The following is a 56916-nucleotide window of genomic DNA, read 5'->3' on the forward strand; positions in this document are numbered from 1 at the left end:
AGGATAAGCCTCAAATGCCCTGTCATTGACGGGGCATTTTTATTTCCTGATTACCATTCGTTTTGAGGGTAATATAATTCTCATGAATATATTTACCCTTAGTAATAATCCTGAGTGGTCATGTATTCTCTACATATTAGAACTGACCCATGACCTGGGTGTCATGGCACCGGCAGAGTTGCCAGGTTTATAGATGATTGCGGTTTCAGGGAGAGTGTCAGTGTTTGGCAATGCATTACAACGCGTGATCGGCCGCTTCAAAAATCCGCAGAAGGTCGTTAACCTTTGTTTTATATTCGTATTTTTGTTCTCTACAGTGCTGACATGGCGAGAGGCAGTGGTACTTGAAGGGGCCTATGTCGCCAACCAGCGCAATAGTCTCGATAGCGTTGCCACTTTGCTTGACCGACAGCTCCAGCACAGCATCGACAATCTGCTGTTTTATCGCAATGCGATGCTGTACGCGCTGCAATCCCCGATTTCAACGGACAGAACCCGCAAATCCCTGGCCGATTTTGATACCTTGCGTACCCAGCCTTTTTGGCAATTGCGCCTCGATTTAAGCCGCAGTTTGCCGATGAGCGGCGTGTCTGATGAATTTGTAAATAAAAGCCCATTGCTCGACCGCGATGAGCGTACGCTTCACTCCGAATTAAGTTCAGCGCTGGAATTAAGCTATATCATGCGCTTATCCGACAGCTCCGGGAAAATGCCGCAGCGCATGTTCTATGCCTCGCGCAGCGGGTTCTTTTTGACGAATACGCCGCCCGCCAACGATCCGAATATCGTCTCGCTTTATTACCGCTTGATTGCCAGACCCTATTTTTCCTCACAGTCACTGCAAAATAACCCACAGCGGTCTTTGAAGTGGACACACACGTTCAATGGCAACGATACATCAGGGCAGATTGTTACCGCTTCGGTCCCGCTTGATTTTAACGGGCGTTGGTATGGCGTACTGGCTCTCGATTATCCTATCGAATCAATCCATAACTTCTTGCGGCAAGCCAAATATGACGACCATGAAGGCACGGTGCTGCTCTACGATAACGAATTAAATCCTATTGCGACTTCGGCTAAGAATTTGCCGCAACATGAGTTGTTTACCGCACCCCAATTGGCGCGAATTGCCAATGTAGTCACTGCCGCAAAACAGGGGGATCAGGGGGAATTGCGTATGGATAGCCGTTTCATCACCTGGGCGAAGCTGAATAACTTTGATGGTTTGCTGATTAAAGTTCATACCCTGGAAGAAGGGGTTCAGGGTGAATTTGGTCGTATCAGTATCGTTCTGAGCATTCTGTGGACGCTGTTTACGCTTATGCTGTTTGCTTCATGGATGGTGATTCGCCGCCTGGTCAATAACATGTTTAGCTTGCAACAAACCCTGACCTGGCGGGCTAACTATGACACGCTAACTCGTTTGTACAATCGCGGTGCCTTCTTCGAGATTGCACGTAAATTGTCGCAGGAGTGTGAGCAGCAAGGGTTACCTTTCTCGGTTATTCAGATGGACCTTGATCTCTTCAAAAGCATAAACGACAGATTTGGCCATAGTTGCGGCGACAAAGTACTTATCCATGCGGCAGCGATGCTCAGTGATGCATTTCGTACGGGAGATATTGCCGGACGCGTCGGCGGTGAGGAGTTCTGTATCGTGCTGCCTGAGACAACGCTGGAAGAGGCGACAAAAGTGGCTGAACGCATCCGTGTGCGTATTAACACTAAGGAATTACTCATCAAGCAAGGCACTACGGTAAGGATAAGCGCCTCATTTGGTGTGAGTAGTTCGTTTGAATTTAATGATTATGATTTCGAACGCCTACAAACTTACGCTGACCATCGGCTGTATAAAGCGAAGCAGGGTGGTCGTAATCAGGTCTGTAATCACGATTAAACTGGTTACTCAGGGGTGATGAAATGATCAAGACCTTCTTTCCACCCTTCAGGACCGTAGTTCTGACTGCGATACACGCGCTGTGGGTCGTCTCGTTGCAGCGTCACTGTCTGGCGGCTGTAGCCTTTGACAACCACTGCGTAATCGACGCTATCAAGCAGTAATGCATCGCTCGGGCTGTCGCCCAGTCCGATTGTGATGTGTGTTTTACCTTCGCGTTGTTGAAACTGCTCCTGAAGCCAGTGCAGCGCTTTATCTTTGCCGGCCTGCATATCTAATACATGCCAGAACCGCCCGCCTTGCAGCATCATTAAACCCAGACTTGCCAACTGGTCGTTAAATGCGGCCATCATTTCTTCGCTATCGCGCCATATTAAGGTTTCAGATGCTTCACTGAGCTTTGCAAGGGCTGCCTGTTTGCGTGTAAGGCCAGTTAACTCACAGAGGGTATTCTCATCGACGTCGGCAAAGCAGGTGAATTTGAAGCCAAATTTCTGGCGCAGTTTATCCAACACAGAAAACAGCTCTTCATGGCGAATACCCGTCATCAGACGAGGATAATCGTCGCTGTCACTCCAGCGCGAATCAAGCTGAATAACCGCCCCGTTTTCTGCAATAAACGCTTGTCCGGTTAATGAAAACTCATTTTGCCACTCAATGATTTCCGCAGCACTTTTCGCACTGCACAAAATCAGTGGGATCTCGTTTTGGCGCAAAATGTTAATCCAGGGACTAGCGGCCTCCCAACGGTAGGAATGGTGTTCCAGCAGTGTGCCATCGAGATCTGAAATGATTAATAGCGGATCGTGCAGATGCAGCATGGTACTTCTCCTGAAATCCAAAGGCTAAATGACTGGTTGAGTAGGATAAATCTCAATTAAATTCGCAGGCTAATCATTAATGAGTATCCGTATTATTGCTGGAAACCGCTAAGAATAAGGAATGGCGGCACGATTCAGCTAAGTCGTTGCGAAAAATTGAATATTCATAGAACGAATCATTCATTGTTTTGAAATAAATCTGATGTATGGTGGATGCACATCAGATTTCCTGGTGTAACGAATTTTTCAATTGCTTCTTGCTTATGCAAGTTCATCCCGGCTTTCCTGCCGGGATTCTTTTATTCAGCTCAGCGGTTCACTTCATTAACACTAAAATCGTGTATATCCAGTTCAAAGGCTTCCGCTAATTCGGAGTAGGTGTGCCATGTGCGCCCATCGATACTGACTCGATGCGGATCGTCACTCGCACGTGTCACTTCACTTTCGCTAATCTCATTGATGGCCGCCAATAGCGCATCGACATCAATACGCGTGGTTTCATTGAGCTCTTTCGCGGTCTTCATGCAGTCGTCCTCCAGGCTATACCCGTGTTTAAGTATAGACGCTTAACAAAATGCATAACCTTGCGCATCATGCGATGCGAATGAGTCGTTTTTGATCTACACTGGCACAAAGAAACTTGGAGATTTTTGTTATGAATATCAACGATCGCGTGACAGTCAAAACCGATGGCGGCCCGCGTCGGCCAGGCGTGGTATTAGCTGTCGAGCAATTTAGCGAGGGGACGATGTACCTCGTGTCGCTGGAAGAGTATCCGTTGGGGATCTGGTTCTTTAACGAACTGGGGCACCCGGATGGCGTTTTTGTTGAGCGCTCTGAGTAATATATTTGCGGTGGATATCGCTTGCGCTAATCCACCCTAAAACCATCCTGGTTGGATTAACGCAAATTTACGAAGATACCGTTGGTGACATTATCGGTAAGGCGGACCACATGATAAATCACTTGCTTATTATGTGTCTTTATCTTGCGTTTTATATTCCCTTTGTGTGACGAAACCGTTTTTGCTTTGATATTCATCTGGTCGGATATTTGAATTGTGCCTTGTCCAGACATCCACATTTTAAGCATGCTGGACTCAGTTCGGCTTAATGATAATGTGGGTAAATTAATATGCCCGATACAGTGAGCATTTTTTGCTAAATATTCTGAAAGTATTTCGTCCAGTGACTCTGGCTTTATAGATTTAGAGCTGATCAGTAGATTACTACGCACCAAAAGATATTCATCGAAATGAATATTAGCAATTGCCATAAAGACCAGGAATAAAGTACTGGGATGCTGATTAATGATCTGCTTAATTCGCTCGCTGCTTTGAGCATCATGGATAAAACAGTCCTCATTAATAAACACCACATTGGGTGTCTGGGACTCACAAGCGAGCGCTAAATCCTCAATTGTCTCCACGTTGGTCATCTGTCGTTTTCGGATGCCACGGCTGGTTAAATAACCTGTTAACCCCAACCGGGTATAACTGCATAAGTCCATAATGATCGTTGACATAACACCCCCCACCCGTAATTAAGTATTTTTAGGCGTACTAACTATCTAGTAAAGTTATGTATAATTTGTTAAGAATGCTCTCAAAGTAAAGTGAATGTTACATTATGTGAGATACCTAAAAGCATATAAGCCGCGCCAGTTATATCCTGGTGGATGTTATTCAAGAAAGCTTTTAGGAATATCCTCAGTAAGACTCCACAAAACCTGGGGATTAATTCGCGGGAATTTCACTCATAATATCTGAGAGTAAATTAAATACTTCACTAAATAAATGTTCGGCGAAAGGAGCCATTAAGGGAATTAATGCCGTCATCACCAACATGCCCACAGCAAGTGTCAGCGGAAAACCGATAACAAACACAGACAGCTGTGGTGACATACGGTTTAACAGACCAAGTGCAATGTTTAGCGTGAGCAACAAAGTGATGAGCGGGAGGGCCAGCATTAAGCCATTGAGGAAGATCATGCCGCCTGCTCGAGTCAGCGCCATAAACGCATTACTGTTAATCGGATTGCCACCGATTGGCAGGGTGTGAAAAGTGTCGACCAGCATCGATATCAGCCATAAATGGCCGTTAAACACCAAAAAAAGTAACATTGCCAGCATATCCATAAAACGGGCAAGGACAGGCATGTTCAGGCGGCTGCCAGGGTCAAAGAAGGTAGCGAATGAGAGCCCCATCTGCAGGCCGATTATCTCACCTGCAGTACGAATGGCGGCGAAGGCAAACTGCATGGTGAAGCCAAGCGCAATGCCAATCAGAATTTGCTGTGCGGCGAGCCAGAAGCCTGCCGCCGAGAAAATGGTGACCTCAGTTGCCGGAAGGGTCGGAGCAACTATCCAGGTAATCATCAACGCGAGGCCAATTTTTACCTTCTTGGAAATCGCGCGTTCACTGAGAATCGGTGCAGTGGAGATTAGGGCCAGAATACGAATAAATGGCCAGAACCCCATACTTAATAATGTGAGCCACTGCCCGCTATCAATGTGAATCATCCAATGTTCATCGGGATGTTCGTCAGCAGCGTGCGCATATAATCCAGCAGCAGATTAAGCATCCACGGCCCTGCAACGATAATAGTGACGAACACCGCGAGAATTTTCGGGATAAACGATAGGGTCATTTCGTTTATCTGGGTCGCGGCCTGCAGCATACTGATCACCAGACCTGTGACCAGTGCCACCATCAATAACGGGGCTGCGAGCGCCAAAGCCACTTTCATGGCTTCGGTGCCCATCATCATGACCGACTCAGGAGTCATCTTTTTCCCTCTAACTGTAGAAACTTTGCGCAAGCGAGCCGACCAACAACTGCCAGCCATCCACCAACACAAACAGCATTAATTTAAAGGGCAGGGCGATAGTTGCCGGTGGCACCATCATCATCCCCAGCGCCATCAGTACGCTTGCGATAACCAGGTCGATAATCAAAAACGGAATGAAGACTGTAAAGCCAATCTGGAATGCGGTTTTCAGCTCGCTGGTCACGTATGCCGGCAACAATATGCGCATCGGAACCACTTCAGGCCCTTCCAGCGGCGGTGTATCTGCCAGGCGTGCAAACAGTGCCAGATCTGCTTCACGTGTTTGGCGCAACATGAACTCACGTAGCGGCTTCGAACCCCGCTCAATGGCTTCGTCCATCTGGATTTTGTTTTCACTAAATGGCTGGTAAGCGTCGGTATAAATTTTGTCGAATACCGGGGCCATAATGAAAAAGGTCAGAAACAGCGCAAGTCCCAACAATACCTGGTTGGGCGGTGCAGACGGTGTGCCCAATGCGCTACGCAGCAGGCCAAAAACAATGATGATGCGAGTGAAGCTTGTCATCATCAGTAGAATTGCCGGCAAAAATGTCAGCGAAGTAATAAATACCAGCGTCTGAACCGGCAGCGTCCAGCTTTGGCCGCCGTTAGACATCGGCTGGCTGATGAGGCCGGGTAGCTGGGCAAAAGCGGCTGGCATGACTAACAACAGGCCAAGCAACGAGAAAGGGAGCCAACGTTTCATCAATCTTTCCCGTTACGTTTAAGCAGATTTTTCATCAGACTGTTTTTCATCAATTCGCGGAAATCAGCAGGTGCTGTTGGCGATACAGTTTCGATCACCGTCGCGGCGGGGAGCGTATGCAAATGAGTGATTTGCCCGGCAGTCACGCCGAGCACCAGACGCGCATCTTGCACATCAACAATCACCACACGTTCACGTGGGCCAACGCTACAGCTGGCGCTGACTTTCATCTCTTTGCTGGAGCCAGTTTTCGGCGTAAAGCCAAAACGTTTTGCCACCCAGGCGGCGAGCAAAATAAAAACGATAATCGCGGTTAATGCGCCGCTCACCTGCACCAACGGAGAGCCGGTGCTGGCGGTGGGTTGTGACTGAACAGTTGCCTGGGTTTTCATCGAATTAACGGCTCAGGCGACGCATACGCTCGGACGGCGTAATAATGTCGGTGATTCGAACACCGTATTTGTCCGCCACTACTACGACTTCGCCCTGAGCAATCAGATAACCGTTGATCAAAATATCCAGCGGTTCACCTGCTAAGCCATCCAGCGCTACCACTGAACCTTGCGACAAACGCAGCAGCTCTTTGATAGTCATACGGGTACGGCCCAGCTCCACAGTCAGTTTGACGGGAATGTCCATAATCAGGTCGATGTCTTGCATCGCGCCCGCTATGTCATTGCCTTCAAGCGCACGGAATACGCTGTCTGCCGTGCTTTTGTTGGTCGTAACTTTCTGTTCGTTTAACGCGTCAGCCCACAGATCGTCCACGGAGTCTGCATTGTCGTCGGACGGTTGATTAATATCACTCATTTGGGCTGTTCCTCGTTCAGCGAATTCAGTATCGGGTTGATCAAATGTTCGACGCGCAGAGCGTACTGGCCGTTAAGCGTACCGTACTGACTAGTCAGTACCGGAACACCGTCAACGTGCGCCAGAATCCTGTCCGGTTTATCAATCGGCAGCACGTCACCAGGTTTCAATTTTAAAATTTGCGACAGGCGTAGCGGGATATCAGCGAAATTGGCAATCAGCTCAAGCTCAGAATGCTGAACCTGACGTACCAGGGTATCGCGCCAGCTTTGGTCTTCCTGACGGGAGTTTTCCAGTGGCGGATTTACCAGCAGCTCGCGCAAAGGTTCAATCATGCTAAACGGCAGGCAGATATTAAACTCGCCGGTCAGGTTGCCGATTTCCACATGGAATGGCGTATTCACCACGATGTCGTTTGGCGACGTCGTAATGTTGGTAAATTTGACCTGCATTTCGGAACGCACATACTCCACTTCCAGTGGATAAATGGCTTTCCACGCGTCGCTATAAGATTCCAGCGCCAGTTTCAACATGCGGTTAATCACACGCTGCTCGGTATGGGTAAACTCCCGGCCTTCAACTTTAGTTGGGAAACGCCCGTCGCCGCCAAACAGGTTGTCCACGGCGATAAACACAAGGCTTGGGGAGAACACGAACAAACCTGTGCCGCGCAGCGGTTTCAGATGCATCAAGTTGAGGTTGGTAGGCACGGGCAAGTTACGGGCAAACTCGTGGTACGGCTGAATGCGGATAGCCCCGACGGTAATGTCCGGGCTACGACGTAACAGGTTAAATAACCCCATACGGAATTGACGAGCAAAACGCTCGTTAATAATTTCCAGAGCCTGTAAGCGCTCACGCACCACACGACGTTGGGTATTGGGGTCATAAGGACGAATGTCGGTTTCATTAACGACACTGGTCTTGGGTTCGTCGGAGTTGTCACTGTCGCCATTTAACAGTGCGTCAATTTCGGCCTGAGAAAGAATGCTATCGCCCATGGGATTACCGCAAAATAAAGGCGGTATACAGCACGTCGCTGACTGCCTGTTGAGGTTGTCCGGCGACCAGAGGTGGTGCCAGCGTATTCTTTATCGCTTCAACCAGTTTCTGTTTACCTTCATCGGTCGCAAGGGCTGCACTGTCCTGGCGGGAAAACAGCAGCAATAGACGACTACGTACTTCTGGCAGGAATTCACTCAGACGTTGACGCGTGGCTTCATCTTTCAGGCGCAATGTGACACCGATATACAAGACGCGGTCAGCATCACCGAGGTTAACCGTGAAGGTATCCAGTGCGTAAAATACCGGTGCTGGTGGTGGCTCTGGTGCCTTCGCCTGCGCGGCAGCAGGTTGCTGCTGCATACGCCAGTAGCTGTAACCAGCGGTAGCACATGCGGCAAGGGTAATCAGGACCAGTAATGGCATCCAGATGGAGCGCTTGCGGCTTTTTGGCAAAGCGTTGTCAGTCATAAAATGAATCTTTCCTGTATCGGTACTGCATATCTACCCATCGCCCTTCAAGTTGCAGGGGTGTTGGTTGCTCTCATTCACCCGAATCACTTACACAAGTAAGCTCATCGGGATTCATTCGATTGCCGCCTACCTGCACCTTGAAGTAGCTTGGGTATCGGTTGATTATCCTGTGTCGGCGGGCGTTCAAAGGCCCGAAAACAGATGATATTTGTTGTTACCTCTGACGTTTAGCTTAGGGAGCGTGGCTCAGGCGAAAATATCCACCGCGTTATTACCCGATGCTAAACGTTGCACGCTGGCAGGAACTGCCAGCGAATCAGCATCACCCATTGATGGGAAAGCACCGCCCGATCGTGAGGCTTGTTGCTGCTGTTGGCCTGATTGCTGTTGCTGCTGCCCGGCAGAACTTTCGCTACTGATACTGCTCTGCCCAAGCTGGATACCACTTTCTGCCAGTGCAATACGCAGGTTTGGTAATGTCGCTTCAAGTGCTGCGCGAACGTGGCTGTGGGCTGAAACCATCTGCAACTGGGCCTGGTTGTCATCAAGCTTCATGCTGATTTGAATCTGTCCTAAATCTTCAGGGTGCAGACGTAGCTCGGCACTTTGCTGGCCCTGGCGAGTGAATAGGGTGATGTGCTGGCTGACTGCCTGCTGCCACTCCTGGCTGCCAAGCTGGGCGCTAATCTGTGGTGCGACCGGCACAGCAATTTGCGTCGAAGCGGGTGTCGCCACCGTTGCGGTACTGAAGACTGGCGTGGTCAGTGCCGAAGCAGTGGTGGTGTTGTTCGCTGTGGCATCACGGTTGCCATTTTCAGTGCTACTTATGGTGAAAGCTTTTGCTTCAACCGGTGAGTCGGTTGTTGCGGGTGCATTTTTTGCTGTCGCTGCGCTATCAAGTGTAACGGTGTTATCTGTCGCGATGGCGCTGTTGGTTCGCGCATCAACCGTCGGCGCATTTTTTATACCGCTACTGGAAAGCAAAGTATTCAGGCTAACCGCCGCGCTACTTTCACCATCTGACTGGGTATTGAGTGTGTTGGCGGCCGGTAATTGCTGCGGCAGCATGGCAAACAATGCGCTTAATGCCTGCATGTCAGCATTGCTGAGCGTGTGGGTTTGCTCATGTTGCGCATCGACTTGTGCCGTTTTTTCCTCGTTGCCGCTTTTCTTCACGTTAGAGAGCAGGGCAGACAATGCCTGTGGTGCATCGAGGTTCTTTAACAGCGCGGCAAGCGTGGTTTTTTCATCAGCGGCATCAGCAGCAATAGCAGGTGCGTCTTTGCCCGCTGTTTTACCCAGAGCGGCTTCCAGAGACACGGTTTTACCATCTGCCAGAGTGACTTCACCTGGCAGCGCTTTGCTCAGCAGGCTCAGGAAATCTTCACTGAAGCCTTTATCGCCAGGAACTACACTACCCGGGGCAGACGCAGTACTTGCGACATCGGGAGAGGCTGTAATCAGGGGCTGCATAATCATTCTGCTTTCCTCAGTGTTGCCCGCTGGGCGTATTCATCCATCAGTTTTTGATCAAGCTTGTTCTCAGCCAACAGGACTTGTGCTGCTTTGCGCTGCTGTAACGTGCTCCAGGCCTGCAATCTCTTCTGCTTCTCTTGCCATACATTCAGCGCCTGAGTGACCTTTCCGTTCCACTGCATCAACTGTTGGCGATGCTGATCGATAGCTTTCTCAAGCGTCTGTATAAATTGCTGATAATTCTGCCAACGGTTACTGGCAATGCCCTGACTCATGCTGTCGTTGAGGCTGGAGCTATATTCAAATTGATAGTTAATCAGCATGTTGAGCTGTTCTTCTACCGCCTGGCAGCCGCGGCGCATTTCCCCTAAGCGTACTGCTGCGTCCTCGACCTCTTTTTCTGCCAGGTCGTGCAGGGTATCCAGTGCTGTGCTTTGGTTCATTGTTACCTCTCGTCAAGCTTATGCCGGATGACGCTGACGCTTATCCGACCTACGATGGGTTATCAAACCGTTGGAAAAATAATCTCCAGTGACTGGCAGGCTTCTTCCCAGCCGCTGCGTTCAAAAATCCCTTGCTGCAAAAAGGCTTCCAGTTGCGGCCACAGCAAAATTGCTTTATCGAGCTGCGGATCGCTGCCTTTGGCATACGCACCTACGCTCACCAAATCGCGGTTGCGCTGGAAACTGGATAACAGCTGTTTGAAATGGCGTACGCGTGCGTAGTGCTGATCGGTAATTAACGAAGTCATGGCACGGCTGATAGACGCTTCAATATCGATTGCCGGGTAGTGACCGCCCTCCGCCAGACGGCGCGATAACACAATGTGACCATCAAGAATGGCTCGCGCCGAATCGGCAATCGGATCTTGTTGATCGTCGCCCTCGGTCAAAACGGTATAAAACGCGGTAATCGAACCACCGCCAGAAATGCCGTTACCGGCGCGTTCAACCAGCGCAGGCAGCTTGGCGAACACCGAAGGTGGATAACCTTTGGTTGCAGGCGGCTCGCCAATCGCCAGCGCTATTTCACGTTGCGCCATCGCATAACGGGTGAGGGAGTCCATAATCAGCAACACATGCTGGCCGCGGTCGCGGAAATCTTCGGCGATGCGTGTGGCGTAAGCGGCACCCTGCATACGTAGCAGCGGCGAAACATCCGCAGGAGCAGCAATGACCACCGAGCGGGCACGCCCTTCAGGGCCAAGAATGTTTTCAATAAAGTCTTTTACTTCACGCCCACGTTCGCCGATTAACCCCACGACGATTACATCGGCCTGGGTATAACGCGCCATCATGCCCAACAGCACACTTTTCCCCACACCAGAACCGGCAAACAGGCCCATACGCTGGCCGCGACCCACGGTTAGCAGCGCGTTGATAGGACGCACACCAACATCCAACACGTGTTCGATAGGGGTACGTTGTAAGGGGTTGAATGGGGCGGCACCCAATGCACCAAGCGTGGTGGTTTCCGGTGCCGGAAGGCTGTCGAGTGGGCGACCACTACCATCCAGTACACGGCCCAGAAGCGCCGGGCCGAGGGGCAGTTGTTTACCACTATGCAGGCCACCTTCGCTGGTGGCGCGGGCATAAACACGGGCACCGGGCAGAATGCCTTCGACTTCTTCAAGCGGCATCAGAAACAGTCTTTGACCGTTAAAACCGACGACCTCACACTCGATATCTCGCGAGTGCTGCTCGATGATGCAGGTCGCACCAAGCGGTAATTGCAGACCTGTGGCTTCCAGTACCAGACCGGTTGCACGAGTCAGACGACCATAACGACGCACGGTCGGCAGTTGAGACATTTTCGCCTCAAAAGTATCGAGCGAATTGAGCCAGCGAGTCAGACGCGCAGTCATCACAACACTCCAGGGGCTGCAAGGCGGCAGAGTTCTTGCCAGCGCGTTGCAACGCTTGCGTCGAGATCGCCTTCATCAGCGGAGACTTTGCAGCCGCCCTGATGCAGACTCGGGTCGCCACGCAAACGCCAGCCATGCAGGCTGAGCGTGGCACCCAGCATCTCTTCCACGCGGCTTAAATCGTCAGGATGTACGCGCAGTTGTGGTTTGCCGCTAAACAGTGGTTCTTGCTGTAATAGCGACTGAATCTGCTTAATCAGCGCAGTGTTATCAATGCCTTTGGTTTCGCCGATAACCTGGCGAGCCGCTTCCAGTGCCATCTGCATCAAACGTGAAGCGATAACGCTGTCGAGCGCGTCAAGCGTGTACTGGAACTCGCTGACCAGTTGCTGCATTCGCGCATGTACCGGCGCTTGTTGCTGCTTAGCCTCAGCAAGACCTTGTTCCAGCCCTTGCTGAAAACCCGTTTTGCGGCCTTCTTCCACGCCAGTTTTTTGCCCTTCGGCATAGCCCAGTTGATGGCCTTGTTCATGAGCCTGCATCTGCATTTGAGCAAGTTGTTGCTGTAAATCAGGCACACTTTCCTGAGCCTGTTCGGGCTCATCGCCATCCGATTCCGACTGGAACATCGGCTCGAAGGCCTGTGAAGGAGGAGCCAGGTCGTCTGGTGTCCAGATTTTCCACGGAAGCCCGTTAGACATACGTATCCTCGCTGGTGCCAATCACCATCTCGCCGGTTTCTGCCAGGCGACGAACAATAAGCAGAATGGCTTTCTGTTCGTTTTCCACCTGCGAGAGACGTACCGGGCCGCGGTTTGCAAGGTCATCGCGCAAAATATCTGCTGCACGCTGCGACATGTTGCGCAGGAATTTCTCGCGCAGCGGTTGCTCGGCACCTTTGAGTGCGACCAGCAGCGATTCGGATTCCACTTCCTGCAACAGGCGCTGGATACTGCGATCGTCCACTTCGACCAGGTTTTCGAACAGGAACATTTCGTCGATAATTTTCTGTGCCAGTTCGCCGTCGAAGTCGCGAACAGCAGAGATAACCGCTTCTTCCTGCTGAGTTTTCATCAGGTTGATAATTTCTGCAGCCGTTCTTACGCCGCCCATTTTGCTGCGTTTGAGGTTCTGACCATCGAGCAGGTTGTTGAGCACTTCGGTCAGTTCCGCCAGCGCTGCAGGCTGCACGCCGCCGAAGGTGGCGATACGCAGCATCACATCGTGGCGTAGACGTTCGTCGAATAACGCCAGAATATCGGCAGCCTGAGCGCGTTTGAGGTGAACCAAAATCGTGGCGATGATCTGCGGGTGCTCGTCGCGGATAAGATCGGCGGCACTCTGTGGTTCCATAAAGTTGAGCGTTTCCATACCCGAGGTGGTTTCGCGGGTTTCCAGAATATCTTCCAGCAAGCTGGAAGCACGCTCTTCACCTAACGCTTTGATCAGCACAGAGCGCAGGTAGTCGTTGGCGTTAATCGACAGCGCAGCGTATTGCTCGGCTTCTTGCTCGAACTCAGCTAGCACTTCGGTCAGCTGTTTATTGGAAATCTGGCGAATGCTGGCCATGGCCGCACTAAGATGCTGGACTTCACGCGGGCTAAGGTGTTTGAACACCTCTGCCGCTCGGTCTTCGCCAATGGTCATCAACAGAATTGCGCTTTTCTCTGTTCCGCTAATACTCATAGTTCGTTACTCATCCATTGGCGTATAACCAGCGCAACGACGCGCGGATCGTTATCAGACATCTCGCGAATACGCTGGCTCATCACTTCAGCGCTCAGTTTTTGATTCACTTTGCGTTGTTGCTGCTGCTCGTCTTTCGTCAGACGAACAGAAACGGCATCTTCCTCTTCCGCACGCTGGCGCTGTGCTTCCACCTGCGTTTGTTGCACTTCAACCTTGCGTTGAATAAGTGGGCGCACCAGTTTGCGCCACAGCAGCCAGGCAACGATCAGCACTACCAACCAACGGCCTGCGGACATCAACATTTCGAAGAAGGCTTGTTGCTTCCAGAACGGCAGCTCAAGGCTGGTTTCTTCTGTTGCACTAAATGGTGAGTTCACTACGTTGAGCGTGTCGCCACGTGTGTCTGAATAGCCCATCGCTTCACGCGTCAGGTTCTCAATTTGCTTCATTTGCTCAGCGGTCAACGGCAAAGGCTTGCCATCGGTTAGCTGGCGGTAATTCACAACGACAGCCACAGACAGGCGTTGAATATCACCGACGTTCAGCTTGGTATGCAAAATAGTGCGGTCAACTTCGTAGTTGGTCGTTTCGTCGCGCTGCGTATTGCTTGAGCCGGTTGGGGTAGAGCCACCCATCGACGTCGATTGATTTTGTTGAGGTGCATTTGCCGCATTGTTTTGTGGCGCATTGGCAATAGGGGCATTGTTCGGCGGAGCCGGTTGGTTTGATAGAGCACCCGGAACGCCACCTGGGTTACGGCCATTAACCTGCTCACTTTGGTTTAGCTGGCGTGAACGCACGGCAGCCTGAGAAGGATCGCTGTTCGGGCGATATTGCTCTTCAGTTTTTTCTTTATTGGCGAAATCTATCTGGGCGGTGACCTGAGCATGGACATTCCCGCTACCCACGATAGGTGCGAGGATTGATTCGATACGGCGCTGGAAGCGGCTTTCAACATCCATCGCATATTTCAGTTGAGCATCGTTTAAGTCGCGGCCTGCGGTATTGGACTGCGTGAGCAGATGCCCACCCTGGTCAACAAGCGTTACATTACCTGGTGGCAGCCCTGCAACCGCGCTGGAAACCATGTGGACAACGGCGCTGATTTGCCCTTCATCTAAAGCGCGGCCAGGCTCGAGGCTGAGCGTTACGGAAGCAGAAGGGGACTTTTGCTCGCGGACAAAGAGAGAGGGTTTTGGCATGGCAAGATGCACACGCGCATTTTTTACCGGGCCGAGTGTTTCTATTGTTCGTGCCAGTTCACCTTCCAGCGCACGCTGGTAGTTCACTTGCTCGCTAAATTGGCTAATACCGAATTTTTCCTGGTCCAGCAGCTCAAACCCGACTGCGCCACCTTTTGGCAACCCTTGTTGGGCGAGGCGCAGACGCAGGTCGTAGACTTTATCGGCTGGAACTTCAATGGCACTACCGTTATCGGAGAAGCGGTAAGGCACATTCATTTGGGTCAGTTGCGTGACGATGGCGCCACCGTCCTGATCTGCAAGATTGCTGTAAAGCACCTTGTAATCAGGTGTTTTGGCCCACAGTACCAGCGCGATAATAACGGCGATCGCCGCCGCACCTGCGACCATCAGTGGGATTTTAGGATTCGCGCGAACGCGGGTCAGCCACTCCTGGGGTTTGTTTTGTGACGTTTGTGCCTGGTCCGCTGCGGTCATTGAGCACCTCGCAACTGAACATAGACATCATTTTTACTATAAAGAGTGAACAAAACGAGCTCCCACAACAAAAGTTCCACATAGATGGCACCGTCATTATTTTCTTTCTCAAAAGTTTCGATGGCTGAATTAGCTCTATTTATTGACGCTAATTACCGCCTTTGTCCTATTGACAAGGTGGTAATCTTGCCGCGATAAAAATCATTGGGGCAGGGAAATGGCAATTCAGGGTATTGAGGGCGTTCTTCAGCAGTTGCAGGCAACCGCGCTATCGGCGGGAAATCCGGTTCAGAATAACGAGCCTAAAGTGAGTTTTGCCGGTGAGTTGCAGGCAGCACTTGGTCGTATCAGCGAAACACAAACCGCTGCGCGTACCCAGGCTGAAAAATTTGCCCTGGGAACTCCCGGTGTTGCGCTAAATGATGTGATGGTCGATCTACAAAAATCGTCAGTTTCGTTACAGATGGGAATTCAGGTGCGTAACAAGATGGTGTCGGCCTACCAGGAAGTGATGAATATGCAGGTGTAGTTGCTTGATCTATAAGATATATAAAAAATATAGACGTACATTTTTATCACTAAACTAAGAGAGCGTAGGTCAATACATATGCACCTACGCAGAAGTGTTGTTGTGAAAAAGTTTGTGGAGTTGTTAATTATCATCTTTACTAACCCACGATAATCATTATTTTTTTGTCATTAATTCCTAAAAGTTACTCAAATGTAATAAATGGCTTGCTGCTTCCTGGTTCCATTTACATAATCCGCGACAGTTTATAGGGGGGTATTGTGGCTACTGTTTATTATTTTATGCTTCTGGCGTCAGGTTATACGAGTAATGTTTCATGGAACGTGACCCCCATGCCTAGCATGGACGTGTGCGAGCTCACCTTAAAAGAAGTGATGAAGGGAATTCCTGATGGAAGTTACGGTACTGTTCAGGCCCCATCTGCTGGAAAATGTATAGAAGTTCAGAAGTAAGCAAGATTTTTAAAATGATTCTAAAGGCTGACAATCGTCGGCCTTTTTCTATTTAGCCTGCCATCCGTCAAACGCTTCTACTGTTAGAGAGCGTGTCGTGGTCAGATACTCACCGTGATGGGAAATTTGAGTCCACCCAAAGTTGTGGAATATGAGCGGCTTAAAACATATTTGTTGATGCTGGGCATTGCGCTAGTTAATTAAATCGTTAACGTTTCGGGCTTTTCGATAATAACCATTTTATTGCTGGAAATGACTGTGCTATTAGACGGAACGCTTTTTAAAACCAGCGTGCCTACGCCAATTGTCACGTTGTCGCCAATTTCTATATCGTCGCCAATGATGCAGGAATGAGCGCCCATATTGACGTTGTTTCCTACTTTAAATTTGATGTCGACACCATTTTTATTGCTGCCAAGGGTGCAGAATTGCCTGATAGTAAATCCTTCTCCAATCACACAACTTCTGTTGATAATCATTGAGTTACCGTGCCATATCTTAAAGCCCTTGCCAATTTTTAAATGGTAAGACAGTTCTACCCCAAACAGGCCTTCATTAATAACTCGGTTGAGTATCACAAACATCAGTGAAATCGGGTAAAGCGCCTTTGTTTTGGCATGAATAGTGGCCATTCTGAAAATTAAAATAATGAGTTTAGATTTGGCTGTATTGATTTTTAAGTCATATTTTAATGTGGAAAAGAAATCACGCATGGCGATATTCCTTTTAAGATTTATAAGAATAATCTTAATTCATAATCAGCAACTCGCCATGCGGTCTGGTAAAAGATTTGCTATGCCAGGGCTTGAACGGCCCGTCTTAATTTCCCGCGATTGGTTGCAAGCTACTGAAACACTGGCGGGCTAAGTGCTTTAATGCGAAAATTATTTTTTCTCCGCAGTCGGGATAGATGATGAAGAAGATTGCATTATTGACAGTGTTGCTGGCGTTAAGCGGCTGTGTGCAGGTTGATAATTACCTCGAAGTGGTTAAAACCCCAGCGCCAGCAGGACTTGCTGGTTACTGGCAGTCACAAGGCCCGCAAAGTGAGATGGTGAGCCCGGAAGCGATCGCGACTCTTGTGGTCACGCCGCAAGGGGATACGCTCGATTGCCGCCAGTGGCAGCGCGTGCTTGCTCTGCCGGGTAAACTGACCGTGCGTTCAGATGACTGGTATAACGTGACCAACAAACGCGATGTTTATAGCGTTGAGCGTGAAGGCGATACGCTGGAATATGCCGGTATGACGCTGAAACGTGTTGATCGTCCGACGCAAGAATGTGCTGATTATTTGCAGAAGAACCCGCTGGATAGCAAATTACCGTAAGTGATGATTCCCTCTCCTTTAAAGGGAGAGGGAAGTTTCAGCCAATCTATAACACCTCTTCCATTACCCACACGCTGACGCTACCGCCGTTGCAGGAAAATGTCGCGCTGCCGTTTTCATCGGTGGTGACAGTTTCTTCACGGTTGCCCAGATAATCCCGCCAGTTTTTGCTGCCATAATTATCTCCAAGCGTAATGGTTTTCTCGCCTTCATCACCATTTGATAGCACCACCACGCAACCTGGATTTTCATCGGTGCCACTGCGGCTAAAAGCGATGCAATTAGGGTGATCAAAATAGAGCGTCTGCACGCCGTGAGCATAAAGTTCCCGTGCATGGATCAGGTCGTCCAGCTGTTCAATAACCGGCATGTCGATATGGTAAGTTTCGCCATCACCACCCTCATCGTCGTAACTTGCCCCAAATAAATCGGGATAAAACACGCTTGGCACACCGTTTTCGCGCAGCAAAATCAGAGCATAAGCTAAGGGTTTGAACCATGGCTCAACAGGTGCTTCAAGTGATTGCAGGGGTTGCGTGTCATGATTGGCAACGAGAGTCACGGCGTGGAAAGGGTCGGCTTCAACCAGCGTGCCGGTGAAAATCTGGCTCATGTCGTAATCACGACCTTGCTTTGATGCCTGGTGGAATTTCATTTGCAGCGGCGCATCAAACAGCATCGTTTTGCCATCAACTTGCGCGATATATTCCTGAAGTTTATCGACTTCATGTGACCAGTATTCTGCAACAATAAACAGCGGTTGTTCAGCCACTTCCTGAACATGTTCAATCCACTCTTTGTAGAACCACGCCGGAATATGTTTGACCGCATCGAGGCGGAAGCCGTTACAGCCGGTTTCTTCCATTACCCAGCGTGCCCAGTATTTCAACTCTTCTGTTACGGCGTGATTGCGAAAGTCGATATTCTCGCCCATTAAATAGTCGAAATTGCCGAGCTCATCATCAACCTGATCGTTCCAGCCTTCGCCGGTGTAATCGTTGATTATCTTGAATATACCGTCTTCGTTCGGGTTTTCGATGTGGTCAACGCCACTAAAGCATTTGTAATCCCAGATAAACTTTGAGTATTGACCGGCACGGGCAGGGAAGGTGTAACGTGTCCAGGCTTCGCATTCGATAACTTCATCATCTATTTCATTACGGTTTTCTTGGTTGACGCGATTGACCTGAATGCGTTCTTTCTCATCAGCGCCCATTTTGTGGTTAACCACTACATCAAGAAGCACTGCAATATCGTTTTCTTTTAGGGCTTTTATTGCTGCCAGCAATTGCGCTTTATCGCCATATTTGGTCGCCACCGATCCTTTTTGGTCGAATTCACCGAGATCAAAAAGATCGTAACAGTCATATCCCACGGAATAGCCACCGGAACTGCCTTTGTAAGCCGGTGGCAGCCAGACCATATTGACGCCGATATCATTGAGCGTTGCCGCGCGTTCGGCGACTTCTGCCCACAACTGACCCCCACCGGGGTAATACCAATGGAAAAATTGCAATAAGGTTGGGTTGCGCATCTTCAGGCTCCATAGAGAGGGATCTCAATTATGGATGATATGCCTGAAAATGCATGGTGCGATAAAACTTAAGCTTTGCCGCGCCTTAGAACTTCAGGAGGGAGTATCCTGACTGTCTTGCGGTGCCAAAATCTGTCCACCTTGTTTGCCATAGGTGGTTAAAACAGATTGCTGTATGGAAGATTGTCCCACGAGTATTGCAAGTTCATCCATACGGATTTGTAGCAGGCGTTTTATCTCGCTCTCATTATCAAGAATGGCACGGAGTATAGGGCGAAGTTGCTCCTGCATCAGTATTGAAAGTTTAATATCGCTCATGAATTGAGTTAGTTCATGCACCGCATTAACGTAATCCATTTCACTGGCGATTAGTTCATCCCACATTCCCTTGTGGGCGTTGTTCAGCATCAACTTACTTTGCTCTAATAATTGCTGATAGCGAGTGTACAGTTGCGGCACATGGTTCATTAGACTACGTCCTAAATCCGGTTAGGCATCTGAGCAACTTCTTTCCAGGCATCAGCGATATTACGCAGCAGGTTCTCGACCTCTTCGATCGCGCTGATATCATTGTGCAAGTTGGCCTGGAATATACGTCGCACCATATAACTATAAAGAGCGAGCAGATTCTGCGTGAGCTCATCACTGCTGGATTCATCAATTCCGGCTTTCAGTCCGTTATCGATGATATTAATGGCTTTGGACAGCGAAAGGCCTTTCCCTTCCAGATTGCCATCCTGCAAAAAAAGACGAGCACGAACTAACGCGTTGAGTGCACCATCAAACAACATGGTTACCAGTTGCTGCTGGCTGGCGCTCATCACTGCGCTTTCCACTTCAATTCTTGCGTAGGCCTGAGTAGCTTTTGCCCCGTACATATCTGCTCCTGAATTAATTAGCTTTTGGAACTGCTGGTATCAAACTGTTGAGTCAGATAGCTGCTGGTGGAGTTCAGTGAACTCATCATTACGTCTAGTTGAGTAAATTGCGCTTTGTAACGCGCCATTTCTGAGTCGATGCGGTCGCTGGCCTTGTTGTACTGAGCGGTCAGATTGTTCAGCGTTTTACTCACGCCATCTGTTGCCGCTTTGATGATCCCGGTGTTTGAGAGCCAACTGGTCACGTTGTTGCCGATGATGGTGGTGATGCCGCTGGCTTTACCGTCGCCAACAATCATCTCTTTGACACCAGACGCATCTTTTTTTAGCGCTGCTGACAATTTGTCGTTATCGAGCTCCAGTTTTCCGGTGCTCGGATCTGAGGTCACACCAATCTGTGCCAGAGTTTTAAATGATGAACTGCTTTGTGGGTTGTTGAGCAACCCTTTCAGTTGCGTCTGGATGGTACGCAGGGTGCTGTCGCCAAGTAGCGCGCCGTTACCGGAGTCTTGAGTGGCACCAGAATCGACAGCAGTGTATTTGGTTAAGCTGCTGAAGGTGTCCTGCAATGAGTTGTAGGCATCGACCCAGGCTTTGACCGCGCTTTCTGCTTTAGAGGTATCTTTGGTGATGGTCAGCGTCTGGTTGCCGGTCGTGACATCTTTAAGATTGAGGGTGATATCTTCCAGCGCATCGCTGATGGTGTTGCTGCTGTTGATGATTTTAATATTGTTAACGGTGAGTTCGGCATTTTGCGCAGTCACGCTCTCTACCATGCTATTTGCAGCGTCGGTACTGGCGGCGTTGTAGCCCATAAAGCTTTGCAGGGCGCTATCACCGTTGACACTCAGGCTCATAGCGTTGTCACTACCGGTGTCGTCAGAAGTGATAGACAGACGAAATTGGCCGTTGCCGACGTTGATAATACTGGCGCTGACACCACTCTTAGAATTATTGATGGTGTCGCGAATACCGCTCAGTGAAGAGTTGGCTGCGCTGATATCAATAGTTACCGGTTTTTTATCGCCACCTTGTTGAATGGTCAACACGCTGTCGCCAGTAGCAATCGCGGTTTTGCTGTCGGGCTGGGTATTTTTGGTGGTCAGCGTTTGTGATTGCGCCAGTTGGGTGACGTTAATCGTATATTTCCCGGCGACGGCATTGCCCGTTGTCGTCGCGCTGAACGCGGTGCTGCTGCTGGCGGTTGATGTTGCAGTAAATAGGTCTGCTTTATTCAGCGCAGTGTTAGCGGTCTGGAAACTGACCAATGCGCTTTTCAATGTGCCATAACCACTCAGTTTTGCCGTGTAGGAGCTTTGTTGTTTTGAAATCGGCGTTAACGTTGCTTTTTGTGCTGCCTGCAGGCTGTCCAGAATGCTGCTCAAATCCAGACCGGACCCGATTCCCAGCGTAGAAATACTAGCCATATTATTTCCTTAATGTATCGACGCATAAAATGAATACCGGGATTATCGGCCTGGATAATGCAAAGTTTACGATTAATTTCTTTTTTTTAATGGCGAGAATAGCGGCAGGGGAAAAGAGTATTTCCGGCGCTAAATATTTTTCTGTGAATGTGAAAAAAATCTAAAGGTTGTGGATGACCAGACGATAACAGGTTTAACGGCGACGAAGCCGACGGGTGGAAACCCAACCCCTAAACCGTAGACTTGAAACACAGGAAACTAAATCATGGCACAAGTCATTAATACCAACAGCCTCTCGCTGATTACTCAAAACAACATCAACAAAAACCAGTCGGCAATGTCTACTGCCATTGAGCGTCTGTCTTCTGGTTTACGTATTAACAGCGCCAAGGACGATGCAGCGGGCCAGGCGATTGCTAACCGTTTTACCTCTAACATTAAAGGCCTGACTCAGGCTGCGCGTAACGCCAACGACGGTATCTCTCTGGCGCAGACCACAGAAGGTGCACTGTCTGAAATCAACAACAACTTACAGCGTGTACGTGAGCTGACTGTTCAGGCAACGACAGGTACTAACTCTGATTCAGATCTGACTTCTATTCAGGATGAAATCAAATCCCGTCTGGGCGAAATCGACCGTGTATCTGGCCAGACCCAGTTTAACGGCGTGAATGTGCTGGCTAAAGACGGTTCTATGTCTATCCAGGTTGGTGCAAATGATGGCCAAACTATTAAAATTGACCTGAAGCAGATTGACTCAAAAACTCTTGGATTAGATGGCTTCAATGTAAGAAATAACGATGTTGTTAAGACCAGTGATGCACTAACTGCAGTTGGTACAGGTACAGCAGCTACTAGTGTTGCTGTAGATTTTTCTACTACTGATTTAACTGGTATTACTGGTGTCGGTTCTGGCGCTATTACTGGCATTGTCAAAGACACTGCGGGGAAATACTTTGCAGATATCACTGGTACCACAGGCAATACGGCAGATGGTAAATATGCCGTAGATATTGATGCCACCAGTGGTAAAGTGACTTTGGCAGCTAATACTGTTGGTACGCCAACTGGTGCTACAGCAGCTGCTGCTACGTATGATGTTGCTGCAACGGCTGGCTCAACCGTAGCCTTCGGCACAGACGCTACAACAGCAGCCATCAAAGCTGCTGGTGGAACTCTGGTGCAATTGCAAGATGCTAAAGGTAACAACACCAACAATTACGCAATTAAAACCACTGATGGTACTCTTTACGCTGCTGATGTTGATACTACTACGACTCCAGGTACAGCAACTGTTACCGCTAAAACTGCAGCTACCTACACTGATGCTGATGGGAAAAGCGTAGTTGGTGCTGCAGTCCAGTTGGGTGGTGACAACGGTACAACGGAAGTTGTTGTTGATAAAGCATCAGGCAAAACCTACGATGCGGCAAAACTTGTCGCTGGTACTGATCTTTCAAGCCCGACTAACACAGTAACTGCTATTGCAAACGGTAAAACTACTTCTCCACTGGCAGCACTGGATGACGCTATCGCTCAGGTAGACAAATTCCGTTCTTCCCTGGGTGCGGTACAAAACCGTCTGGACTCTGCGGTAACCAACCTGAACAACACCACCACTAACCTGTCTGAAGCGCAGTCCCGTATTCAGGACGCCGACTATGCGACCGAAGTGTCAAATATGTCTAAAGCGCAAATCATCCAGCAGGCGGGTAACTCCGTGTTGTCTAAAGCTAACCAGGTTCCACAGCAAGTACTGTCTCTGCTACAGGGCTAATCGCCTGATACCTGACCAAACCCCGCGCTTGCGGGGTTTTTTCTTTATGCTTGTTACCCATAACCCCCAAATAACCCCTCATTTCACCCACTATTCTTGCGATTAAAAACCCTCCAGAAACGGATAATCATGCCGATAACTCAATTAACGCAGGGCTGTTTATCGTGAACTCACTGTATACCGCTGAAGGTGTGATGGATAAACACTCGCTGTGGCAGCGTTATGTACCGCTGGTGCGTCACGAAGCATTGCGCCTGCAGGTACGCCTGCCCGCGAGTGTGGAGCTTGACGACCTGCTACAGGCGGGCGGCATCGGGTTGTTAAACGCAGTGGACCGTTATGATGCCCTGCAAGGAACGGCATTTACTACCTACGCGGTGCAGCGCATCCGTGGGGCGATGCTTGATGAGTTGCGAAGCCGTGACTGGGTGCCCCGCAGCGTCAGGCGTAATGCCCGCGGCGTTGCGCAGGCAATTGGTCAACTGGAGCAAGAGCTGGGCCGTAATGCGACTGAAACTGAAGTGGCAGACCGGTTGGATATCCCGCTCAACGAATACCGTCAGATGTTGCTCGACACCAATAACAGCCAACTCTTCTCTTATGACGAGTGGCGTGAAGAGCATGGCGATAGTATCGAACTGATTACTGAAGAGCATCAGCAGGCAAACCCGCTTCAACAACTGTTGGAAGGCAATTTGCGTGAGCGTGTGATGGGCGCAATTGATGCGTTACCGGATCGCGAAAAAATGGTGCTGACCCTTTACTACCAGGAAGAGCTTAATCTGAAAGAGATTGGCGCGGTACTGGATGTGGGGGAGTCACGCGTCAGTCAGTTGCATAGCCAGGCGATTAAACGTTTACGCACTAAGCTCGGTAAGTTGTAAATGCCCGTCATACTTCAAGTCGCATCTTTGTTGGCAGCGTTCACGCGCCCAAATTACTTACTGATGTAAGTTCATCGGGACTTGTTCTCTTGCCGCCGTGGTGCGACTCGAATTATTTGGGTATTTGGCGAGATAATCGGGATTACATAATGACGGTGCAGCAATTAAAAAAACGGCCATTAAGCCGTTATTTGAAAGACTTTAAACACACACAAACTCATTGCGCGCAGTGCGCAAAATTGCTCGACAGAATCACGCTTACGCGTGGGGGTGAAATTGTCAGCAAAACCGCCATCGCCCAACTTGATACCTTAATAGATGAAAATGGCTGGCAGGCTGAACGCCAGTCCTGGGCGGCACTGTGCCGTTTTTGCGGTGATTTGTACTGCAAAGAGCAGCAACACTATTTCGATATCATTGGCTTTAAAGAATACCTGTTCGAGCAAACCGAGATGAGCCACGGCACTATCCGCGAATATGTGGTGCGCCTGCGTCGTCTGGGGAATCATTTTGCCATACAAAATATCCCTTCTCCCACTTCAACTAAGGCCTTCTTCGACGATTCACTGGAAGAATGGTTACCGCCAACCAGCACCAACAATTACCGTATTGCACTGCGCAAGTACGGGCAGTTCCAGACCCTGAACCAAAATACCCATGCCCATTTCCAGGAAAAAAAATCAACTTCTGATCATTACCCAAAAGATTTCATGTTGCAGGAAGGCGGCAAGCGAGTGAATCCCGATGAGCTTACTGTAGTAAGTGATTCGGGTGAAAGAGAGCAGCCAACGCACCTGCAACTTGAAAGATAAGGGTATATATTAAAATGGCATAACTTGTAGCGTAGTGGTTTTGATTGATTATATTAAGTCGTTACACTACATCAAATTATCGACATTCGGGGTATCTATGAAATTAGCAATGGTGGGGCGTCAGGCGCTGATGGGCGTGCTGGCTGTGGCAATGGTAGCTGGCGCGAGTGTGCAGACGTTTGCGGCGGAAAACTTACTCAATAAAGTTAAAGAACGCGGCACGTTGCTGGTTGGCCTGGAAGGGACTTACCCTCCGTTTAGCTTCCAGGGTGATGATGGCAAACTGACCGGTTTTGAAGTGGAATTTGCGGAACAACTGGCACAGCACCTGGGCGTGAAAGCCGCGCTTAAGCCGACTAAATGGGACGGCATGCTGGCGTCACTGGACTCCAAACGCATCGACGTGGTGATTAATCAGGTCACAATTTCCGATGTGCGTAAGCAAAAATATGATTTCTCAACGCCATACACCGTTTCCGGTATTCAAGCGCTGGTGAAAAAAGGCAATGAAGGCAGCATTACCGGGCCTGAGTCGCTGAAAGGTAAGAAAGTGGGTGTTGGCCTTGGGACAAACTACGAAGAGTGGTTGCGTGCCAATGTGCAGGGCGTTGATATCCGAACTTATGATGATGACCCAACCAAATATCAGGATCTGCGCGTAGGTCGTATCGATGCCATTCTGGTTGACCGCCTGGCGGCACTGGATCTGGTGAAGAAAACCAAAGATACCCTGGCAGTAGCTGGCGCACCATTCTCTCGTCAGGAAGCGGGTGTTGCCGTACGTAAAGGCAACGAAGACCTGGTTGAAGCTATCAACAAAGGTATCGCTGAAATGCAGAAAGATGGTTCTTTAGCGAAGCTTTCCGAGAAGTGGTTTGGCGCTGACGTGACTAAGTAGTTTACGAAAGCCTGAAAAAAGGTGCTGATTTCAGCACCTTTTTTTATTTGCATTTGCGGGCATTCGGCCAGGCTCGTGCATAATGAAGAGATGTGAATTTTTAATAAGTGTATGGAGTTGCTCATGTCACTGCACAATCTGACGCGTTTCCCGCGTCTGGAATTTATCGGCGCCCCGACGCCACTCGAATATTTGCCGCGTTTTTCTGACTATCTCGGCCGCGAAATCTACATCAAGCGTGACGACACAACCCCTATGGCGATGGGCGGGAATAAGCTGCGTAAACTTGAGTTTCTGGCTGCGGACGCATTACGTGAAGGGGCTGACACGCTGGTTACCGCAGGGGCAATTCAGTCGAATCACGTTCGCCAAACCGCAGCGGTTGCCGCAAAACTCGGCCTGAAATGTGTCGCTCTGCTGGAAAACCCGATCGGTACGCAGGCAGAAAATTACCTCACCAATGGCAACCGTTTGATGCTCGACCTGTTTGATGTCGAAATCGAAATGTGTGATGCGCTCCATTCACCAGACCAACAACTCGAAGAAATAGCCGTTCGTCTTGAAGCACAGGGTTTTCGCCCGTACGTGATTCCGGTGGGTGGGTCGAATGCACTGGGTGCGTTGGGTTATGTGGAAAGCGCGCTGGAAATCGCCCAGCAGTGCGAAGGTGCGGTGAGCGTATCATCTGTTGTTGTTGCATCCGGAAGCGCGGGAACGCACGCGGGGCTTGCCGTCGGGCTTGAGCAAGTGATGCCGGATGTCGATTTAATCGGTGTTACCGTATCGCGCACTATTGCTCAGCAATTACCGAAAGTGGAAGCATTGCAGCAGGCAGTGGCGCAGTCGCTTAGTGTCAGCGCAAACAATCCGATTAAACTTTGGGATGACTACTTCGCTCCGGGCTACGGCACGCCGAACGAAGAAGGGCTTGAGGCGATTAAAATTCTCGCCCGTCTGGAAGGGATACTGCTCGATCCGGTTTACACCGGCAAAGCCATGGCGGGTTTAATTGATGGTGTGGCACAGAAGCGTTTTAAAGACGAAGGCCCGATTATCTTTATTCATACCGGTGGGGCGCCCGCGTTGTTTGCTTACCATCCGCATATTTAGAAAAACAGGGTTACTATGCAAGAAAGTATTCAACTGGTGCTGGACTCAGCGCCATTCCTGCTCAAAGGTGCGGTGTTCACGCTGCAACTCAGCATCGGCGGTATGTTCTTTGGGCTGATTCTCGGTTTTTTACTGGCGCTGATGCGCTTGTCTCGATTCTGGCCGTTTTCACTGCTCTCACGTTTCTATGTGTCGATTTTTCGTGGTACGCCGTTAATCGCGCAGCTGTTTATGATCTATTACGGCCTGCCGCAGTTTGGTATTGAGCTTGATCCTATTCCGGCCGCAATGATTGGTTTGTCGTTGAATATGGCGGCATATGCATCAGAAACTCTGCGCGCTGCCATTTCATCAATTGAGAAAGGGCAGTGGGAAGCGGCGGCAAGTATCGGTATGACGCCGTGGCAAACTTTGCGCCGGGCGATTTTACCGCAGGCTGCTCGTGTGGCATTACCACCACTGAGTAATAGCTTTATCAGTCTGGTAAAAGACACCTCGCTTGCAGCCACAATTCAGGTTCCTGAGTTGTTTCGCCAGGCTCAGCTTATTACTTCGCGCACGCTTGAGGTGTTTACCATGTATCTCGCGGCTTCCTTGATTTACTGGGTGATGGCAACGGTGCTCTCTTCGTTGCAGAACTACTTTGAAAATCAACTCAATCGCCAGGACAGGGATCCAAAATGAGTGCCATCGATGTAAAACAACTGGTCAAGAAATTCCACGGGCAGACCGTGCTGCATGGCATCGATCTGGAAGTAAAAGCGGGTGAAGTGGTCGCCATTATTGGGCCAAGCGGCTCAGGTAAAACTACGTTATTACGTTGCATTAACTTGCTGGAACAGCCGGAGTCGGGAACCATCAGGGTTGGCGATATCTCCATTGATGCAGCGCTTTCGCTGAATAAGCAAAAGAATAAAGTGCGCGAACTGCGCCAGCATGTTGGTTTTGTATTCCAGAGTTTCAACCTTTTCCCGCACCGCACGGTGATTGAAAATATCATTGAAGGGCCGGTGATTGTTAAAGGTGAGCCGAAGGAAGAGGCAATAGCACGCGCCCGTGAGCTGCTGGCGAAAGTTGGCTTAAGCGGCAAAGAAACCAGTTACCCGCGCCGCCTTTCAGGTGGCCAGCAACAGCGCGTAGCGATTGCCCGTGCGCTGGCGATGCGCCCGGAAGTGATTCTGTTTGATGAGCCAACCTCAGCACTCGATCCGGAGCTGGTGGGGGAGGTGTTGAGCACAATCCGCCAGTTAGCGCTAGAAAAGCGCACCATGGTGATTGTGACCCATGAAATGAGCTTTGCTCGTGATGTTGCTGACCGAGCTATTTTCATGGACCAGGGACGCATTGTGGAGCAGGGGCCGGCTCGTGAGTTGTTTGCTAACCCTAAGCAGGCTCGTACCCAGCAATTTCTTGAAAAGTTCCTTACGCAGTAGCTTGAATGGCCCCAATCGGGGCCATTATTTATAGTCAATTAACCCTGTAATTAATAAGCGTTATAAATAAAAAATAACTATTGAGTAATGATTTTCAATATTCAGCTGTTGTTGCAGTTAAATCATATAAATAATTTTGGTAAATGTGATAGCGTTAAGCATTACATTCGAAAATGAATTCAATGTCAGGAGATTCGCCAGATATAATGGATGATCGTAACTTTTTTAGCTGGCGGCTGGATGCGCTTAATATCTTCCAGTCTGTCACTCAGGCTGATGAAATAACAAAAATTCTGCATCAGCAAACTGAGCTGTTGGAGTTTGACTATTACTCGTTATGTATACGACACCCGGTGCCATTTACTCGTCCTAAAACCTCTTTAAGATCGTCCTATCCGCAGAGCTGGCTCGACCACTACCATGCAGAAAACTACTTCGCGATTGATCCGGTGCTGCGCCCGGAAAATTTCATGCGTGGTCATCTTCCCTGGGATGACGAGCTTTTTAGTGATACCCCACAGTTCTGGGATGCGGCAAGGGATCACGGCCTGCGCCGCGGCATTAGCCAGTGTGTAATGGCACCTAACCGGGCAATTGGTTTTTACTCAGTTTCACGTACTCAGGGCAAAGGGAAAGTATTACCTGGCGATGAGCTTCAGTTACGCCTGCAGTATTTGGGTGAATTGAGCCTGATGACATTAACGCGTCTCAACGATCCGTCTATGGATGCGCTGACATTAAAACTCAGTAAGCGCGAGCGGGAAATATTGCAGTGGACGGGCGAAGGAAAAACATCGGCTGAAATAGCTATTATTTTGTCGATATCAGAAAATACCGTCAATTTTCATCAGAAAAATATGCAGAAGAAATTTAACGCGCCAAATAAAACACAAATTGCCTGTTATGCGGCAGCGATTGGAATAATTTGAAAGGGGAGTTAATTCGATGACTCTTCAATAAAACGGCTGGAGAAACATTCCTCATCCAGCCGCCTTTAACGATTACTGACGGTAAGCCTGTTTAATTTGCTTAACAGTATTACCAAAGACTTCTGCGTGCGCCGAGTCATCCATCTGAGCAATTTGCTTTTCCATTTTAATGATAACCTTGCCTGCATCGGCTTGGCCCATGGCTTTCAGCATCTGAGTCAGCATAGCTTTCAGGCAGGTAACTTCAATAGCCAGTTCACTACTGTTGTCTGCGGTGGAAAAATCAGGAGTGCTCATTTGTGTTCCTCGGTCTCGGTTGGTACACCGTTGAATTGTGTAACGGTTTCGTAAGGCGGCGGAGTATAGCACAATCGTAAACCATTTTATTAGTGCTAACGCTAATCGTGCGGGTTGTTATCTGTACAATGCTGTTAAATTGTTTTGATTATGTTTGTTTGAGGTTAAATGTTGCGGTTTATAAGCATTATTTAATACGTCTAATATTAATGGATTATCGTTTTTTTTAATGTGAAAAGCATTTTTATTATTTAAAGACATAAATTAATCAAATTGCTTGTACAGTTTCCACTGTACAATTAAATTTCCAAAAACAGTGGAAACTCTGAAAATCTGTTTTTGCATTTTAAAGTTACCGGAAAACCCGTTAATATAGCGTGATAATTTTTAGTAGCGTAATTCCTTTTCTGGAGAGTCCCCTTTGATCAACGTACTTCTTGTTGATGACCACGAACTGGTGCGCGCAGGGATACGACGCATTCTTGAAGATATCAAAGGGATCAAGATATCAGGTGAAGCAAATTGCGGTGAGGATGCCGTTAAGTGGTGCCGTAGCCATCAGGTTGATGTTGTCCTGATGGACATGAACATGCCGGGCATTGGCGGCCTTGAAGCAACACGCAAAATCGCGCGATATTCAACTGATATCAAAGTGATTATGCTGACTATTCACACTGAAAATCCGCTACCTGCGAAAGTCATGCAGGCTGGTGCTGCGGGTTATTTAAGTAAAGGTGCGGCACCGCAGGATGTTGTTAATGCGATTCGCTCAGTAAACGCGGGTCAGCGTTACATTGCATCAGACATCGCCCAACAGATGGCGTTAAGCCAGATCGAACCGGAAAAAACGGACACACCGTTTGCCAGTTTGTCTGAGCGTGAATTACAGATTATGCTGATGATCACCAAAGGCCAGAAGGTCAATGAGATCTCTGAGCAGCTTAGTCTAAGCCCGAAAACGGTCAATAGTTACCGTTACCGCATGTTTAGTAAACTGAATATCAGTGGCGATGTTGAGCTGACACACCTGGCCATTCGTCATGGTTTATTTAGTGCGGAGACGTTAATCAGTAGTGAGTGAAATCTTTGACCCACGAGCTTTTCTCAAGACAGTAACCAGCCAACCTGGCGTCTATCGTATGTATGACGCCAGTGAGACGGTTATTTACGTTGGTAAAGCCAAAGACCTGAAAAAACGCCTGTCGAGCTACTTCAGGAGCAATCTTGCCAGCCGTAAAACGGAAGCTCTGGTTGCGCTCATCCAGCATATCGACGTGACGGTAACCCATACCGAGACAGAAGCGCTGCTGCTTGAGCATAACTACATCAAGCTTTATCAGCCTCGTTATAACGTATTGCTGCGTGATGACAAATCCTATCCTTTCATTTTCCTGAGCGGTGATACTCACCCGCGACTTGCTATGCATCGTGGGGCGAAACATGCGAAGGGTGAATATTTCGGGCCATTCCCGAACGGCTACGCAGTACGCGAAACGCTGGCGTTATTACAAAAAATCTTCCCGATTCGTCAGTGCGAAAACAATGTCTATCGCAATCGCTCTCGTCCATGTTTGCAATACCAGATTGGGCGCTGTCTTGGGCCGTGTGTTGCGGGTTTGGTCAGTGAAGAGGATTACGCCCAGCAGGTGGAATATGTTCGCTTGTTCCTGTCAGGAAAAGACGATCAGGTTTTGAACCAATTGATCGCCAGAATGGAAGAGGCGAGTAAAAACCTGGAATTTGAAGCCGCTGCGCGAATTCGTGACCAGATTCAGGCAGTCCGCCGTGTGACTGAAAAACAGTTTGTCTCTAATACCGGCGACGATCTGGATGTGATCGGCGTGTCGTTTGATTCGGGTATGGCGTGTGTACACGTGCTGTTTATCCGCCAGGGTAAAGTATTGGGCAGCCGCAGTTACTTTCCGAAAGTACCCAATGGCACGGAACTGTCAGAAGTGGTTGAAACTTTTGTTGGCCAGTTCTATTTGCAGGGCAGCCAGATGCGCACCTTGCCTTCTGAAATTCTGCTCGACTTCAATTTGCCGGATAAAAACCTGCTTTCAGATTCCCTGACGGAACTGGCGGGGCGGCGCATCAACGTGCAGACCAAACCACGAGGCGATCGCGCGCGTTACCTTAAACTTGCCCGAACTAATGCGGCTACTGCGCTGGTGACACGTCTGGCGCAGCAGTCGACTATCCATCAACGCCTGGCGGCGCTCGCCAATGTGCTGGAGCTGCCAGCGATTAAAAGGATGGAGTGCTTCGACATCAGCCACACCATGGGTGAGCAGACTATCGCTTCTTGTGTCGTTTTTGATGCGAACGGGCCAGTACGTGCCGAATATCGACGCTATAACATTGAAGGGATTACACCTGGCGATGACTATGCCGCGATGAACCAGGTATTGCGTCGTCGTTACGGTAAAACTATCGATGAAAGTAAAATTCCGGACGTTATCCTGATTGACGGTGGTAAGGGGCAACTCGGCCAGGCAAAAACCGTCTTTGCAGAACTTGATGTGGAGTGGGATAAAAATCATCCGCTGTTGCTCGGCGTGGCAAAAGGCGTGGACCGCAAAGCTGGACTTGAGACGTTGTTCTTCGAACCAGAAGGGGAAGGGTTCTCACTGCCGCCAGATTCTCCTGCCTTGCATGTTATCCAACATATCCGTGATGAATCGCACGACCATGCCATTTCCGGGCATCGTAAAAAACGCGCAAAAGTGAAAAATACCAGTGCGTTGGAGACAATCGAAGGGGTTGGGCCAAAACGTCGCCAGATGTTGTTGAAATATATGGGGGGATTGCAACCATTAAAGAATGCATCCGTAGAAGAAATTGCAAAAGTGCCAGGCATCTCGCAAGCGTTGGCAGAAAAGATCTTCTACTCGTTGAAACATTAAGGGCTCTGTAGCAACATAGAGACAATTTCCACTTACGACAGACAGTTAACCAGCACTATGCAATTTAATATTCCGACATTGCTTACTCTGTTTCGTATCGTCCTTATCCCATTCTTTGTGCTGGCTTTTTATCTGCCGTTCAGTTGGGCACCTTTCCTATGCGCGTTTATCTTCTGGTTCGCTGCAATAACAGACTGGTTTGATGGCTATCTGGCGCGGCGCTGGAATCAAAGCACGCGTTTTGGAGCATTCCTTGATCCGGTAGCGGATAAAGTCATGGTCGTCGTTGCGCTGGTGCTAGTGGTGGAACACTACCACTCATGGTGGGTGACGCTACCTGCGGCCACTATGATTGCCCGTGAAATTATTATCTCTGCGTTACGCGAATGGATGGCTGAAATTGGCAAGCGCAGCAGCGTTGCTGTTTCCTGGATTGGTAAGTCCAAAACCATGGCACAAATGCTGGCGTTGATCGGTATGCTCTGGCGTCCAAATATGTGGATTGAGTATGCGGGGATCGGTTTATTCTTTATCGCTGCGGTACTAACTTTCTGGTCAATGTTCCAGTATTTAAAAGCGGCAAGTAAAGATCTGCTCGATAGTTCAGGCACTTAATAACCGTATCAGACACAAGAGATGAGCTCCTGTCGGGCTCATCTCTTAAAAGCACCAAACTCCCCCCAGTTCCAAATACCGAAATCCTCACTGAATCTCAATAGAAGGTTATATTTAACCTATCGATACCATGTACGATAATAGGGAAATTATGATTCGCTTATCCTCGCTTGCCCTTGTGCTTGCCGCCGTTACCAGTAGCGCCCAGGCCGTTACCTATATGCTTCCACCTGAGGGTAGCCGCTTGGTCGGCTCGCCGCTAACCGTTAGCGTACCTGAAGGGAATACCCAGCCGCTAGAGTACTTCGCCGCGTTATATGGGCAGGGGCTAAGCAATATGCTGGAAGCCAATCCAGGGGTCGATCCATTTTTGCCAAAAGCCGGTACCCAGTTGACGATTCCGCAACAAGTGATTTTGCCAGATACCGTACGCCAGGGCGTCGTGATTAACGTCGCCGAAATGCGGCTTTACTACTACCCAGAAGGGGGCAATACGGTAGAAATTTTGCCCATTGGTATCGGACAGGCCGGGCGAGAAACCCCGCGTAACTGGGTGACGAGGGTTGAGCGTAAGCAGGAAGCTCCAGGCTGGACACCAACACCGAATACCCGACGCGAATACGCGAAAGAAGGGAAAACTCTGCCAGCGTACGTGCCACCGGGTGAGGATAACCCGATGGGGCTGTATGCGATTTACATCGGCAAGCTTTACGCTATTCACGGCACGAATGCCAACTTTGGTATCGGCCTGCGCGTTAGCCAGGGGTGTATCCGCCTTCGCAAAGATGACATTAAGTATCTGTTTGATAATGTGCCGGTGGGGGCGCGTGTGCAGCTGATTGATCAGCCGGTGAAAGCAACTGTCGAACCGGACGGAAGGCATTGGCTGGAAGTGCATGAGCCTCTGTCCCGTAACCGTGCGGAGTTTGAATCTGACAAGAAAGTGCCGCTACCCATGACACCAACTCTGCGCGATATGACGCAAGGTTCTGGCGTAGATGCAGGCATGGCGAGCGCAGCGTTGACCCGTCGTTCCGGGATGCCGGTGCCAATTAGTATTGAATCTGGAAAAGCCGGTCAGCTATAAAACGCAAATTCTAAAAAGCAAAAAGCCCGCTTAGTTTCCTAAGCGGGCTTCTCTAATATGGCTCCTCTGACTGGACTCGAACCAGTGACATACGGATTAACAGTCCGCCGTTCTACCGACTGAACTACAGAGGAATCGGTTAACGGGGCGCATAGTAACTAGCGGCTACTGGGTTGTCAAAGGCTGATTAGGTGAAATGTGTTTGATTGCTGTTTTAATCATCAAAAAGAAGAAAGGAGCCGCAAAAACACGGCTCTTTGAGGGATTTACATGCGCTGCGTTCTGACTGGCGCTGTTGCCTCTATCAGCCATGGCCGCGCAGTACTGGAAACGAGCGGCGACAATGTTTCCCGCACCAACTGGTGGTAATCATCAAGCCAGGCAATCTCTTGCTCACTTAACAATGGTAACTCCACCGCGCTTAAATCAATCGGGATCAGCGTCAGCGAAGCGAATTTACAGAAACCAGGAACAGAGGCGACAACTTCCACCTGGTTTTCAATACGAATGCCATGGCTGCCAGCGAGGTAATAACCCGGTTCGATAGTCAGTACGTTGCCCGGCAGCATTGGCCACGGATTCACTTTTTTCGCCATACGGTGCGGATTTTCATGAATCAGCATGTTGTGGCCGACACCGTGACCAGTTCCGTGGTCATAATCCAGACCCAGTTCCCACAGCGGACGGCGGGCAAATGCATCCAGTTGGTGGCCCTGTGCACCTTGCGGGAATTGCAGCGAAATCAGCGACAGGAAGCCTTTCAGAACCGCGGTGTAGTGCAGGCGGCGTTGAGCATCGAGTTGCCCAAAGTTCAGCGTGCGGGTGGCATCGGTGGTGCCGTTGAAATACTGGCCACCGGAGTCATTGAGATAAAATTCATTACCGACGATCGCGAAGTTGGTTTCCGGTGCGCTGTGGTAATGGCACATGGCGGCATTGCCCGCTGCGGCGGAAATGGTGCCAAAGCTTTGCTCGATGAAGTTGTCACATTCCTGACGGAAAGCGAGCTGTTTTTCCTGGGCTTCAAGTTCAGTAATCGGATTGCCAGCGGCTTCACGCAGCGGTACTTCATGGCTGAGCCATGCAAGGAAATTCACCCAGGCTGCACCATCCTGAATGTGGCTTGAACGATAGCCGTCCAGTTCGATATCGTTCTTATTGGCTTTCATTAGTGTGATTGGATCTGGCTGCCATTCGATGTCACCGCCGCCTTGTTCCACAGCAAAGCGCACGGCGACAGGCGTGTTGTCGCCATCAAGCAAGAAGCGCTTCCCGGCCGCAAGCTGCTGGCAACGTGCGAGGAAGGCATCCGGGCTGAGGACGGCGATTGACTCCAGCACTGAATTGTCGAGTTGTTGCAGCTTTGCCTCGTCAACAAACCACTCAACGGCACCGTCATTTTTAACCAGCGCAAACGAAAGCGGCACTGGGCTTGTTGGGATGTCTGAACCGCGCACGTTAAGCAACCAGGCAATGTTGTCTGGCAAAGTGAGCGCAAGGTAATCGACACCCTGGCACGTCAACGCTTGCGCGACTCGGGCACATTTAGACTTAGAAGATTCACCGCTAATCACATCAGGCATCTGGCGTATCAACCCACGAGGTATCGCCGGACGTGTCGCCCAGATTTGATTGATCGGGTCATCATTAACGGCAACCAGGTCGCAGCCACTGGTACGCAGGCTTTCATACTGGCTGTTGACCATCAGCAGCGGTTCAAACGCTATGCGTTTACCGGCTGACAAATTTTCGTGAAGCCAGAGATGAATCGGCTCATCGTGCAAATGGTGGATTTCAAACTCGTCCAGATTCACCTGCTGGCGCGCCTGAACCTGATAGCGGCCATCAACGAACAGCAACGCGCGGTCAGCCAGAATCAGAGCCAGGCCCGCAGAGCCGTCAAAGCCGCTGATAAACTCCAGTTTGTCGTCATAAGGCGCGCAATATTCACTTTGCCAGGCGTCGGTGCGTGGAACCAGCATGCCATCCAGTTCGCGCTCTTTAAGCAGGCTGCGCAAGGCAGCGAGGGGTGATGTGTGTTGCATTATTATTTTCTCTTAACGGAAAGGAGGTTCATTAAAAGTACGTAATTTGCGTGAGTGCAGGCGTTCGCCTTCAGCGCGCAAGAGATCAATCGCGCAGATACCAATCTGCAAGTGCTCCGAAATTGCCCCTTCATAAAAGCGGTTGGCCTGGCCGGGGAGTTTAATTTCACCGTGCAGAGGTTTATCGGAAACACATAACAACGTGCCATACGGTACGCGGAAGCGATAACCCTGTGCGGCAATGGTGGCGCTTTCCATATCAATAGCGACGGCGCGGCTGAGGTTAAAACGCAAGGCCGATGCGGAATAGCGCAGCTCCCAGTTACGATCGTCGGTGGTGACGACAGTCCCGGTACGTAAACGTTGCTTAACTTCTTCGCCTGGCATACCGCTCACCAGCTTGGTTGCGTCGTACAACGCCCGCTGCACCTCAGCAATGCTTGGGATTGGGATATCTGGCGGTAGCACCGCATCCAGAACGTGATCATCACGTAGATACGCATGGGCCAGAACATAATCGCCAATCGACTGGCTTTCACGCAGGCCGCCGCAGTGGCCTATCATCAGCCACGCCGCCGGGCGCAACACCGCCAGGTGGTCACAAATAGTTTTCGCATTTGACGGGCCAACACCGATATTCACCAGCGTGATGCCGGTACCGTTGGCATCGATCAAGTGCCACGCGGGCATTTGGTGTTTTTTCCAGGCAAGATCGGAAATGGCTTCTTCCGGGGCCTGGCTGTCGGCCGTCAACCACACGCCACCAGCGCAGGAAAGTGCGACATACGGGCTTTCAGGGTCAAGAATTTGCTGGCAACCCCAGCGCACAAACTCGTCCACATAGCGGGTGTAGTTGGTAAACAACACGAAAGACTGGAAGTGTTCTACCGGGGTGCCGGTGTAGTGGCGTAAACGCGCGAGCGAAAAATCGACGCGTCGGGCATCAAAATGTGAAAGTGGGTAGAACTCGCCAGGGTGGAACAACCCATCCGCTGTCTCATCGCCAATTTGCGACAGTTCGGTGGTGGGAAAATAGCGCGGCAAACCGGCGCTCATTGAGCGGTCCAGCGACAAACTGGAACCATCAATCACATACGGATACGGGATTTCATGCTGCGATAACCCCACTTCTATGTGTGCGCCATAGTCGTCATAAAGCAGTGTGAGTTGTTCGGCGAGATAATGGCGGAATAAAGCAGGACGGGTGACGGTGGTTGTATAACTGCCTGAATGGGTAAAGCGAGCATAGGCACGGGTTTTATTTGGGTGATGTACGGTGCCATCCCAACTGACGCGTAACTCCGGGTAGACAAATAAACCAGCGTCACGTTTTTCAATTTCGGGTAGTGCGCCGTTCTCAACATACTGGCCAATGGCGTCGCGCAGTGCGTTGACCGAGGCATCGTACAGCTCCTCTAGTTTATCGAGGGCCTGGTTCGGGGTAAGGGCTGTGGCGGCTGTCTGATGCGTCATCTTTTCTCCTCATCCTGCTGATTTTTACAGGGCTGTTTGCAGCTTCGATAGTATGTCATCGGCGGGCGGGAGCGAAAGGGGTTGGTAAGGGTTGAAAAGCAAAAAGCCGGCTTAATTTAGCTGGCTTTACACATTGGGTGCCTTCATGGGCTGTTAACGAATAACATTGACACCTGCCTGACGATAACGCTTAAACAGCTGATCGGATAGACCTTTGTCAGTTATCACACAATGAATACAAGAAAGCGTGCTGATGTTATAGGGATTGGTTTGTTCAAATTTGCTGTGATCAGCCAGCAGGATCACTTTTTTGGCGCGCTGGATAATGGTTTTTTTTATGCCGACTTCAAACAGGGTAGCGTTGGTGATACCGGCATCGAGAGATAACGCATCGCAGGAAATAAATGCCTGTTCAATAGAAAAGGTTTTCAGCATATCCGTAGCGAGGCTTTCTCCCACAGTGAAATAGCCGGGGCGGATCATGCCGCCGATAATATAGCTCTCCAGATGACTCATCTGCGCCAGATGATGTGCAATATTAACATCGGTAGTGACCACGCTTGCCGGTATATCCAGCGACTTTGCCAACGCAAGGCAGGTGGATCCGGAGTCAAGAATAAGAAAATCGTGTGGACGGATGTACTGACGTGCCAGCAGGGCTATCTGTTTTTTTGCTTCGACATTAATATTTTTTTTCATGTCGAAGACGAATTCTTTATCCGCATTATTGACGTTAAAGCGCAACCCTCCATGATAACGTTCCATGCCGGGATAGTGGGCCGCAATATAGTTAAAATCGCGCCTTAAAGTGGCATCGGCATAATTCAATAATTCATGTGCCTGTTGAATGCTGAACTGATGGTGTATCCACAAGTAGTGCAGGATATTACCGATACGTTCACTACGCTTTTGGCTCATCGGATTCATCCTGAAACTGGCGTAGCGCGTATGCAATATCGTTCTCAGCAAATAGTGCCCGGCCGAGTACCAGATGGCGAGCTCCCGCATGAATCAGCGTTGAGGCAACATTGAGATCAACACCTCCGTCAGCCCAGATTTCAGCCTGTGGGAATAACCGCGCGGCTTCGGCCACTTTATCTGACATTGCCGGAATGAAACGTTGCCCTTCACCATCCGGTTCGCTGGTCATTATCAACAAGCCATCAAGCTGTTTATTCAGGTAGCGGTAATGGGCAACGGGCGTTGCCGGATTAAATGCCAGTCCGGCTTTGGCACCGGTCAGACGGATAGCGTCCAGATCTTCTGATGGGTTAGCCAGCGCTTCAGCATGCAGAAAAATCCATGCCGGTTTTAGCGGCGCAATCCAGGTTAGCCAGCGGCGAGGCTCCGCCAGCATCAGATGAAATGACAAACAATGTTGCGTCTCACGGGCGATGGCGGTAACGGTCTTCATCCCGAAGGTGATGTTGTTGATAAAGCTGGTGTCTTCGATATCAATATGCAGGGAGCTTACTTTCAGGCGCGCCAGCGAAGAAAGTGTCTCCCCGAGTGTCAGCGGGTCGGAGGAAGCCAGGGACGGGTGGAGATAGACCATCTTTATCGCTCCTGTAGTGTGGGAGAACCGATCAGTTGAAAAAGTTCATGGTCAGTTTTTGCCTGTCGCAACCGGGTGAGTAACTCACCATCATCAAGCAGTGTTGTGATGCTCTGAATGGTTGCCAGGTGGGCATTGGCATCCGTGGCGCTAAGTGCAATCACCAACCATACCGGATCACAATCTTCATGGCCGAAACAAACCGGGCTCTCAAGCGTAGTGATGGCGATGCCATTCGCCAGTACGCCCTGTTCGGGGCGTGCGTGGGGCATGGCGATACCGGGTGCAATGACATAATAAGGGCCCCATTCAAGCGTATTTTCAATCACGCTCTGATAGTAGCGGCGGGTGGTGTAACCGGACTCCTCCAGCGACTGCAGGGCAATTTGAACCGCCTGCTGCCAGTCTGATGCTTTTCTCCGGGCTTGGGCGAGTTGGGGCTGATGTATCAGCATATTGACACCTGTAACGTAATAGCGATAAATAAAGGCCCGGTGTACTTTTGGCGAAGGCGCCGGGCCGTTAGTGATGACGGAGGGGCCGTTGAAAAACGGCCTCGTTTTACCTTCTGAGTTGGTGCACTTTTTCCATAAAGCGCGCGACCCGCGATTCATCGACGAAGTTATCGAATATCCCGTCTTTCTTGAAATGTGTTGCGGTGACACAACCGTCGGCAATGGCCAGTTGTTCTTCTACGTTATCCAGACACACCCCGGTATTGGCCAGCACGACGGTATCCGGTACCGTCTCTTTCACTATTTTGAGCAGGGCGGAATCCGTTTTGCTACCCGCGGTCAGGCCCGAAACACACAGTGCATCAGGATGGTTGTTGAACACCGTTGATTTAGCGATAGCGCGAATATCGCGGTTCCCCAGATAAACGGCGGCTTCTGGCACAATGTTGAATAAGGTTTTGACATGTGAGGCACCAATGCTGTGCTGGTGGCGAATCGTTTCGCCGACATTGGTATCCCAGATACCGAAATCGCTGGCGTAGGCACCGGTAAAGATTTCACGAATAAACTTACCGTCTACGGCCATCGCCAAATCAAACGAAGCGACCGGATCCCAAAGTACGTTGACCCCGTAAGGCACCTTAATCTCAGCCATCAACTGCCCGATAACGCGCGCCATAGCAGCGGTCGTTTCCGTTTTTACGCGCGTCAGATAGGGCAGGCTGAATTCGTTGGAGAACATGACGGCATCTACGCCCCCATTTTGTAGCGCAATCAAGTCATCGCGGGCTTTGTCGATAACCCAGTTCATGCCTTTTTTGCTGTCATAACCCGGATCACCAGGCAAGGCGCGCAAATGGCACATAGCAATAACGGCTTTCTCAGTACCAATAACGGTTTTAAGCCAACTCATATTTCACTACTCCTTTTTAACGATTGATAAATCAGGCAGATAACTCACGTTTACCCAGACCAATCACCACCAGCGCCGTGATACCAATGCAGACAATAGTGCCAATTAACCCCATGCCGACGAGTTCGGTAATCGACCAGCCGAACGGGTTGCCAACCGAAAGCGCGGTAATTTGTGAACCGTCTTTAGCCAGACTGAAGCCACCCTGGGTGGCCATCTGGGTAAAGTACGGGGCAAAATGGGTGGAAATCAGTAATACGAAAATCATGGTGATAAAGCTGGTGATTAAGGTACGCAGGAAATCTCCGCGATGGATAACGGTTGCCATACAGACAAAGAAAGGTGCAACGGGAAGGTCGGCGAGTGGCAGCACCTGATTCCCCGGTAACAGCCCGGCGGTGATGAGCATGATGGGGATTAGCAGCAGGCCGACGGCAATGGTGGTGGGGTGGCCAAGTGTGACGGCACTGTCCAGGCCGATATAAAACTCCCGACCATGAAAATGCTTTTGCAAGAAGGTGCGAGCCCCCTCGGATATAGGAAGCAAGCCTTCAACAATCAAACGGATCATGCGCGGGAACAGCACCATGATGGCCGCTACGGTGATCACCAGACTTGCCAGATCTTTGAATCCGTAACCGGCTGCGAGGCCAAAGATAATACCCAGAATCACGCCAATAATTACCGGGTCGCCAATCATGCCAAAGCGTTTTTGGATTTCGCTGGCATCAATGCTGTGGTTTTTCATAAACGGAATACGTTCATAGACCCACTCCAGCAGCAGCGCGATGGGGACTGAGCTGGTTCCCCAACCCTGGGGGATAGAAATGCCTTCCAGACCGACAATCTTTTGTACGCGACGGGCAGTGAGATCGGCCACTTTCAGTGACAATGCCGCATGGCAGACCGCCGCTATCACGCCATAGATCATGCTGCCGGTAAGAATATTGGCAATAGCACCGGTAATGGCGTAATGCCAATAGTTGTAGATATCCACGTTCATGGTTTTGGTCAGGCGTGTAACCAGTAACACAATGTTAAACAGGAACACCACCGGGATCACCACCGCCCCGACAGCTGTGGCATAACCGACACCAGAAGCCGGGCCTGCTCCTACATCCAGTAGATTCAGATGCAGGCCGAAACGCTCGATCATCAGTTTGATGGCGGGATTCAGGCTATCTATTGCCATGACAATCACTAGCCCCATTCCCACGAAGCCAATGCCGATGGTGACGCCAGCTTTAACTGCCTGGAAGAACGGGATACGGAAAATAAGCGCGATGAAAAACATGATGATGGGGACGAAAACTGTACCCCCGAGGGATAAAATATAATCAATCATGACGGTACCCTCTGATGTTATTTCAGTAACTCAAGCAACTGCTGCTTAAGTGGTTCATCGTTAATTCCCGTCAGAAATGCAGCACCATTCAGGCACGGTACTCCGTAATCAGTACTGGTTTTCATGGCCGTGACGATAAGATCAACCCCATGTTTATTGAGTGGGATTTCACTCAGACAACATTGATTGGTGGTGGCGTGAATACCTTGCTCACTCAGGAAACGGCTTAGTTTCTGGGCAATCATGGTGGACGTGGCCATGCCGGTACCACAGGCAACAAGTATTTTTTTCATTGCGGTGACCTCTTTTCTTTCACAGTTAATGGAAACGTTTCGGCTTTCGCTTCAACAAGATGTGCCAGCAGATTGATGCAGTGTTGCAGGTCGCTCAGGCTGGCAACTTCGCCAGGAGAATGGGTGTAACGACAGGGAATAGACAGACCCGCGCAGAGGATACCGTCCTGCTGAAGCTGGATGTACCCGCTTTCGGTAATCACGCCAGGTGCGACTTCGCGTTGAACCGGGATTTGATGCTGCACGGCGGTCGTTTCCAGCCAGTGAATGACTTTGGGTGAAGTAATAAGCCCAGCCAGCGTGCCGCGTCCATGGTAGTTCAGACAGGTGATGCCGGGTCCCTGATTGATCACCAGATCAGAATAGTCGGCGAGATCCGGGGTATCGCATGAAGGCGTGATATCAATGCCGATCGTCAGGTCAGGGCTGATAGCATTTACGGCGGGAAGAATGCCGCGAATATTAAACTCTTCCTGTACCGCAGCGACGATAAACAAAGCCACTTCCAGCGTTTTTCCGGCGATTTTATCCGCCAGCCCAAGTAAGGCTGCGCAGCCCAGACGGTTATCCAGTGCCTTGCTGCAAACCAGATTATTGCCGAGTGCACGCGGTGGATTATTGAGTGTGATGGGCGTCCCAACATTAACCCCCATCGCCAGCGCATCCTGTTTGCTGCTGGCCCCGATATCGATCCACAGTTGGTCGATTGCAGGTTGATGGGTGCGTTCATCCCCTTTACTGAAATGGTAAGATTTGGTCCCGATACAACCCGGCACACTGCCTTTACTGCCCTGCAAATTCACCGTGGAGCCGGACATGGTTATCTGTGCAGGCCCGCCGACGCGTTCAAAACGAATAAAACCGTTCTGCTCAATCTTTCGCACCATAAAACCGACTTCGTCCATATGGGCGAACACCATCACGCGCAGCGCATCGGGTTCTTGACTGCCAAACTGTGCAATGACATTGCCCAGAACATCCCGACTTGTTGTGATAGCACCTTTTGCGAGAAGGGGTTGTATCACGTCAGCAACAACGGTTTCGTGGCCGGGGATGGCATCCAGCGACAGGAGATGCATCAGGGTGGAACGGGTATCAAAGGGCATAAATAACCTCAGAAGTGATTGACCGAGGGGATGTTATGCGGTGTATCTGATTGATTAAATGAGATGAAAATCACATTAAAAAACGAAGCGGATGCTTTTACCTGAACGATGAGAAGTGGTTAAAACTAAATCGCTCATTTAAATTGTACATACGGTGAAATCGCTCAATGACGTTGAGTGAACCGGGGGAAATTCCCCTGAGGGATCCCCACTCATTATCAGTAAACCAGTACCATAGATGTATTTCGCTGGATAAGTAGTCTTAACGACTTATCCAGCGACGTTCTGGCAAACAATTCTGGTGAATGCCTCTTAACATTTTCTGCCAGTGTTAACAGGGATATTACTCTGCGGCTATGGGTTGTGTTGGCCTGATACCTCCGCTGCAATCCCTTGTTTTCAAAGCTATAACCACTCAGCCACATGATTATGCTTGCCAGTGTGGCTATCAGACTCAGTACTGAAAGCCGTCCAACTGTCTGGCTCCCTCCATCCCGTAATCCAAATCCATATCTGGCACTTTTTTCGTCCCTGAAATTTTGCTCAATCTGCATCCTTCTGCTGTAAATTTTCATTACTTGCTTTGCGCTATATTCCGTCGTATTCGTAAAAATTAACCAGGGAGATTTTGCTGAAGCGCGGCTTTTCATCTCCTGACCGGGTCGACGCTTTCGTTCTTTGGTACTTCGTCCTTTTCGTCCTTTATCTTTCTGTTTATAAAGATAAAAATGGCCGGGACGTTGAGCGCACTTATTTCGTCCGAGAATACCTTCACCTAAATACTGAGGTCTGTCTGTGGCTTTATTTCCCGACTCACTGACTTTTTCCCACTCAGTTCCGGTGCGGTAATAATGATTTCCCTGTATCCGGCTGATATAAGACCAACCGCGTTGACTGATTTGCCTGAACCAGCATCCATGAAAAACCGAATCGGCAATAATAACGACTTTTGTATCCGGTTTGAGGCAGTGTGAAAGTGATGTAAAAAACTGGTCATGTATATCCGGATTCCCCTGAAGAGCTTTTGGTACCACCCGGCTCATCAGTGGAAGATAGCGGCCATCACAGGCGAGGCTCGCACGCAACAGTTGTAAGGCTTCACAGTGATAACTACTCCAGTCCACCAGAATAAAAACACGGGGCATCTGCTGAACAATTCGCCGGGTAATTAAGTTGAATATACCGGGGACTTCCTGCTGAATACGGGGATTAGCTCCCGACCCTGTTGATAATCGCCGATACGGTCAAGCAGTTCAGGCAACCGTTCCAGTGGCAGTGCGGGATAGTGATTTTTAACGGGAGGTGCGACAACGCCTTCCAGATGCTGCGCCGGGTTATTTTCGGTCATTCCCTGCTGTACAGCGTAACGCATGATGTTGCAGAGCTGCTGCCGGGTTCGGGACGCGACCTCAAGGAAGCCTTTATCCTCGTAACCCGAAGTAATGCCGTGAAATGCTGCGTTTTAAGAATTGTGACGGGCAAATGACCTATTGCCGGAAAGATATGATTGTCCATGCTGGCGAGAATACGTGCGGCGTAATCGGTCGACCATTTTTTGTTGGTTTTATGCCATGCAAGCGCCACGGTTTTAAAGCACTTGCCAGGTGAAGACGCTGCTTTATCCGCAATACGTTGTTGCGCTGGATTGATTTTCTGTGTCAATAGTTTGCGAATGCCATCGCGCTGCTGTCTGGCTTGCGAAAGTGAGATGAGTGGATATGCACCCAGACTGACTCTGGATTCTTTTCCACTAAAGCGATATTTGAGATACCAGATGCGCGAACCAGCCGGATTGACAAGCAAATACAGGCCATGTGAATCGGTGAGTTTTACGGGACGGGAAGAAGGTTTTAAATTGCGGATTTTAGAATCGTTTAAAGACATTTGGGGGTCACTCCAATATCGAACCAAACTGACCCCAAATCTGACCACCAAATTCACTGGATGCGTAGGGAAAACTAAACACGCATCGGGAAGGTTTTTCACGCTAACTTACTGAATCAAAATCATATAGAGATTCGCAGGGATGCATGAAAACAAGAATTTGGCTCCTCTGACTGGACTCGAACCAGTGACATACGGATTAACAGTCCGCCGTTCTACCGACTGAACTACAGAGGAATCGGTTAACGGGGCGCATATTAGCGATGCGCTTCGGGGTTGTCAAAGCCTGTTATCACACTGCAGGTTTGTTTGCTGATAAAACAATCAAACCCGGCAATGCAGGCGTGCAGACATATCTTTACAGCACATCAGTTGCCAAACGAGAACGACTGGTTAAGATATGCGGTTCATATAGTGCGAGGGATTCATGTTTAAACGGAAGCATTTTGCAAAGTGGTTTTTATTGCTGGCATGTCTGGTGGTGTTAGTTTGCACCGCGCAACGCATGGCGGGATTGCACGCTTTGCAAATGAAAGCTGCCCAAAGCATCATGCTCTCGCAAAGCAGCAATTCCGAAGTTGAAGATAACGCGCCGGTTACCCCCTGCGAATTGAGTGCAAAGTCATTACTTGCCGCACCTCCAGTGTTGTTTGAAGCTGCATTTTTTGTTTTCAGTCTACTTCTGGCGCTGATTGCACCATTACAAGCTGAACGATCATCTGTTTCTCCTGCCAGGGCATTTAGTTCGCCCACCCTCAGAGTCCATCTCAGATTTTGCGTTTTCCGTGAATGAAACACCGGCTGTTTAACACAGTTCGATAATTCATTTACGGAGAAAAAATATGTTGAGTCTTTTTAGGCGAGCGTTGCTCTGCCTGCTACTGCTATGGCTGCCATTTTCATGGGCTGCGGAACCCGGCTGGCTTCAATCTACGGATAATCAACACGCCAGCGTTCGGCTGCGTGCAGATACCTCACTGCCAGGTGAAACCCGCGTCCTGCTGGATGTAAAACTGGAAGAAGGGTGGAAAACCTATTGGCGGTCGCCGGGTGATGGTGGCGTTGCGCCGACTATTGTCTGGAGCGAAGCCGTGAAATCTGCCCAGTGGTTCTGGCCGACGCCACAACGTTTTGATGTGGCGGGGATCACCACTCAGGGTTACCACAATGCGGTAAGTATTCCGCTGGTCCTCGATGGTGCTTTTACAGGGAAAATCACAGGCGTACTTACGCTCTCGACCTGCAAAGATGTCTGTCTGCTGACAGATTTTCCCTTTGAAATCACACCTGAGAATGGCAACGCAGCTTTTGCCCACGATTATGCACAAGCGATGGGTAAAGTGCCGCTTCATAACGGGCTAACCGATAGCCTGAAAGCGGGGTATCGCAGCGCTGAACTGGTGGTGCAAGCCACACGTTCGGCAGGCTGGCAGAAACCCGAGTTGTTTTTTGATATGCCAGAGGATGCCAGTTTCGGTAAACCAAAATATCGTGTCGAAGGTGAAATGTTATGGGCAACCGTACCGGTTAGTGATGGCTGGGAAGGCGCCGGGCCCGATCTCCGTGGGCGCAATCTCTCTTTGGTTATCGCCGATAATGGCATTGCTCAGCAAAGCAATATCACGATAGCTGAAACGCCAGTTGTACCTGAGGCTGGGGGTGACTTTGTACTCTGGCAAGTGTTACTGCTTGCCCTGCTGGGTGGGTTCATTCTTAACCTGATGCCATGTGTGTTGCCCGTTTTGGGGATGAAACTCGGTTCCGTGTTACTGGCTGAAAAACAAGAAAAGCGCGTTATTCGCCAACAGTTCCTCGCCTCATTTGCCGGTATTCTCGTTTCGTTTATGGCGCTGGCGCTATTAATGACGGTACTGCGTTTGACAAACCAGGCGGTGGGCTGGGGGATTCAGTTCCAGAATGCCTGGTTTATTGGCTTTATGGCCGTAGTGATGTTGGTGTTCAGTGCCAATCTGTTTGGACTATTTGAATTCCGACTTTCTTCAAAAGTGACAACCAGGATTGCTACGCAAGGTGGCAATGGCATAAGTGGGCATTTCTGGCAGGGAGCGTTGGCAACACTGCTGGCAACACCTTGTAGTGCTCCATTCCTTGGCACAGCCGTTGCTGTGGCACTTGGTGCCTCATTGCCAACATTGTGGGGTATCTTTTTAGCACTTGGTGTGGGAATGAGCCTGCCATGGCTGCTGATTGCCATGCGCCCTTCATTGGCATTACGACTGCCGAAACCTGGACGCTGGATGGTCTGGTTGCGCCGCATCCTGGCAGTGATGATGCTGGGCTCAGCTTTATGGCTGGTTAGTCTGTTACCGGTGCATTTTGGGTCAGCAGTAAATACTCCCGTTAAAGAAAATATTGCCTGGCAGCCGCTAAGTGAGCAGGCAATTCAGGATGCAGTGGCGCAAAACAAGCGTGTGTTTATTGATGTCACCGCCGACTGGTGTATCACCTGCAAAATTAACAAGTTAAACGTTCTTTCTCGTGAGGATGTACAGGCTGTGTTGCAAGAGCCTGATGTCATTGCATTACGCGGAGACTGGACACTCCCTTCAAAAGAGATAACCACATTCCTCAAACAGCGTGGGCAAGTTGGTGTGCCATTCAACCAGGTCTATGGGCCGGGTACACCCGAAGGAAAAGCCCTGCCAACTCTGTTGACACGAGATGTCGTATTGAACGCGCTAAATGATGCGAAAGGAGATAAAAAATGAAAATGATCATGACGCTTGTACTGTTGCTGGCGACCACTTTTGGTGCCACTGCCGAGACGCAACCTAATAATGAAGAACAAATACAGCAGATGATCTATCAAGCGTTGTATCACGATCCTGCCAGCCCACGGATTGGTGCAACGTCACCGAAATTAACCATCATTTCGTTTACCGACTACAACTGCCCGTACTGTAAAAAGTTCGACCCAATGCTTGAGAAGATTGTCGAGAAGTATCCCGACGTGGCGGTGGTGTTCAAGCTGCTACCATTTCGTGGTGAATCATCATCGCTGGCAGCGCGTGTCGCCTTAACGACCTGGCGCGAGAACCCGCAGCAGTTTTTGGCATTGCATCACAGTTTGATGTCGAAACAGGGTAATCACACCGCAACCACTATTGATGCGGCATTCGTCAAAAGTGGGACGACAGTGGTAAAGCCTGATGAGTTGAGTAGGGAAACACTGAATCTCAACCTTCAACTGGCTCGGGTCGTCGGTGTGGAAGGCACGCCGGCAACATTGGTTGGCGATACCTTACTGGCAGGGGCAGTGCCATGGGAGTCTTTGGAAACGCTGGTGATAGAAAAGCGGGCGCAGGCCAATGAAAAGTAAATTAAAGCGCTGGGGACGGGAAGCATTGGTGATGGTGGTAGTCCTCCTCACCATTGTCTTTCTGATGGACTGGTGGCGAGCGCCGAAAATGCCCACGACTTTCGACAGCACACCACTTCATACACTGGATGGCCAGGCAGTCACGTTGAGCGCGTTGAGTGAAGATCGCCCATTACTACTTTATTTCTGGGCTAGTTGGTGCGGCGTGTGTCGCTACACCACACCTTCTGTTGCGCAGTTGGTGGGAGAAGGAGGGAACGTGATGACAATTGCGCTACGTTCAGGTGGACCACAGGATGTGACGCGTTGGTTGGCCCAGAAAAAGATCCATCTCCCTGTGGTCAATGATGCCTCAGGTGAGTTATCTCGCAACTGGCAGATTGGCGTCACGCCTACGTTGGTTGTGCTTTATAAAGGAGAGGTTGTCTCGTCAACGACCGGTTGGACCAGCCTTTCAGGAATGAAATTACGTCTTTGGTGGGCAAGTTTGTAACGAGGTGGTTTGGCGCACCGTAATGGTGCGCCTATACCTCTAATGGGGCATAAGAGAACCACTGTTTCAAACTCATTTTTCCTCTTTTCAAATCACTTTCGCTTATTATCCAGCTTGTTAGGACATCTGGTCGGATGTTTCTCAAAAGTGGCAAGCATATTGCAATTCTTAGAGAGACATCACTGCCGAGACTGGCGTTGGCATTCCGTGTAGGGGGCAAAATGAATTTAAGACGACTGAAGTACTTCGTGAAAATCGTCGATATTGGTAGCCTGACTCAAGCCGCAGAAGTGCTGCATATTGCGCAGCCGGCACTGAGCCAACAAGTTGCTACCCTTGAAGGTGAAATGGATCAGCAGCTATTAATTCGTACCAAACGCGGCGTAACGCCAACAGAAGCAGGAAAAATTCTCTATACCCATGCGCGAACTATTTTGCGCCAATGTGAACAGGCTCAATTAGCGGTTTGCAATGTGGGCCAAACTTTAGGTGGTCAGGTTTCTATTGGTCTGGCTCCCGGTACCGCAGCGTCTTCAATTACCATGCCTTTATTACAGGCAGTACGTGCGGAATTACCCGACGTGCTGGTCTATCTGCATGAGAACAGTAGTTCTGTCCTGAATGACAAGCTGTTAAGCGGCCAGCTTGACATGGCGGTCTTGTATGACCGTTCTCCAACGGCGGGCATCACCAGCCAACCGTTACTTAAAGAGGAGTTGTTTCTGGTCGGCACCCGCGACTGTCCAGGTCAGACAGTCGATCTTTCTGCGGTGGCCGAAATGAACCTATTCCTGCCGCGAGACTACAGCGCCGTGCGTAAACGAGTGGATGAAGCGTTCTCACTACGCCGCCTGACGGCAAAAATTACCGGGGAGATTGATTCTATCTCGACGCTGACGGCTGCTATTGCCAGCGGTATGGGGGTGACCGTGTTGCCAGAATCAGCGGCACGCTCGCTGGTGAGTTCGGCAAATGGCTGGATGGCTCGTATCACCAGCCCATCACTGAATTTACCACTCTCGGTTAATTTATCGGCCCGTAGCGCGCTGACCCCGCAGGCGCAGGCAGTAAAAGACATTTTGATGTCGCTGGTGGTTCGTCCTGCACAGGAAAATCGCGAACTGCTACTGGTAGGATGATTCGGCTTATTGCTAAATCGAATAAGTTGCTGGTTTTTATTATTTGTTATCTCGGGGTTGCCACTTTAACAATAGTGTAAAGAATGGTTATGCCCCGGGGGCAATGTGAACTTCCAGCAACTCAAAATCATCCGCGAGGCGGCCCGGCGGGACTACAACCTGACCGAAGTCGCCAATATGCTTTTCACTTCGCAATCGGGCGTAAGCCGCCATATTCGTGAACTGGAAGAAGAACTCGGTATCGAGATTTTCATCCGTCGCGGTAAACGTTTATTGGGCATGACAGAGCCGGGTAAAGCTCTGCTGGTGATTGCTGAACGTATTCTTAATGAAGCCAGTAATGTACGTCGTCTGGCCGATGTATTTACCAACGACACCAGCGGTGTACTCACCATTGCTACCACGCATACTCAGGCACGCTACAGTTTGCCGTCGGTTATCAAATCGTTCCGCTCATTATTCCCAGAAGTACGTCTTGAGCTAATTCAGGGGACGCCGCAAGAAATCGAGATGCTGCTGCATAACGGTACGGCAGATATTGGTATTGCCAGTGAGCGCTTAAGTACCGATCCCTTAGTCGTCGCTTATCCGTGGTTTCGCTGGTCTCACACTTTATTGGTGCCGCGCGGTCATCCACTGATCCATGCTAATCCCCTCACACTTGATGATATTAGCCATTGGCCGATTATTACTTATCGTCAAGGTATTACCGGACGTGCGCGTATTGATGAAGCGTTCTCACGCCGTGGACTGACTCCAGATATCGTGCTGAGTGCGCAAGACTCGGACGTGGTGAAAACTTATGTAGAGTTAGGGCTGGGTATCGGTCTGGTGGCATTTCAGGCAAGCAGCGAGGAAGGGGAGTTAGTCAGACTCGATACTCGTCATCTTTTTGACACTAACACCGTATGGCTCGGATTGAAGCGAGGTCAGTTGCAACGGAATTATGTCTGGCGCTTTATCGAACTGTGCAACCCTGAGCTTTCTGTTGCCGACATTAAAAGGTTGGCGCTAGAGCCAGAAGAAACGATATTGGATTATCAAATTTGATTCCCATTTACTGGTCAATGCATCAATATTTGGCCGCAGCAGAGGCTTATTTGCTCGAACCGTGATCGGTACGGTGCAAAATTCAGCAAACGGAGCGCGATGACGGAAAATTTCATTGACTCATCGCGTCAGGTAAGTAGAATGCAACGCATCGAACGGCAGCACAGCTTGCCAGAAGATAGTAAAATCAAATGATTAGCTTTAAGGTTAATTAATAAGATTTTGCGGGAATAGCTCAGTTGGTAGAGCACGACCTTGCCAAGGTCGGGGTCGCGAGTTCGAGTCTCGTTTCCCGCTCCAAATTTATGTAGCAGAGTTTCTGTTACAGCCTGCGAAGGTAAAAGGTTTTGGCGCGTTAGCAAAGCGGTTATGTAGCGGATTGCAAATCCGTCTAGTCCGGTTCGACTCCGGAACGCGCCTCCACTTTCTTCCCGAGCCCGGGTGGTGAAATCGGTAGACACAAGGGATTTAAAATCCCTCGGCGTTCGCGCTGTGCGGGTTCAAGTCCCGCCCCGGGCACCATGGGAAACATCAGAATAATCAAAGCAATAAGCAGTGTCGTGAAACCACCTACGGGTGGTTTTTTTATGCCTGAAATTCACGTTTTGTGCTCATAGGCTGCAATCAACGCCAAACCACAGCCTGATAATGTAAAACCAGCCCGGCAGCCTATTAGGATTTTAGGCTGCCGGGTTGTTGAGCGGTTTCTGAGTCAAATGCGATAATTAGCTTAATACAAAGCTACAGCTCTGCTTGCTCAACGGGGATAGGTTTTCCAATATGGTATCCCTGTAACCAATCGATACCCATCTCAGTTAGCATCTGCGCGATTTCTTCGTTTTCAACAAACTCTGCAACTATCTCCATATTTTTCAATTTCGCCATTTCGCAAAATGATTTAACGGCACAGTAGCTAAATGGATCATCAATAATATTTTTGATAAAAGAACCATCGATTTTTAAAATGTCTGCATTAAGAACACGCAATCTGTCATAACTTGAGGAGCCGGTGCCAAAGTCATCAATGGCAATTTTACTGCCCGCATTACGCAGACTTCTCAGGATGTCTGAGACATTGTCATTATCAAGAATTTCAGATTCAATAATTTCAAAAATAATACGGTAAGGAGCTATGCTGTACTTCTTGAATAATGTTGAGACATTATCCAGAAAGTCAGTTTGGTAAAGTGACTCTGGCGTCAGGTTGATTGAAAAATAACAATCAGGGTCTGAGACTTTCCTTGTCTGCATAAAGCGGAATGTTTGTTCAATTACCGTAATATCCAGTGCAGGCAGCAGGCCACCTTTGCGTGCCAGGGGAAGGAAGGTATCAGGAAAAATTAGTTTACCATCTGCTGTTTTGAGGCGAATAAGGATCTCATGGTAATGAATTTTACCCCGAACAGAGATAACAGGTTGTGCGGTGAGCACAGTAGATACAATTGGCTGTGCCATTAGCAACAACGATTGTCTGTCGATAGCTTGTTGCAGAACATCGCGTATCATCCCTGACTCAACAATGTTATCCCCAGGAACCGTCGGGCTCAGAGATAACGGTCTTCCATGCAACAAGGAAATATAACTGTTAATGTTTAACTGTTTTATTGCTTCTGATAAGTTGCGGATGATTCTTTTATCACTAGTATAAGCCACCCCACAATTTAGTCCGAGGATAGATGTTTTCCATTGAAAGCGGAAAACCCTTAGTGATCTGTAAAATACGGGGACGTCTGGGAGCGTGTTTAGCCTTAGAATTATACCATGACCAGGGCTGTAATAAACCTGGCCACAACATGGCAATAAGCCTGTTATATACGAACTTAACGCTTTAACAAATTCAAAGCGAAACTCCACACCATAAGTCTGTTCAAGCTCATTTAGCTCAGGGCAACGAATCAGGCATAATGCTTCAGCTGAGTGTTTATCTATATCCATACTCAGAGCCTGAAAATTTAGCAATCCAGTGTTTGGCTCGGAGCGGTACAGTCTGCTGACATGCTGGGAGTATTTTAGGTTGTGCGCAGATATCACTCCTGTTGCAACAATGGTCAGGGAGAAAATGAAAATTGTTGTGGATGATATGATTAAGCTGTGCAGATGGTTGGCATCTGTAAGGGTATTTGCTATTGAAATATATCCATCAATATAATTTCCCAGCAATGCCAGTATGATGACCCATACAGGAGCCACCAAAGCATGCCCAATACGAACTGTCCCCCATAACATTACCGGTAATAACCACAGTAAAGAATAATCAGTAAAGAGCAGCGTATTGAGATTTTTTGAAATCAGGCAGTACATAATTATCAGCAGTAAAAACCACCAGATTGCCTGATATAAAATGGATGGGCCTGATTTTACTGATGCTTTTACGTATCTTAAATATTGAAGTCCCCATGCAGGCTTATGGCAGACCCGAAGTAAAAGATAACAAAAGGGAATACCCGTAATACAAGAGTTCATCATCCATTGCAGATTAATCAGAGTCTGTACTGTAAAAATTTCAGTGGCTGATTCTGGATCAAAATAAGTCTGAAGTGAGTGATGAAAAGTTATACATAACAAAGAATTACAGCAAACAAGCCAACCAATGCGTCGGGGAGTTAACTGACTTCGCCCAAAACTGACCGTACCACGTTTTCCTGTGTGCCAGTAATACAGTAGCTGACTGATGAGTGCTGCCAGCAGCTGGGACGTTAGAGTCAGTTTCGCTGATAACGGATGACAAGAAATCGAATAAAGGAAAAATATCCCCAGGATGGGAAGTGCCTTCTTTCTGTATAACACCAGCAAAGCAGAAATCAGCGGTAGCGTAAGGTCATAAAACCGAATTGTCGCATCTGCAATCTGTTCCTGAGCGGTAAGGGACTCGGCCAGAAACTGAAAGAAGAAAAATGCCACTCCGATACACAAAGGGCCTATCATTCTTTTGATTAAAATATCATCTTTGGCTTCTGCCAATAACATGCTTTCTTCTCTGTTAAATAATTTTTTATAGATGGCTATAATTAATGTGTAATTTTACACATTAAATGTGCTCGAAATATCAGAAATTTTCTTTACTGCTACTTGAAGGAGTGATACGCCGTGAAAAAATGGTTCTGAATCGGATCGGTAAAACCGTCGTAACCATCCACCCAACCAGATGAAAGAGATATTTCTGTATCATGTAAATGATCGTTCAAAATGTTCAGTGAATCAATATAAATAGATTTTGTGATAAGTTTTTAAGGTCATCAACTCTAAAAAAAGCAGTTAAGAACTATCAAAATGTCACTTGTTAAGTTAATGTTATTTGATGGTTTCGATATGTTGGATTGATGAGTTACACCAGCACGTGTGCAACGAAGACTCAATAAGTGATAGGGATGTGCTAAAACTTTATCATTTTTCCTGGTTCAAATTCTTTCATATATTAACGTCAGTATTACCAGTGAATATTGCTAATAAATTAATCTTGAGTATTTGAATATTTTATACTCAAAGCTTGTTTAGTTTGGGCTATATAATTGTACTCGATTTTTGTTGCTGATACTTGTGCTATAGAGAAGGCTGCTCTATTCCGCGCTATGGCTATCTATCACCCGCACACTTATGTGTAGTTGGGTGACAACTCCCACCTTGAGCACCCTGGTAATAAAATCAATGATAAGCCTTTCCGGCAGATCACTTTTGGGTGATTTTTGTTCTTATGGTTATCGGAGTTTTATGAATGCATTTTGACAAATCTTTCATTCTTAGAGGAATATCACGGCATACTACAGGCTGAAATCAATCGTATGAGTCTTTGCATCAACATTGGCTTAAAAATCGCACAAACTCTGGAGAACTCAGTATGAATCAAGGGCCACTAAACGAAGAAGAATTGGAATGGCTGGATGATACCCTCACTCAGTATGGTAACGATGATTCCGTACTGGATGTGTCCGAGTTGGACGGGATGCTCACTGCTATTCTTTCTGCCCCTGGAACGGTTCAACTCACGCAGTGGCAAACTGCACTTTGGGGCGGTGAATCACAATTGCCTCATTGGGAGAGTGAAAAGGAGCAGCAACGCTTTAACGATCTCGCATGCCAGCATATGAACGATATTGCAGAGCGACTGTGTCATGCTCCGGATCAGTTCGAGCCGCTATTTGGTTTACGCGAAATTGATGGCAAGGAATACACCATTGTAGAAGAGTGGTGTTTTGGCTATATGCGTGGTGTTGAACTGAGTAACTGGGAGGTATTGCCAGAACAACTGGAAACCGCGTTGGAAACGATAGCTCTACATGGTGATGAAGCGCATATTGCAAAGCTTGAGCAAATGACTGAGCAAGAATATGAAGCCAGCCAGGCAGCAATTGGTCCTGCTGCGTTGCAACTGCATCATTACTGGCAAAAAATGCGTGAGGCTGGGTCGGAAGTTTTACATTAATTACTCGCCACAAAATCTTTCTTTTAATAACCAGGCAGCATTCGGCGTGCTGTCTGGCTGCTGCAAAATGCTTATAACTGCAACTGACCCCATCTATAAAAAATGGCTTAAATCGCTATATATACTTATGTGCTCCCCAATAAACACCATTAAAACAAATATCTATCTCGTATATAGATAGTACTTAAGTCAACTCGGGAAGCTAACATTTAATTTTACATTTTCTAACAACTCGCTCGCATTTTTTACATCTATGATATAATTAGGTCGGGAAAGGAAAATTTCAGAAACGATAATTCAATGAATAACGAGTCTACTTATGCCAAGAAATTCTTTGAAATTTGCCCATGGAGGGTATCCAGTATTTATTAAGCTTGCTGATTTTCTCTTTATAAACTTGATTTTAATATTGAGCGCATTGCTATTAGCACTCGAGTCAGCGAGTACTGTTTTGATGCTTAGCTTTCTTTTTTCTACCTCTTTCTTACTATTTGGTGAGTACACTGAACTTTATCTGCATAAACCAAAGAAATGGGGTATACGTGGTCAACTAAGATTGATCCTGTGCTCATTTTTAACTATTGTTTTTGTTGAGTTTGTCAGGTTTATAACTGGTGGCTTGCATTCTTTAGGCTATTTAAGAATTTTTGAAAATAGTTTTTTCCCGGTAACACTTTTTTGGTATGCCATTCCTCTTTTTTTACTCTATTTGATCCATTTAATTGTTCTAAAATACTCCGTTAAGAAAAGTATACATGTGGCGATTGTGGGCGTTACAGAGAATGGTCTGGCGGTCGAAGAGGCACTTCTTAAAGAATACTCGGATATGAAATTGGATTTGGCTTTTTATGATGAACGTGATGTATCAAGGTTCAGCGCACTTATAGGCCAAATCAAAAGCCCCTTTAAGGGGTCAGTAAGCGGTCTTGTTGATGAGGCCAAAGCGGGAAGGGTCGATGAGATCTATATCGCATTACCACTCGTAGCGTTGGAAAGAATACGTCACTTTTTGTCGATGATGTCAGATACCACGGTTAATACTTATATCGTTCCCGATTTTAACTCCTACAGTACCCATATGTCGCAGTTGCGCTCTATCGATGATTTGCAAACCATCAGCATCCTGAGTTCTCCGTTTGAAGGGTTTGGCTCTTTTATTAAGCGTACCGAAGATTTAGTTCTTGGTAGCATTATTATGCTATTGATTTCATTACTGTTATTACTGATTAGTATCGGCATAAAACTAACCTCACGCGGGCCGAT

General features: G+C 48.9%; 56 protein-coding genes, 5 tRNA genes and 3 pseudogenes (2 of these 64 running past the window's edge). 28 read left to right on the forward strand and 36 right to left on the reverse strand.

The window, feature by feature from the left end; translation table 11 throughout:
- Together LVQ76_RS09545 and dgcQ are read left to right on the forward strand one after the other, a co-directional pair.
- Positions 1 to 7, forward strand: partial view of a YodC family protein gene (locus LVQ76_RS09545; protein WP_064512072.1) — the 3' end only. 173 nt of this gene lie to the left of the window's left edge; 7 of the gene's 180 nt are visible here — the last part of the coding sequence; its start codon lies off the left edge, out of view; its stop codon occupies positions 5 to 7.
- 186 nt (positions 8 to 193) lie between these two features.
- Positions 194 to 1897 (forward strand): cellulose biosynthesis regulator diguanylate cyclase DgcQ, encoded by a 1704-nt coding sequence (gene dgcQ / locus LVQ76_RS09550; RefSeq protein WP_232921515.1) that lies wholly within the window; start codon positions 194 to 196, stop codon positions 1895 to 1897.
- 5 nt (positions 1898 to 1902) lie between these two features.
- Here dgcQ and LVQ76_RS09555 read toward each other — a convergent pair whose 3' ends face one another.
- Together LVQ76_RS09555 and yodD are read right to left on the reverse strand one after the other, a co-directional pair.
- On the reverse strand, positions 1903 to 2718 hold the full coding sequence (locus tag LVQ76_RS09555; protein ID WP_232864723.1) for a mannosyl-3-phosphoglycerate phosphatase-related protein: 816 nt from the start codon (positions 2716 to 2718) through the stop codon (positions 1903 to 1905).
- A 308-nt stretch (positions 2719 to 3026) separates the two neighbouring features.
- Complete coding sequence (yodD, locus tag LVQ76_RS09560) at positions 3027 to 3242, reverse strand: YodD family peroxide/acid resistance protein (protein WP_064512069.1); 216 nt, start codon at positions 3240 to 3242, stop codon at positions 3027 to 3029.
- Between the two features lie 131 nt (positions 3243 to 3373).
- On the opposite strand from yodD, the gene dsrB reads away from it, so the two are divergent.
- Positions 3374 to 3562: a protein DsrB gene (gene dsrB / locus LVQ76_RS09565; protein WP_064512068.1), complete on the forward strand. Its 189-nt coding sequence runs from the start codon at positions 3374 to 3376 to the stop codon at positions 3560 to 3562.
- Positions 3563 to 3618: 56 nt separating this feature from the next.
- Here the strand turns inward: dsrB and rcsA are convergent, their stop codons facing one another.
- The 14 genes from rcsA to fliF all read right to left on the reverse strand — a co-directional run bounded on the left by rcsA (position 3619) and on the right by fliF (position 15247).
- Positions 3619 to 4242 (reverse strand): transcriptional regulator RcsA, encoded by a 624-nt coding sequence (gene rcsA, locus LVQ76_RS09570; RefSeq protein WP_134186492.1) that lies wholly within the window; start codon positions 4240 to 4242, stop codon positions 3619 to 3621.
- Positions 4243 to 4453: 211 nt separating this feature from the next.
- Positions 4454 to 5239: a flagellar biosynthetic protein FliR gene (gene fliR, locus LVQ76_RS09575; RefSeq protein ID WP_232904243.1), complete on the reverse strand. Its 786-nt coding sequence runs from the start codon at positions 5237 to 5239 to the stop codon at positions 4454 to 4456.
- Positions 5236 to 5505 carry a flagellar biosynthesis protein FliQ gene (gene fliQ / locus LVQ76_RS09580; RefSeq protein WP_034458225.1) on the reverse strand — a complete coding sequence of 90 codons (270 nt, stop codon included), beginning with the start codon at positions 5503 to 5505 and terminating at the stop codon, positions 5236 to 5238. Before fliQ ends, fliR begins: the two co-directional genes overlap by 4 nt.
- Positions 5506 to 5515: 10 nt before the next feature.
- Complete coding sequence (gene fliP / locus LVQ76_RS09585; protein WP_151994301.1) at positions 5516 to 6253, reverse strand: flagellar type III secretion system pore protein FliP; 738 nt, start codon at positions 6251 to 6253, stop codon at positions 5516 to 5518.
- Positions 6253 to 6645: a flagellar biosynthetic protein FliO gene (gene fliO / locus LVQ76_RS09590; RefSeq protein WP_232904242.1), complete on the reverse strand. Its 393-nt coding sequence runs from the start codon at positions 6643 to 6645 to the stop codon at positions 6253 to 6255. Before fliO ends, fliP begins: the two co-directional genes overlap by 1 nt.
- 4 nt (positions 6646 to 6649) lie before the next feature.
- A complete protein-coding gene (fliN, locus tag LVQ76_RS09595) occupies positions 6650 to 7063 on the reverse strand; it encodes a flagellar motor switch protein FliN (protein WP_134186496.1) in 414 nt (137 codons plus the stop codon).
- A complete protein-coding gene (gene fliM / locus LVQ76_RS09600; protein ID WP_034458217.1) occupies positions 7060 to 8064 on the reverse strand; it encodes a flagellar motor switch protein FliM in 1005 nt (334 codons plus the stop codon). Before fliM ends, fliN begins: the two co-directional genes overlap by 4 nt.
- 4 nt (positions 8065 to 8068) lie before the next feature.
- Positions 8069 to 8536, reverse strand: a complete 468-nt coding sequence (fliL, locus tag LVQ76_RS09605; RefSeq protein WP_151994299.1) for a flagellar basal body-associated protein FliL — start codon at positions 8534 to 8536, stop codon at positions 8069 to 8071.
- A 249-nt stretch (positions 8537 to 8785) separates the two neighbouring features.
- Positions 8786 to 10018: a flagellar hook-length control protein FliK gene (locus LVQ76_RS09610; RefSeq protein ID WP_232864726.1), complete on the reverse strand. Its 1233-nt coding sequence runs from the start codon at positions 10016 to 10018 to the stop codon at positions 8786 to 8788.
- Positions 10015 to 10458: a flagellar export protein FliJ gene (gene fliJ / locus LVQ76_RS09615; protein WP_232921516.1), complete on the reverse strand. Its 444-nt coding sequence runs from the start codon at positions 10456 to 10458 to the stop codon at positions 10015 to 10017. Before fliJ ends, LVQ76_RS09610 begins: the two co-directional genes overlap by 4 nt.
- Before the next feature lie 62 nt (positions 10459 to 10520).
- Positions 10521 to 11879 (reverse strand): flagellar protein export ATPase FliI, encoded by a 1359-nt coding sequence (gene fliI / locus LVQ76_RS09620; RefSeq protein WP_064559259.1) that lies wholly within the window; start codon positions 11877 to 11879, stop codon positions 10521 to 10523.
- Entirely contained in the window at positions 11879 to 12580 is a 702-nt protein-coding gene (gene fliH, locus LVQ76_RS09625) for a flagellar assembly protein FliH (RefSeq protein ID WP_232921517.1), read from the reverse strand. Before fliH ends, fliI begins: the two co-directional genes overlap by 1 nt.
- Complete coding sequence (fliG, locus tag LVQ76_RS09630; protein WP_232864728.1) at positions 12573 to 13565, reverse strand: flagellar motor switch protein FliG; 993 nt, start codon at positions 13563 to 13565, stop codon at positions 12573 to 12575. Before fliG ends, fliH begins: the two co-directional genes overlap by 8 nt.
- The gene (gene fliF / locus LVQ76_RS09635; RefSeq protein ID WP_232921518.1) at positions 13562 to 15247 is read right to left on the reverse strand and encodes a flagellar basal-body MS-ring/collar protein FliF; all 1686 of its coding nucleotides are present in this window, start codon (positions 15245 to 15247) and stop codon (positions 13562 to 13564) included. Before fliF ends, fliG begins: the two co-directional genes overlap by 4 nt.
- 217 nt (positions 15248 to 15464) lie before the next feature.
- Between fliF and fliE the strand changes: the two genes are divergently transcribed.
- Entirely contained in the window at positions 15465 to 15776 is a 312-nt protein-coding gene (fliE, locus tag LVQ76_RS09640) for a flagellar hook-basal body complex protein FliE (protein ID WP_134186506.1), read from the forward strand.
- A gap of 652 nt (positions 15777 to 16428) precedes the next feature.
- Here fliE and LVQ76_RS09645 read toward each other — a convergent pair.
- On the reverse strand, positions 16429 to 16941 hold the full coding sequence (locus LVQ76_RS09645) for an LbetaH domain-containing protein (protein ID WP_134186645.1): 513 nt from the start codon (positions 16939 to 16941) through the stop codon (positions 16429 to 16431).
- 200 nt (positions 16942 to 17141) lie between these two features.
- Here LVQ76_RS09645 and yedD point away from each other — a divergent pair, with 200 nt between their 5' ends.
- A complete protein-coding gene (gene yedD, locus LVQ76_RS09650) occupies positions 17142 to 17555 on the forward strand; it encodes a lipoprotein YedD (protein WP_232864732.1) in 414 nt (137 codons plus the stop codon).
- A 46-nt stretch (positions 17556 to 17601) separates the two neighbouring features.
- On the opposite strand, the gene amyA is transcribed toward yedD, so the two are convergent.
- The 4 genes from amyA to fliD form a co-directional block, all read right to left on the reverse strand.
- On the reverse strand, positions 17602 to 19089 hold the full coding sequence (gene amyA / locus LVQ76_RS09655; RefSeq protein WP_232921519.1) for an alpha-amylase: 1488 nt from the start codon (positions 19087 to 19089) through the stop codon (positions 17602 to 17604).
- A 93-nt stretch (positions 19090 to 19182) separates the two neighbouring features.
- Positions 19183 to 19557 (reverse strand): flagella biosynthesis regulatory protein FliT, encoded by a 375-nt coding sequence (fliT, locus tag LVQ76_RS09660; RefSeq protein ID WP_232921520.1) that lies wholly within the window; start codon positions 19555 to 19557, stop codon positions 19183 to 19185.
- An 11-nt stretch (positions 19558 to 19568) separates the two neighbouring features.
- On the reverse strand, positions 19569 to 19967 hold the full coding sequence (fliS, locus tag LVQ76_RS09665; RefSeq protein WP_232921521.1) for a flagellar export chaperone FliS: 399 nt from the start codon (positions 19965 to 19967) through the stop codon (positions 19569 to 19571).
- Positions 19968 to 19984: 17 nt separating this feature from the next.
- A complete protein-coding gene (gene fliD, locus LVQ76_RS09670; protein WP_232921522.1) occupies positions 19985 to 21394 on the reverse strand; it encodes a flagellar filament capping protein FliD in 1410 nt (469 codons plus the stop codon).
- A gap of 265 nt (positions 21395 to 21659) precedes the next feature.
- Between fliD and LVQ76_RS09675 the strand changes: the two genes are divergently transcribed.
- The 8 genes and pseudogenes from LVQ76_RS09675 (at position 21660) to sdiA (ending at position 29237) form a co-directional block, all read left to right on the forward strand.
- Positions 21660 to 23171, forward strand: coding sequence for a flagellin N-terminal helical domain-containing protein (locus tag LVQ76_RS09675; RefSeq protein ID WP_232921523.1), 1512 nt, complete (start codon positions 21660 to 21662; stop codon positions 23169 to 23171).
- A gap of 164 nt (positions 23172 to 23335) precedes the next feature.
- Positions 23336 to 24055 carry an RNA polymerase sigma factor FliA gene (locus tag LVQ76_RS09680; RefSeq protein ID WP_064559241.1) on the forward strand — a complete coding sequence of 240 codons (720 nt, stop codon included), beginning with the start codon at positions 23336 to 23338 and terminating at the stop codon, positions 24053 to 24055.
- 149 nt (positions 24056 to 24204) lie between these two features.
- A pseudogene (gene fliZ, locus LVQ76_RS09685) lies at positions 24205 to 24753 on the forward strand (flagella biosynthesis regulatory protein FliZ); the annotation flags it as partial.
- Between the two features lie 211 nt (positions 24754 to 24964).
- Positions 24965 to 25765 (forward strand): cystine ABC transporter substrate-binding protein, encoded by an 801-nt coding sequence (tcyJ, locus tag LVQ76_RS09690; RefSeq protein WP_064512045.1) that lies wholly within the window; start codon positions 24965 to 24967, stop codon positions 25763 to 25765.
- A gap of 123 nt (positions 25766 to 25888) precedes the next feature.
- A complete protein-coding gene (gene dcyD / locus LVQ76_RS09695) occupies positions 25889 to 26875 on the forward strand; it encodes a D-cysteine desulfhydrase (RefSeq protein ID WP_232905315.1) in 987 nt (328 codons plus the stop codon).
- Between the two features lie 15 nt (positions 26876 to 26890).
- Positions 26891 to 27559, forward strand: coding sequence for a cystine ABC transporter permease (gene tcyL, locus LVQ76_RS09700; RefSeq protein ID WP_064512043.1), 669 nt, complete (start codon positions 26891 to 26893; stop codon positions 27557 to 27559).
- Complete coding sequence (tcyN, locus tag LVQ76_RS09705) at positions 27556 to 28308, forward strand: L-cystine ABC transporter ATP-binding protein TcyN (RefSeq protein WP_232921524.1); 753 nt, start codon at positions 27556 to 27558, stop codon at positions 28306 to 28308. Before tcyL ends, tcyN begins: the two co-directional genes overlap by 4 nt.
- A 206-nt stretch (positions 28309 to 28514) precedes the next feature.
- Positions 28515 to 29237, forward strand: coding sequence for a quorum-sensing transcriptional regulator SdiA (gene sdiA / locus LVQ76_RS09710; RefSeq protein ID WP_064512041.1), 723 nt, complete (start codon positions 28515 to 28517; stop codon positions 29235 to 29237).
- Between the two features lie 72 nt (positions 29238 to 29309).
- Here sdiA and LVQ76_RS09715 read toward each other — a convergent pair whose 3' ends face one another.
- Positions 29310 to 29534 (reverse strand): DUF2594 family protein, encoded by a 225-nt coding sequence (locus LVQ76_RS09715; RefSeq protein WP_034458173.1) that lies wholly within the window; start codon positions 29532 to 29534, stop codon positions 29310 to 29312.
- Positions 29535 to 29955: 421 nt separating this feature from the next.
- On the opposite strand from LVQ76_RS09715, the gene uvrY reads away from it, so the two are divergent.
- The 4 genes from uvrY to ldtA all read left to right on the forward strand — a co-directional run bounded on the left by uvrY (position 29956) and on the right by ldtA (position 34142).
- The gene (uvrY, locus tag LVQ76_RS09720) at positions 29956 to 30615 is read left to right on the forward strand and encodes a UvrY/SirA/GacA family response regulator transcription factor (RefSeq protein ID WP_064512040.1); all 660 of its coding nucleotides are present in this window, start codon (positions 29956 to 29958) and stop codon (positions 30613 to 30615) included.
- A complete protein-coding gene (gene uvrC / locus LVQ76_RS09725) occupies positions 30608 to 32440 on the forward strand; it encodes an excinuclease ABC subunit UvrC (RefSeq protein ID WP_232921525.1) in 1833 nt (610 codons plus the stop codon). The genes uvrY and uvrC overlap by 8 nt, the downstream gene beginning before the upstream one ends.
- Positions 32441 to 32497: 57 nt before the next feature.
- Complete coding sequence (gene pgsA / locus LVQ76_RS09730) at positions 32498 to 33055, forward strand: CDP-diacylglycerol--glycerol-3-phosphate 3-phosphatidyltransferase (RefSeq protein ID WP_232864741.1); 558 nt, start codon at positions 32498 to 32500, stop codon at positions 33053 to 33055.
- A 151-nt stretch (positions 33056 to 33206) separates the two neighbouring features.
- Positions 33207 to 34142, forward strand: a complete 936-nt coding sequence (gene ldtA / locus LVQ76_RS09735; protein ID WP_232905314.1) for a L,D-transpeptidase — start codon at positions 33207 to 33209, stop codon at positions 34140 to 34142.
- Positions 34143 to 34200: 58 nt separating this feature from the next.
- Here the strand turns inward: ldtA and LVQ76_RS09740 are convergent.
- From LVQ76_RS09740 to LVQ76_RS09800, 13 genes and pseudogenes are all read right to left on the reverse strand, one after another.
- Positions 34201 to 34276: transfer RNA gene (locus LVQ76_RS09740), tRNA-Asn, on the reverse strand.
- A 132-nt stretch (positions 34277 to 34408) separates the two neighbouring features.
- The gene (locus LVQ76_RS09745) at positions 34409 to 36187 is read right to left on the reverse strand and encodes an aminopeptidase P family protein (protein WP_232921526.1); all 1779 of its coding nucleotides are present in this window, start codon (positions 36185 to 36187) and stop codon (positions 34409 to 34411) included.
- A gap of 12 nt (positions 36188 to 36199) precedes the next feature.
- On the reverse strand, positions 36200 to 37660 hold the full coding sequence (locus LVQ76_RS09750; protein ID WP_232921527.1) for an AMP nucleosidase: 1461 nt from the start codon (positions 37658 to 37660) through the stop codon (positions 36200 to 36202).
- Between the two features lie 153 nt (positions 37661 to 37813).
- The gene (locus LVQ76_RS09755; protein ID WP_232905311.1) at positions 37814 to 38578 is read right to left on the reverse strand and encodes a DeoR/GlpR family DNA-binding transcription regulator; all 765 of its coding nucleotides are present in this window, start codon (positions 38576 to 38578) and stop codon (positions 37814 to 37816) included.
- The gene (locus LVQ76_RS09760; RefSeq protein ID WP_232864745.1) at positions 38562 to 39215 is read right to left on the reverse strand and encodes a beta/alpha barrel domain-containing protein; all 654 of its coding nucleotides are present in this window, start codon (positions 39213 to 39215) and stop codon (positions 38562 to 38564) included. The genes LVQ76_RS09755 and LVQ76_RS09760 overlap by 17 nt, the downstream gene beginning before the upstream one ends.
- Positions 39216 to 39217: 2 nt before the next feature.
- The gene (locus LVQ76_RS09765) at positions 39218 to 39667 is read right to left on the reverse strand and encodes a PTS sugar transporter subunit IIA (protein ID WP_370639845.1); all 450 of its coding nucleotides are present in this window, start codon (positions 39665 to 39667) and stop codon (positions 39218 to 39220) included.
- 109 nt (positions 39668 to 39776) lie between these two features.
- The gene (locus LVQ76_RS09770; protein WP_232864747.1) at positions 39777 to 40583 is read right to left on the reverse strand and encodes a BtpA/SgcQ family protein; all 807 of its coding nucleotides are present in this window, start codon (positions 40581 to 40583) and stop codon (positions 39777 to 39779) included.
- A 31-nt stretch (positions 40584 to 40614) separates the two neighbouring features.
- Positions 40615 to 41928: a galactitol-specific PTS transporter subunit IIC gene (locus tag LVQ76_RS09775; protein ID WP_232921528.1), complete on the reverse strand. Its 1314-nt coding sequence runs from the start codon at positions 41926 to 41928 to the stop codon at positions 40615 to 40617.
- A 17-nt stretch (positions 41929 to 41945) separates the two neighbouring features.
- Positions 41946 to 42221, reverse strand: a complete 276-nt coding sequence (locus tag LVQ76_RS09780; RefSeq protein ID WP_232905308.1) for a PTS sugar transporter subunit IIB — start codon at positions 42219 to 42221, stop codon at positions 41946 to 41948.
- Positions 42218 to 43327 carry a M42 family metallopeptidase gene (locus LVQ76_RS09785; RefSeq protein ID WP_232921529.1) on the reverse strand — a complete coding sequence of 370 codons (1110 nt, stop codon included), beginning with the start codon at positions 43325 to 43327 and terminating at the stop codon, positions 42218 to 42220. The genes LVQ76_RS09780 and LVQ76_RS09785 overlap by 4 nt, the downstream gene beginning before the upstream one ends.
- 218 nt (positions 43328 to 43545) lie before the next feature.
- A pseudogene (locus LVQ76_RS09790) lies at positions 43546 to 44538 on the reverse strand (IS4 family transposase); the annotation flags it as partial.
- Positions 44538 to 45211 (reverse strand): annotated as a pseudogene (locus LVQ76_RS09795) (tyrosine-type recombinase/integrase); the annotation flags it as partial. The pseudogenes LVQ76_RS09795 and LVQ76_RS09790, both read right to left, overlap by 1 nt.
- A gap of 161 nt (positions 45212 to 45372) precedes the next feature.
- Positions 45373 to 45448, reverse strand: a tRNA-Asn gene (locus LVQ76_RS09800).
- 190 nt (positions 45449 to 45638) lie between these two features.
- Between LVQ76_RS09800 and LVQ76_RS09805 the strand changes: the two genes are divergently transcribed.
- The 9 genes from LVQ76_RS09805 to LVQ76_RS09845 all read left to right on the forward strand — a co-directional run bounded on the left by LVQ76_RS09805 (position 45639) and on the right by LVQ76_RS09845 (position 51755).
- Positions 45639 to 46004: a copper resistance protein gene (locus tag LVQ76_RS09805; RefSeq protein WP_232864751.1), complete on the forward strand. Its 366-nt coding sequence runs from the start codon at positions 45639 to 45641 to the stop codon at positions 46002 to 46004.
- Between the two features lie 49 nt (positions 46005 to 46053).
- A complete protein-coding gene (locus LVQ76_RS09810; RefSeq protein WP_232864752.1) occupies positions 46054 to 47940 on the forward strand; it encodes a cytochrome c biogenesis protein CcdA in 1887 nt (628 codons plus the stop codon).
- Positions 47937 to 48551 (forward strand): DsbA family protein, encoded by a 615-nt coding sequence (locus LVQ76_RS09815; RefSeq protein WP_232921530.1) that lies wholly within the window; start codon positions 47937 to 47939, stop codon positions 48549 to 48551. Before LVQ76_RS09810 ends, LVQ76_RS09815 begins: the two co-directional genes overlap by 4 nt.
- The gene (locus tag LVQ76_RS09820; protein ID WP_232864754.1) at positions 48541 to 49044 is read left to right on the forward strand and encodes a protein disulfide oxidoreductase; all 504 of its coding nucleotides are present in this window, start codon (positions 48541 to 48543) and stop codon (positions 49042 to 49044) included. Before LVQ76_RS09815 ends, LVQ76_RS09820 begins: the two co-directional genes overlap by 11 nt.
- Before the next feature lie 221 nt (positions 49045 to 49265).
- Entirely contained in the window at positions 49266 to 50183 is a 918-nt protein-coding gene (gene nac, locus LVQ76_RS09825; RefSeq protein ID WP_232864755.1) for a nitrogen assimilation transcriptional regulator NAC, read from the forward strand.
- 105 nt (positions 50184 to 50288) lie between these two features.
- Positions 50289 to 51233 carry an HTH-type transcriptional regulator Cbl gene (cbl, locus tag LVQ76_RS09830; protein WP_151996160.1) on the forward strand — a complete coding sequence of 315 codons (945 nt, stop codon included), beginning with the start codon at positions 50289 to 50291 and terminating at the stop codon, positions 51231 to 51233.
- Between the two features lie 224 nt (positions 51234 to 51457).
- Positions 51458 to 51533 (forward strand) — tRNA-Gly (locus LVQ76_RS09835).
- A 49-nt stretch (positions 51534 to 51582) separates the two neighbouring features.
- A tRNA-Cys gene (locus LVQ76_RS09840) sits at positions 51583 to 51656 on the forward strand.
- Between the two features lie 12 nt (positions 51657 to 51668).
- A tRNA-Leu gene (locus LVQ76_RS09845) sits at positions 51669 to 51755 on the forward strand.
- Positions 51756 to 51974: 219 nt separating this feature from the next.
- Here the strand turns inward: LVQ76_RS09845 and LVQ76_RS09850 are convergent.
- Positions 51975 to 54200 (reverse strand): sensor domain-containing phosphodiesterase, encoded by a 2226-nt coding sequence (locus LVQ76_RS09850; protein WP_232905304.1) that lies wholly within the window; start codon positions 54198 to 54200, stop codon positions 51975 to 51977.
- 868 nt (positions 54201 to 55068) lie between these two features.
- On the opposite strand from LVQ76_RS09850, the gene LVQ76_RS09855 reads away from it, so the two are divergent.
- Positions 55069 to 55653: a UPF0149 family protein gene (locus tag LVQ76_RS09855; protein WP_255681141.1), complete on the forward strand. Its 585-nt coding sequence runs from the start codon at positions 55069 to 55071 to the stop codon at positions 55651 to 55653.
- A 319-nt stretch (positions 55654 to 55972) separates the two neighbouring features.
- Positions 55973 to 56916: the 5' portion of an undecaprenyl-phosphate glucose phosphotransferase gene (locus tag LVQ76_RS09860; protein WP_232921531.1), read on the forward strand. The gene runs 472 nt beyond the window's last position; 944 of the gene's 1416 nt are visible here — the first part of the coding sequence; the start codon lies at positions 55973 to 55975; its stop codon lies off the right edge, out of view.

Source organism: Buttiauxella cochleicola (assembly GCF_021283185.1).
GTDB lineage: Bacteria > Pseudomonadota > Gammaproteobacteria > Enterobacterales > Enterobacteriaceae > Buttiauxella > Buttiauxella massiliensis.

Bases quoted from the DNA above. Each gene is read 5' to 3' on its own strand.
- dgcQ (WP_232921515.1), top strand. From the start codon at position 194: ATGATTGCGGTTTCAGGGAGAGTGTCAGTGTTTGGCAATGCATTACAA.
- LVQ76_RS09555 (WP_232864723.1), bottom strand. From the start codon at position 2,718: ATGCTGCATCTGCACGATCCGCTATTAATCATTTCAGATCTCGATGGC.
- yodD (WP_064512069.1), bottom strand. From the start codon at position 3,242: ATGAAGACCGCGAAAGAGCTCAATGAAACCACGCGTATTGATGTCGAT.
- dsrB (WP_064512068.1), top strand. From the start codon at position 3,374: ATGAATATCAACGATCGCGTGACAGTCAAAACCGATGGCGGCCCGCGT.
- rcsA (WP_134186492.1), bottom strand. From the start codon at position 4,242: ATGTCAACGATCATTATGGACTTATGCAGTTATACCCGGTTGGGGTTA.
- fliR (WP_232904243.1), bottom strand. From the start codon at position 5,239: ATGATTCACATTGATAGCGGGCAGTGGCTCACATTATTAAGTATGGGG.
- fliQ (WP_034458225.1), bottom strand. From the start codon at position 5,505: ATGACTCCTGAGTCGGTCATGATGATGGGCACCGAAGCCATGAAAGTG.
- fliP (WP_151994301.1), bottom strand. From the start codon at position 6,253: ATGAAACGTTGGCTCCCTTTCTCGTTGCTTGGCCTGTTGTTAGTCATG.
- fliO (WP_232904242.1), bottom strand. From the start codon at position 6,645: ATGAAAACCCAGGCAACTGTTCAGTCACAACCCACCGCCAGCACCGGC.
- fliN (WP_134186496.1), bottom strand. From the start codon at position 7,063: ATGAGTGATATTAATCAACCGTCCGACGACAATGCAGACTCCGTGGAC.
- fliM (WP_034458217.1), bottom strand. From the start codon at position 8,064: ATGGGCGATAGCATTCTTTCTCAGGCCGAAATTGACGCACTGTTAAAT.
- fliL (WP_151994299.1), bottom strand. From the start codon at position 8,536: ATGACTGACAACGCTTTGCCAAAAAGCCGCAAGCGCTCCATCTGGATG.
- LVQ76_RS09610 (WP_232864726.1), bottom strand. From the start codon at position 10,018: ATGATTATGCAGCCCCTGATTACAGCCTCTCCCGATGTCGCAAGTACT.
- fliJ (WP_232921516.1), bottom strand. From the start codon at position 10,458: ATGAACCAAAGCACAGCACTGGATACCCTGCACGACCTGGCAGAAAAA.
- fliI (WP_064559259.1), bottom strand. From the start codon at position 11,879: ATGACTGCGCGTCTGACTCGCTGGCTCAATTCGCTCGATACTTTTGAG.
- fliH (WP_232921517.1), bottom strand. From the start codon at position 12,580: ATGTCTAACGGGCTTCCGTGGAAAATCTGGACACCAGACGACCTGGCT.
- fliG (WP_232864728.1), bottom strand. From the start codon at position 13,565: ATGAGTATTAGCGGAACAGAGAAAAGCGCAATTCTGTTGATGACCATT.
- fliF (WP_232921518.1), bottom strand. From the start codon at position 15,247: ATGACCGCAGCGGACCAGGCACAAACGTCACAAAACAAACCCCAGGAG.
- fliE (WP_134186506.1), top strand. From the start codon at position 15,465: ATGGCAATTCAGGGTATTGAGGGCGTTCTTCAGCAGTTGCAGGCAACC.
- LVQ76_RS09645 (WP_134186645.1), bottom strand. From the start codon at position 16,941: ATGCGTGATTTCTTTTCCACATTAAAATATGACTTAAAAATCAATACA.
- yedD (WP_232864732.1), top strand. From the start codon at position 17,142: ATGAAGAAGATTGCATTATTGACAGTGTTGCTGGCGTTAAGCGGCTGT.
- amyA (WP_232921519.1), bottom strand. From the start codon at position 19,089: ATGCGCAACCCAACCTTATTGCAATTTTTCCATTGGTATTACCCCGGT.
- fliT (WP_232921520.1), bottom strand. From the start codon at position 19,557: ATGAACCATGTGCCGCAACTGTACACTCGCTATCAGCAATTATTAGAG.
- fliS (WP_232921521.1), bottom strand. From the start codon at position 19,967: ATGTACGGGGCAAAAGCTACTCAGGCCTACGCAAGAATTGAAGTGGAA.
- fliD (WP_232921522.1), bottom strand. From the start codon at position 21,394: ATGGCTAGTATTTCTACGCTGGGAATCGGGTCCGGTCTGGATTTGAGC.
- LVQ76_RS09675 (WP_232921523.1), top strand. From the start codon at position 21,660: ATGGCACAAGTCATTAATACCAACAGCCTCTCGCTGATTACTCAAAAC.
- tcyJ (WP_064512045.1), top strand. From the start codon at position 24,965: ATGAAATTAGCAATGGTGGGGCGTCAGGCGCTGATGGGCGTGCTGGCT.
- dcyD (WP_232905315.1), top strand. From the start codon at position 25,889: ATGTCACTGCACAATCTGACGCGTTTCCCGCGTCTGGAATTTATCGGC.
- tcyL (WP_064512043.1), top strand. From the start codon at position 26,891: ATGCAAGAAAGTATTCAACTGGTGCTGGACTCAGCGCCATTCCTGCTC.
- tcyN (WP_232921524.1), top strand. From the start codon at position 27,556: ATGAGTGCCATCGATGTAAAACAACTGGTCAAGAAATTCCACGGGCAG.
- sdiA (WP_064512041.1), top strand. From the start codon at position 28,515: ATGGATGATCGTAACTTTTTTAGCTGGCGGCTGGATGCGCTTAATATC.
- LVQ76_RS09715 (WP_034458173.1), bottom strand. From the start codon at position 29,534: ATGAGCACTCCTGATTTTTCCACCGCAGACAACAGTAGTGAACTGGCT.
- pgsA (WP_232864741.1), top strand. From the start codon at position 32,498: ATGCAATTTAATATTCCGACATTGCTTACTCTGTTTCGTATCGTCCTT.
- ldtA (WP_232905314.1), top strand. From the start codon at position 33,207: ATGATTCGCTTATCCTCGCTTGCCCTTGTGCTTGCCGCCGTTACCAGT.
- LVQ76_RS09745 (WP_232921526.1), bottom strand. From the start codon at position 36,187: ATGCAACACACATCACCCCTCGCTGCCTTGCGCAGCCTGCTTAAAGAG.
- LVQ76_RS09750 (WP_232921527.1), bottom strand. From the start codon at position 37,660: ATGACGCATCAGACAGCCGCCACAGCCCTTACCCCGAACCAGGCCCTC.
- LVQ76_RS09755 (WP_232905311.1), bottom strand. From the start codon at position 38,578: ATGAGCCAAAAGCGTAGTGAACGTATCGGTAATATCCTGCACTACTTG.
- LVQ76_RS09760 (WP_232864745.1), bottom strand. From the start codon at position 39,215: ATGGTCTATCTCCACCCGTCCCTGGCTTCCTCCGACCCGCTGACACTC.
- LVQ76_RS09770 (WP_232864747.1), bottom strand. From the start codon at position 40,583: ATGAGTTGGCTTAAAACCGTTATTGGTACTGAGAAAGCCGTTATTGCT.
- LVQ76_RS09775 (WP_232921528.1), bottom strand. From the start codon at position 41,928: ATGATTGATTATATTTTATCCCTCGGGGGTACAGTTTTCGTCCCCATC.
- LVQ76_RS09780 (WP_232905308.1), bottom strand. From the start codon at position 42,221: ATGAAAAAAATACTTGTTGCCTGTGGTACCGGCATGGCCACGTCCACC.
- LVQ76_RS09785 (WP_232921529.1), bottom strand. From the start codon at position 43,327: ATGCCCTTTGATACCCGTTCCACCCTGATGCATCTCCTGTCGCTGGAT.
- LVQ76_RS09805 (WP_232864751.1), top strand. From the start codon at position 45,639: ATGTTTAAACGGAAGCATTTTGCAAAGTGGTTTTTATTGCTGGCATGT.
- LVQ76_RS09810 (WP_232864752.1), top strand. From the start codon at position 46,054: ATGTTGAGTCTTTTTAGGCGAGCGTTGCTCTGCCTGCTACTGCTATGG.
- LVQ76_RS09815 (WP_232921530.1), top strand. From the start codon at position 47,937: ATGAAAATGATCATGACGCTTGTACTGTTGCTGGCGACCACTTTTGGT.
- LVQ76_RS09820 (WP_232864754.1), top strand. From the start codon at position 48,541: ATGAAAAGTAAATTAAAGCGCTGGGGACGGGAAGCATTGGTGATGGTG.
- nac (WP_232864755.1), top strand. From the start codon at position 49,266: ATGAATTTAAGACGACTGAAGTACTTCGTGAAAATCGTCGATATTGGT.
- LVQ76_RS09850 (WP_232905304.1), bottom strand. From the start codon at position 54,200: ATGTTATTGGCAGAAGCCAAAGATGATATTTTAATCAAAAGAATGATA.
- LVQ76_RS09855 (WP_255681141.1), top strand. From the start codon at position 55,069: ATGAATCAAGGGCCACTAAACGAAGAAGAATTGGAATGGCTGGATGAT.